The sequence below is a fragment of the Sphingobacterium pedocola genome, from assembly GCF_015209965.1.
Taxonomy (GTDB): Bacteria; Bacteroidota; Bacteroidia; order Sphingobacteriales; family Sphingobacteriaceae; genus Sphingobacterium; species Sphingobacterium pedocola.
Genome location: NZ_MU158689.1, coordinates 1,401,692 through 1,459,362 on the forward strand (window position 1 = coordinate 1,401,692; position 57,671 = coordinate 1,459,362).

General features: G+C 41.4%; 56 protein-coding genes and 1 pseudogene (2 of these 57 running past the window's edge). 20 read left to right on the top strand and 37 right to left on the bottom strand.

All coding sequences use genetic code 11. The features are described 5' to 3' along the window. The 4 genes in view from C4F40_RS05900 to C4F40_RS05915 are tightly spaced (at most 45 nt apart) and all read right to left on the bottom strand, a layout consistent with a single transcriptional unit that may run on beyond the window. Positions 1-303, bottom strand: the 5' end (the start) of a protein-coding gene (locus C4F40_RS05900) for a RagB/SusD family nutrient uptake outer membrane protein (RefSeq protein WP_196938426.1). Its footprint begins 1,593 nt before the window's first position; only the first 303 of its 1,896 coding nucleotides appear in the window; it begins with the start codon at positions 301-303; its stop codon lies off the left edge, out of view. A 12-nt stretch (positions 304-315) separates the two neighbouring features. Next, positions 316-3,660: a SusC/RagA family TonB-linked outer membrane protein gene (locus C4F40_RS05905; protein ID WP_196938427.1), complete on the bottom strand. Its 3,345-nt coding sequence runs from the start codon at positions 3,658-3,660 to the stop codon at positions 316-318. Between the two features lie 16 nt (positions 3,661-3,676). After that, a complete protein-coding gene (locus C4F40_RS05910) occupies positions 3,677-4,603 on the bottom strand; it encodes a FecR family protein (protein ID WP_196938428.1) in 927 nt (308 codons plus the stop codon). 45 nt (positions 4,604-4,648) lie between these two features. Beyond that, positions 4,649-5,203: an RNA polymerase sigma factor gene (locus C4F40_RS05915; RefSeq protein ID WP_196938429.1), complete on the bottom strand. Its 555-nt coding sequence runs from the start codon at positions 5,201-5,203 to the stop codon at positions 4,649-4,651. A gap of 433 nt (positions 5,204-5,636) precedes the next feature. Between C4F40_RS05915 and C4F40_RS05920 the strand changes: the two genes are divergently transcribed. The 5 genes from C4F40_RS05920 to C4F40_RS05940 all read left to right on the top strand — a co-directional run bounded on the left by C4F40_RS05920 (position 5,637) and on the right by C4F40_RS05940 (position 9,138). Further along, positions 5,637-6,230: an ORF6N domain-containing protein gene (locus tag C4F40_RS05920; RefSeq protein ID WP_196938430.1), complete on the top strand. Its 594-nt coding sequence runs from the start codon at positions 5,637-5,639 to the stop codon at positions 6,228-6,230. A gap of 25 nt (positions 6,231-6,255) precedes the next feature. After that, positions 6,256-6,522, top strand: coding sequence for an ORF6N domain-containing protein (locus tag C4F40_RS05925; protein ID WP_262894817.1), 267 nt, complete (start codon positions 6,256-6,258; stop codon positions 6,520-6,522). A gap of 168 nt (positions 6,523-6,690) precedes the next feature. Then, positions 6,691-6,903: a DUF1016 N-terminal domain-containing protein gene (locus tag C4F40_RS21740; RefSeq protein WP_390881609.1), complete on the top strand. Its 213-nt coding sequence runs from the start codon at positions 6,691-6,693 to the stop codon at positions 6,901-6,903. 165 nt (positions 6,904-7,068) lie between these two features. Beyond that, entirely contained in the window at positions 7,069-7,719 is a 651-nt protein-coding gene (locus C4F40_RS05935; RefSeq protein WP_196938432.1) for a hypothetical protein, read from the top strand. Between the two features lie 399 nt (positions 7,720-8,118). Next, a complete protein-coding gene (locus tag C4F40_RS05940; RefSeq protein WP_196938433.1) occupies positions 8,119-9,138 on the top strand; it encodes a hypothetical protein in 1,020 nt (339 codons plus the stop codon). 26 nt (positions 9,139-9,164) lie between these two features. Here the strand turns inward: C4F40_RS05940 and C4F40_RS05945 are convergent, their stop codons facing one another. From C4F40_RS05945 to C4F40_RS05960, 4 genes are all read right to left on the bottom strand, one after another. Continuing rightward, entirely contained in the window at positions 9,165-10,112 is a 948-nt protein-coding gene (locus C4F40_RS05945) for a hypothetical protein (protein WP_196938434.1), read from the bottom strand. A 249-nt stretch (positions 10,113-10,361) separates the two neighbouring features. Further along, positions 10,362-11,531 carry an ATP-binding protein gene (locus C4F40_RS05950; RefSeq protein ID WP_196938435.1) on the bottom strand — a complete coding sequence of 390 codons (1,170 nt, stop codon included), beginning with the start codon at positions 11,529-11,531 and terminating at the stop codon, positions 10,362-10,364. Positions 11,532-11,936: 405 nt separating this feature from the next. Beyond that, positions 11,937-12,218: a helix-turn-helix transcriptional regulator gene (locus C4F40_RS05955; RefSeq protein WP_196938436.1), complete on the bottom strand. Its 282-nt coding sequence runs from the start codon at positions 12,216-12,218 to the stop codon at positions 11,937-11,939. A gap of 150 nt (positions 12,219-12,368) precedes the next feature. Next, positions 12,369-12,968: a DUF6088 family protein gene (locus C4F40_RS05960; RefSeq protein ID WP_196938437.1), complete on the bottom strand. Its 600-nt coding sequence runs from the start codon at positions 12,966-12,968 to the stop codon at positions 12,369-12,371. A gap of 444 nt (positions 12,969-13,412) precedes the next feature. On the opposite strand from C4F40_RS05960, the gene C4F40_RS05965 reads away from it, so the two are divergent. Together C4F40_RS05965 and C4F40_RS05970 are read left to right on the top strand one after the other, a co-directional pair. Further along, a complete protein-coding gene (locus tag C4F40_RS05965; RefSeq protein WP_196938438.1) occupies positions 13,413-14,432 on the top strand; it encodes a PDDEXK nuclease domain-containing protein in 1,020 nt (339 codons plus the stop codon). A gap of 40 nt (positions 14,433-14,472) precedes the next feature. Continuing rightward, a complete protein-coding gene (locus C4F40_RS05970) occupies positions 14,473-14,679 on the top strand; it encodes a hypothetical protein (RefSeq protein WP_196938439.1) in 207 nt (68 codons plus the stop codon). Between the two features lie 90 nt (positions 14,680-14,769). Here C4F40_RS05970 and C4F40_RS05975 read toward each other — a convergent pair whose 3' ends face one another. Further along, positions 14,770-14,949 carry a hypothetical protein gene (locus C4F40_RS05975; protein WP_196938440.1) on the bottom strand — a complete coding sequence of 60 codons (180 nt, stop codon included), beginning with the start codon at positions 14,947-14,949 and terminating at the stop codon, positions 14,770-14,772. Positions 14,950-15,492: 543 nt separating this feature from the next. Between C4F40_RS05975 and C4F40_RS05980 the strand changes: the two genes are divergently transcribed. Together C4F40_RS05980 and C4F40_RS05985 are read left to right on the top strand one after the other, a co-directional pair. Beyond that, a complete protein-coding gene (locus tag C4F40_RS05980) occupies positions 15,493-16,395 on the top strand; it encodes an Abi family protein (RefSeq protein ID WP_196938441.1) in 903 nt (300 codons plus the stop codon). Positions 16,396-16,976: 581 nt separating this feature from the next. After that, positions 16,977-17,900, top strand: coding sequence for a hypothetical protein (locus C4F40_RS05985; RefSeq protein WP_196938442.1), 924 nt, complete (start codon positions 16,977-16,979; stop codon positions 17,898-17,900). Between the two features lie 18 nt (positions 17,901-17,918). Here the strand turns inward: C4F40_RS05985 and C4F40_RS05990 are convergent, their stop codons facing one another. Together C4F40_RS05990 and C4F40_RS05995 are read right to left on the bottom strand one after the other, a co-directional pair. Beyond that, positions 17,919-19,172: a hypothetical protein gene (locus tag C4F40_RS05990; RefSeq protein WP_196938443.1), complete on the bottom strand. Its 1,254-nt coding sequence runs from the start codon at positions 19,170-19,172 to the stop codon at positions 17,919-17,921. 46 nt (positions 19,173-19,218) lie between these two features. After that, positions 19,219-20,025: a Fic family protein gene (locus C4F40_RS05995; protein ID WP_196938444.1), complete on the bottom strand. Its 807-nt coding sequence runs from the start codon at positions 20,023-20,025 to the stop codon at positions 19,219-19,221. 193 nt (positions 20,026-20,218) lie between these two features. Between C4F40_RS05995 and C4F40_RS06000 the strand changes: the two genes are divergently transcribed. After that, complete coding sequence (locus C4F40_RS06000; RefSeq protein WP_196938445.1) at positions 20,219-20,494, top strand: hypothetical protein; 276 nt, start codon at positions 20,219-20,221, stop codon at positions 20,492-20,494. A 120-nt stretch (positions 20,495-20,614) separates the two neighbouring features. Here the strand turns inward: C4F40_RS06000 and C4F40_RS06005 are convergent. Then, positions 20,615-20,767, bottom strand: a pseudogene (locus tag C4F40_RS06005) (helix-turn-helix domain-containing protein); the annotation flags it as partial. 219 nt (positions 20,768-20,986) lie between these two features. On the opposite strand from C4F40_RS06005, the gene C4F40_RS06010 reads away from it, so the two are divergent. Then, complete coding sequence (locus C4F40_RS06010) at positions 20,987-21,607, top strand: FEKKY domain-containing protein (protein ID WP_196938446.1); 621 nt, start codon at positions 20,987-20,989, stop codon at positions 21,605-21,607. Positions 21,608-21,814: 207 nt separating this feature from the next. Beyond that, a complete protein-coding gene (locus C4F40_RS06015) occupies positions 21,815-22,471 on the top strand; it encodes a hypothetical protein (RefSeq protein ID WP_196938447.1) in 657 nt (218 codons plus the stop codon). Between the two features lie 156 nt (positions 22,472-22,627). On the opposite strand, the gene C4F40_RS06020 is transcribed toward C4F40_RS06015, so the two are convergent. Further along, the gene (locus tag C4F40_RS06020; RefSeq protein WP_196938448.1) at positions 22,628-22,909 is read right to left on the bottom strand and encodes a helix-turn-helix domain-containing protein; all 282 of its coding nucleotides are present in this window, start codon (positions 22,907-22,909) and stop codon (positions 22,628-22,630) included. 502 nt (positions 22,910-23,411) lie between these two features. Between C4F40_RS06020 and C4F40_RS06025 the strand changes: the two genes are divergently transcribed. Beyond that, positions 23,412-24,017 (top strand): hypothetical protein, encoded by a 606-nt coding sequence (locus C4F40_RS06025; protein ID WP_196938449.1) that lies wholly within the window; start codon positions 23,412-23,414, stop codon positions 24,015-24,017. 42 nt (positions 24,018-24,059) lie between these two features. Then, positions 24,060-24,437 (top strand): (deoxy)nucleoside triphosphate pyrophosphohydrolase, encoded by a 378-nt coding sequence (locus C4F40_RS06030; protein WP_196938450.1) that lies wholly within the window; start codon positions 24,060-24,062, stop codon positions 24,435-24,437. A 159-nt stretch (positions 24,438-24,596) separates the two neighbouring features. Here C4F40_RS06030 and C4F40_RS06035 read toward each other — a convergent pair whose 3' ends face one another. From C4F40_RS06035 to C4F40_RS06085, 11 genes are all read right to left on the bottom strand, one after another. Further along, positions 24,597-25,694: a Fic family protein gene (locus C4F40_RS06035; protein ID WP_196938451.1), complete on the bottom strand. Its 1,098-nt coding sequence runs from the start codon at positions 25,692-25,694 to the stop codon at positions 24,597-24,599. A gap of 498 nt (positions 25,695-26,192) precedes the next feature. Next, entirely contained in the window at positions 26,193-27,056 is an 864-nt protein-coding gene (locus tag C4F40_RS06040) for an alpha/beta hydrolase (protein WP_196938452.1), read from the bottom strand. A 23-nt stretch (positions 27,057-27,079) separates the two neighbouring features. Then, positions 27,080-29,857 carry a family 78 glycoside hydrolase catalytic domain gene (locus C4F40_RS06045; RefSeq protein ID WP_196938453.1) on the bottom strand — a complete coding sequence of 926 codons (2,778 nt, stop codon included), beginning with the start codon at positions 29,855-29,857 and terminating at the stop codon, positions 27,080-27,082. 16 nt (positions 29,858-29,873) lie between these two features. Further along, positions 29,874-32,159 (bottom strand): family 20 glycosylhydrolase, encoded by a 2,286-nt coding sequence (locus C4F40_RS06050; RefSeq protein WP_196938454.1) that lies wholly within the window; start codon positions 32,157-32,159, stop codon positions 29,874-29,876. A 59-nt stretch (positions 32,160-32,218) separates the two neighbouring features. Beyond that, positions 32,219-33,694 carry a phosphodiester glycosidase family protein gene (locus tag C4F40_RS06055; RefSeq protein ID WP_196938455.1) on the bottom strand — a complete coding sequence of 492 codons (1,476 nt, stop codon included), beginning with the start codon at positions 33,692-33,694 and terminating at the stop codon, positions 32,219-32,221. 35 nt (positions 33,695-33,729) lie between these two features. Beyond that, positions 33,730-35,517: a DUF4998 domain-containing protein gene (locus C4F40_RS06060; protein WP_196938456.1), complete on the bottom strand. Its 1,788-nt coding sequence runs from the start codon at positions 35,515-35,517 to the stop codon at positions 33,730-33,732. A 53-nt stretch (positions 35,518-35,570) separates the two neighbouring features. Beyond that, the gene (locus C4F40_RS06065) at positions 35,571-36,704 is read right to left on the bottom strand and encodes a DUF4998 domain-containing protein (RefSeq protein ID WP_196938457.1); all 1,134 of its coding nucleotides are present in this window, start codon (positions 36,702-36,704) and stop codon (positions 35,571-35,573) included. A 28-nt stretch (positions 36,705-36,732) separates the two neighbouring features. Next, positions 36,733-37,914: a DUF5000 domain-containing lipoprotein gene (locus C4F40_RS06070; protein ID WP_196938458.1), complete on the bottom strand. Its 1,182-nt coding sequence runs from the start codon at positions 37,912-37,914 to the stop codon at positions 36,733-36,735. 28 nt (positions 37,915-37,942) lie between these two features. Next, positions 37,943-39,841, bottom strand: a complete 1,899-nt coding sequence (locus tag C4F40_RS06075; RefSeq protein WP_196938459.1) for a RagB/SusD family nutrient uptake outer membrane protein — start codon at positions 39,839-39,841, stop codon at positions 37,943-37,945. A 31-nt stretch (positions 39,842-39,872) separates the two neighbouring features. Then, positions 39,873-43,217, bottom strand: a complete 3,345-nt coding sequence (locus C4F40_RS06080) for a TonB-dependent receptor (protein ID WP_231389938.1) — start codon at positions 43,215-43,217, stop codon at positions 39,873-39,875. A gap of 260 nt (positions 43,218-43,477) precedes the next feature. Continuing rightward, positions 43,478-44,761: a FecR family protein gene (locus tag C4F40_RS06085; protein WP_196938461.1), complete on the bottom strand. Its 1,284-nt coding sequence runs from the start codon at positions 44,759-44,761 to the stop codon at positions 43,478-43,480. Positions 44,762-45,074: 313 nt separating this feature from the next. Here C4F40_RS06085 and C4F40_RS06090 point away from each other — a divergent pair, with 313 nt between their 5' ends. The 4 genes from C4F40_RS06090 to C4F40_RS06105 all read left to right on the top strand — a co-directional run bounded on the left by C4F40_RS06090 (position 45,075) and on the right by C4F40_RS06105 (position 47,162). Beyond that, positions 45,075-45,671 (top strand): RNA polymerase sigma factor, encoded by a 597-nt coding sequence (locus C4F40_RS06090; protein WP_196938462.1) that lies wholly within the window; start codon positions 45,075-45,077, stop codon positions 45,669-45,671. A gap of 281 nt (positions 45,672-45,952) precedes the next feature. Continuing rightward, on the top strand, positions 45,953-46,594 hold the full coding sequence (locus C4F40_RS06095) for a KilA-N domain-containing protein (protein WP_196938463.1): 642 nt from the start codon (positions 45,953-45,955) through the stop codon (positions 46,592-46,594). 51 nt (positions 46,595-46,645) lie between these two features. Then, entirely contained in the window at positions 46,646-46,891 is a 246-nt protein-coding gene (locus C4F40_RS06100; protein WP_196939276.1) for an ORF6N domain-containing protein, read from the top strand. Then, positions 46,785-47,162 (top strand): (deoxy)nucleoside triphosphate pyrophosphohydrolase, encoded by a 378-nt coding sequence (locus C4F40_RS06105; protein WP_196938464.1) that lies wholly within the window; start codon positions 46,785-46,787, stop codon positions 47,160-47,162. The genes C4F40_RS06100 and C4F40_RS06105 overlap by 107 nt, the downstream gene beginning before the upstream one ends. Positions 47,163-47,399: 237 nt before the next feature. Here the strand turns inward: C4F40_RS06105 and C4F40_RS06110 are convergent, their stop codons facing one another. From C4F40_RS06110 to C4F40_RS06120, 3 genes are all read right to left on the bottom strand, one after another. Beyond that, the gene (locus C4F40_RS06110; protein ID WP_196938465.1) at positions 47,400-47,774 is read right to left on the bottom strand and encodes a SpoIIAA family protein; all 375 of its coding nucleotides are present in this window, start codon (positions 47,772-47,774) and stop codon (positions 47,400-47,402) included. A gap of 97 nt (positions 47,775-47,871) precedes the next feature. Next, positions 47,872-48,117 (bottom strand): hypothetical protein, encoded by a 246-nt coding sequence (locus C4F40_RS06115; RefSeq protein WP_196938466.1) that lies wholly within the window; start codon positions 48,115-48,117, stop codon positions 47,872-47,874. Positions 48,118-48,596: 479 nt separating this feature from the next. Next, positions 48,597-48,962: a winged helix-turn-helix transcriptional regulator gene (locus tag C4F40_RS06120; RefSeq protein ID WP_196938467.1), complete on the bottom strand. Its 366-nt coding sequence runs from the start codon at positions 48,960-48,962 to the stop codon at positions 48,597-48,599. A 90-nt stretch (positions 48,963-49,052) separates the two neighbouring features. On the opposite strand from C4F40_RS06120, the gene C4F40_RS06125 reads away from it, so the two are divergent. Beyond that, the gene (locus C4F40_RS06125) at positions 49,053-49,583 is read left to right on the top strand and encodes an NAD(P)H-dependent oxidoreductase (protein WP_196938468.1); all 531 of its coding nucleotides are present in this window, start codon (positions 49,053-49,055) and stop codon (positions 49,581-49,583) included. 200 nt (positions 49,584-49,783) lie between these two features. On the opposite strand, the gene C4F40_RS06130 is transcribed toward C4F40_RS06125, so the two are convergent. Both C4F40_RS06130 and C4F40_RS06135 read right to left on the bottom strand, forming a co-directional pair. After that, complete coding sequence (locus C4F40_RS06130) at positions 49,784-50,101, bottom strand: nuclear transport factor 2 family protein (protein WP_196938469.1); 318 nt, start codon at positions 50,099-50,101, stop codon at positions 49,784-49,786. A gap of 21 nt (positions 50,102-50,122) precedes the next feature. Beyond that, positions 50,123-50,917 carry an SDR family oxidoreductase gene (locus tag C4F40_RS06135; protein ID WP_196938470.1) on the bottom strand — a complete coding sequence of 265 codons (795 nt, stop codon included), beginning with the start codon at positions 50,915-50,917 and terminating at the stop codon, positions 50,123-50,125. A gap of 123 nt (positions 50,918-51,040) precedes the next feature. Between C4F40_RS06135 and C4F40_RS06140 the strand changes: the two genes are divergently transcribed. Then, positions 51,041-51,400 (top strand): winged helix-turn-helix transcriptional regulator, encoded by a 360-nt coding sequence (locus C4F40_RS06140; RefSeq protein ID WP_196938471.1) that lies wholly within the window; start codon positions 51,041-51,043, stop codon positions 51,398-51,400. 69 nt (positions 51,401-51,469) lie between these two features. Here the strand turns inward: C4F40_RS06140 and C4F40_RS06145 are convergent, their stop codons facing one another. The 8 genes from C4F40_RS06145 to C4F40_RS06180 form a co-directional block, all read right to left on the bottom strand. Further along, the gene (locus C4F40_RS06145) at positions 51,470-51,772 is read right to left on the bottom strand and encodes a cupin domain-containing protein (RefSeq protein WP_196938472.1); all 303 of its coding nucleotides are present in this window, start codon (positions 51,770-51,772) and stop codon (positions 51,470-51,472) included. Positions 51,773-51,788: 16 nt separating this feature from the next. Next, the gene (locus C4F40_RS06150; protein WP_196938473.1) at positions 51,789-52,343 is read right to left on the bottom strand and encodes a DUF1572 family protein; all 555 of its coding nucleotides are present in this window, start codon (positions 52,341-52,343) and stop codon (positions 51,789-51,791) included. Between the two features lie 116 nt (positions 52,344-52,459). Next, entirely contained in the window at positions 52,460-53,080 is a 621-nt protein-coding gene (locus tag C4F40_RS06155) for a hypothetical protein (protein ID WP_231389939.1), read from the bottom strand. 296 nt (positions 53,081-53,376) lie between these two features. Then, positions 53,377-54,519, bottom strand: a complete 1,143-nt coding sequence (locus tag C4F40_RS06160; protein WP_196938475.1) for a glutathionylspermidine synthase family protein — start codon at positions 54,517-54,519, stop codon at positions 53,377-53,379. Then, the gene (locus C4F40_RS06165; RefSeq protein WP_196938476.1) at positions 54,520-54,897 is read right to left on the bottom strand and encodes a hypothetical protein; all 378 of its coding nucleotides are present in this window, start codon (positions 54,895-54,897) and stop codon (positions 54,520-54,522) included. A gap of 3 nt (positions 54,898-54,900) precedes the next feature. Then, complete coding sequence (locus C4F40_RS06170; RefSeq protein WP_196938477.1) at positions 54,901-55,194, bottom strand: hypothetical protein; 294 nt, start codon at positions 55,192-55,194, stop codon at positions 54,901-54,903. Between the two features lie 474 nt (positions 55,195-55,668). Continuing rightward, positions 55,669-57,042: a sulfatase-like hydrolase/transferase gene (locus C4F40_RS06175; protein WP_196938478.1), complete on the bottom strand. Its 1,374-nt coding sequence runs from the start codon at positions 57,040-57,042 to the stop codon at positions 55,669-55,671. A gap of 6 nt (positions 57,043-57,048) precedes the next feature. Further along, positions 57,049-57,671: the 3' end of a sulfatase family protein gene (locus C4F40_RS06180; RefSeq protein WP_196938479.1), read on the bottom strand. It continues 823 nt past the right edge of the window; 623 of the gene's 1,446 nt are visible here — the last part of the coding sequence; its start codon lies beyond the right edge, outside the window — the gene reads right to left on this strand; the stop codon is at positions 57,049-57,051.

The window sequence follows — 57,671 nt, forward strand, 5'->3', positions numbered from 1 at the left end:
GGTCGGATTTACACCACCTTGTATGTTTGCGACAATCCATTCCCAATATTCGTTGAATTGCCCCATGGCAATTGCAATCTGCGCATCATCAGACATAAAAGTACATCCCCATTGTCGGGTGTAGTCCATCAAGGGATCCGGAACTTTATTGTATATGCCTGCCAGCCACTCTTCCGTACGTTGCCGATCGTCGAATACCATCTCTAAGGTCAGTGCATCATCGGGCATCTTATCGAGAAACTTCGAACAAGATACCAACGCGAGAAGCGACGCTGCCATTATTATATATATTATTATTTTCATGGTTTACTATTATTAAAACGTTATTTCGATACCACCAGAAACAATGCGTTGCAGCGGATACTTTAATCCATTCTGTGAGCCAATTTCCGGATCCCACATCTTGAAATGCGAGAAGGTTAAGAGGTTACTCCCGCGTACGAACACCCGTGCATTTTTCATCAGGATTCGTTCCTGTGTGCGCTTGCTTAGCGTATAGCCAATCTCCATATTCTTCAGACGCAGGTACGACGCATTGACTAGCCACCAACTCGAATAAAGCATGTTATTTGCGCTTTCGATATTGGAGAGTCTAGGCCAGATGACATTGCTGGACGGGTTTTCGGGTGTCCAACGATCGTCCACATTAGCGTAAATATTACCCGTTCCGCCACCACCGCTACCCGGAACCAATGTGGGACCTTGCATCATGTTGGTGAAATCAGTTGCACCTTGGAACAATAAGCCTACATCCACATTTTTGTACCGTGTATTGAGTCCGAAACCAAAGATCACCTGCGGTACATGCGGTTTTCCGATTGGTGCGATATCGTAGCTGTCTACCACACCGTCTCCATTCACATCTTGGTAGCGTACATCTCCCGCCCGGATGGGTCCAAACATTGGTGTTGCCAGACGATCGCGTAATATTCCTTTGGACTCATCTTCAAAATCTGCATACGAATACAAGCCTGTCGCTATTAAGCCAAAGTGCTGATGGATAGGCTGCCCTGTGCGTGCCCGTGTCGAATTCTTTAAATTTTCGGGTTCGTCAAATTCGGTAACTATATTGCGTGCGTAGGTAAAATTACCGCGCGCTGCAATAAACAAATCTTCAGAAAAGCGATGGTTTACGAGCATCTCTACTTCCATCCCGCGATTGGTCACGCGGCCAAAATTTGCCCATGGCGCCTTGTTGAACCCTGCGGTCTCTGGAATGGTTTTTCGTTGCATAAAGATGTCCCTCCGGTTTTCCTTAAAAAAATCTGCCTGAATATGGATCGCGTTGTTCCATAGCCCCAGCTCCATACCTAGATTCATCTTTTCTGCGGTTTCCCAAGTTAGGTCGTTAACGCCAAAGTCGCCCTCTCGCCAACTGGTACCGAAGTTAAAATTATGGGTATAGCCAAACCCGTAACCGCCCGCAGGATCAATTGTTGCTAAATAAGCAAACCGTCGGATGTCACTCGCATCTCTCCTCGTCAGTTGATCGTTTCCGACCAGCCCCCAGGATCCCCTGATTTTTAGCTTGGAGATGGTTTCGCGGATGCCGTCAAAAAATGGTTCGTTCGAAGGCATCCAACCTATAGCCACGGAGGGAAAGAAACCAAACTGGTATCCCTTCTGAAAATTTTCAGAACCGTTATAGCCGAAGTTAAATTCGGCAAAATAGCGATCTGCGAAGCTATAAGCCGACCGTGCGGCGACACCCGTATTTCGATACGGCAGTGCACCGATCGAATTTGGAGATTTTTGATCGACATAATCACGCAGATTAAAAAGAAATAAACCATCCAGATGGTGTACGCTGTTGAAAGTCTTGTTATAATTTAAACGGCTTTCGAGATAAATGGTTCGGTTTCCACTGGATTCGCGCGAATAATTCAAAAACTCTTGTCCCTGATCCACTAGCGAAGTGACGAGTTCGCCTTCGGCATTCCGGCTGTTCGCAAAAAAGGTTCGTGGCGTTTTTGTCCGGTTTTGTGCATGGGTATTGAAGGAATCAAAGGAAGCCAGCACGCTCCCTTTTAAACCATCCAGTACGGGTACAAGCAGTCCAAAATCCTGAATCACGTTCAGCGATGTTTCGAGGTTACTATCGAATTGACGTTGAAAACCAGTTTGCGTCGCATTGGCCCACGGATTGTGACGAGCGGCTACTTTGGGAATCTCTCCATTCGAATACACGATTGGATGGTAATTGGGCGGCGTATCCATTGCCCTATTCAGAATAGTGCTAATACCAATTCCGGGCGCCTGTCGTTCCGTAATAAAACCGCCGATTCCTACGGCAATAGTTGTCGATTTGGTAAGGTTTAGATCTACATTACTTCGCAGATTATATTTCTGAAGGCTTAATCTGGAATCGTAGTTTTGGTTTTTATCTGTTACAATCATACCATCTTCGTCGAAATATGCAGCAACCAGACTATATTTTAACCGTTCTGTTCCACCGTTCACATCCAGACTTATTCGACCGTTAGACGAGAAAGGTGTGGTCACGGCTTCGATCCAGTTTACGTTAGGGTATAAATCCGGGTCGTAGCCGATCCGTGTACGCTCAATCGCTTCGGTGGTGTACAGGGGGCCCATACCGGATAGTTCATTCGCGATGTTTACGGTTTCCATATACTTTGTCGCATCCACAAATTGCGGGAGCTGTGTCGGCGTTGAAAGCCCATAGTCTGCCTTTACCGTAAGACGAGGTTGCCCCTGTTTTCCGCGTTTGGTCTGGATTAAAATAACCCCGTTGCCACCTCTTACACCATATACGGCTGTGGCCGTCGCATCCTTTAAGATAGAAAAGGATTCGATTTCCTCTGGTGAGATGTTGTTTAAGCTTCGTTCCACGCCATCCACGAGCACCAACGGTGTTGCGTTGGCGCCAAAGGTATTGATACCCCGTATCCAAAAATCCGAATTATCGTAACCAGGCTCTCCACTGCGCTGTACAGCGATAACACCGGAGACCTGTCCAGCCAAACTGTTGGAAATCGAACGCGTTTGATTGGACTGCAATACCTGGGGATCAATTGTAGAGATCGCCCCGATCACACTTGCTCGTCGCTGGGTTCCATATCCCACGACAACCACTTCATCAATCTGATCCTGCTGTTCAGGCAACACCACATCTAGGTTAGTCCTCTTACCTACCGGTAACTCTATGGTCTGATAGCCCACCAAGCTGATAACTAATACATCATTTTCATGGGCATCGATAATAAAGTTACCGTTATCGTCCGAAACGGTTGACATCGTCGCTCCTTTTACAACAATATTCACGCCCATCATCCGCTGTCCTTGCTGATCGATAATGGTTCCGACGATCTTCTTTTGCTGGGTTTGTTGCGTCGTATTCTTCGCGATTACAATACTTCCCCCTTTTTCCGATGCCTTAAAACCCATATCGCGGAGCAACGCTGTTAAGGGGGCATTGTCGTACTGTTTCTTTACATAGACATCGGAAAGAATGTCCGGATTGTAAGCAAATTTGTATGCCGAAGTTTGCTCCATGCGTTTGATAATAGTCGCTAAGGATTCGGTGTTGCTGTTTACATGAACCCGTAGTTGGCTCACGTCTTGCCCTCGGGCTTGTGGCGTGCCACAAAAACTCATAAAGGCACAACATGCTAGTGCAGTTGCAATTACTTTTAGTCTCATTTAGATGTTTAGATTACTATTTTGATCTGATAATTATTCGATCGCCTTCAATAGTATAAGAATACCCATACAACTCACACAACACGTCGACAATGTCTGTGACCGATAGATCTTTTTCGAAGGTGGCTTTACATTTTAGGTTTTTATCTACGCTTGTCCCGAGTTGGATTTGGGCATCGTAGGCTCGGTTTACGGCTGTAATTACGTCACCAAGGTTCGTATTATCAAAGACAAGTGGATTCTCTTTATGGGAGAAAAGCTCGATTTGGTCATCAATCTTAATGGCATCTCCTTTCATCAGGACAGCAATGGTTTCTTCTCCTTTCCCGACAGATACCTTACCTCGTTCCACCTGTACGGCAAATTGGCCGACGGCCTCTGCTACTTTGAACTTTGTACCTAGCACCCGGGTAAAATAACCATTTTCAGTATGTACCGTAAAGGGAGCAGTACCCGGTTTAACTACAAATGTCGCTGTACCCTTTAGCCTTACCGTACGGGATATTTCATTAAACTCCTCGATTTCTATTTGGCTATTGGCATCGAGCTCCACATGCGTACCGTCGGGAAGCTCGTAATTTTTTGCAGTACCATTTGTATAATACGCATGATCGTCTGGCTTTTGTTTACCTGTGTTGTTAAAGGTGGCGTACAGACCAAGACAAAGTACAACAGCCGCCGCTGCCGCAAATTTCCACAATTGATGCAACTTCAGCGCATCTCGCGTAGGCTGATCTTCATTTTTCAGTAAGGTTTGGAACTGGTTCAGCTCCGATTCGGAAAGCGCATCGATCTGCGCGAATATAGTGCTGTGTATAGCCGAAAGCTTATCTATATCCTTTAATTCCTTGACCAGCGTCAAGAATTTTCTTCGATGTTTAGCCGATAATCTGCCGTGCAAGAAATCGGCAACGATATGTTCTATGTGTTGGTTTTTCTCCATTCTACACCTCTAAACGAAACAGAAGAATAAACCCCTCAACATATTTTAAAATTTTAATAAAAATGCCAATAAAGACATGTGCGGATAGTGCTTTTTCAAGAATTCTTTCACCGATTTAGACATCTCAGTCATGTACCGCTCGAGCGTTTTAATATTGACTTCAAACTTCTCACAGACCTCCTTATACGAAGCTCCGTTTACCTTTATTTCGCGATACATCTCCTTTTTTACCGAGTCGTACTTCCACAGGGCTTTATTGGTCGCTTCCAGTAAATCCTTGTAAAACACATCGTGTTCAAACAAGTCGATATCACGCGACGCGGCCGTAACAAACTCCTCTTCCTTTTTTAGCTTACGGTATTTATCAATCCAGAGGTTTTTAGATACGACGCGCGCAAATTTTTTTCGGGCCATGTCGTTCTCTATGGTATCCCAGTTTACCCACAGCCTTGCAAAAGACTCTTGTGCTAAATCCTTTGCCGATTCCTCGTCTACGCCTAGAAATAACAGTGACAATTTAATTTTTAAAAAATTTGCACTGTAAAATTTTTCAAATGAAGTTGTCTTACATTGTTCAAGAACTGTATCTATATCATTCATCGTTAAGGATTGTATTCATAGTTGCCTAAGGTTTCAACATTCTCATGCAAAGTACCTCTGGTTAGGTGAACTTAACATCAATAATTGGTTAACCTTGTGTTAAGAAATCAAATTTCCATACACTATCTGCGGATAAAAATACAACATTCATCCAAACTTCAAAATATTTTAGTACTATTATTGTTTCTATAACAACCATATAAAATAGATAATTCCCGCCATCTTAATGTATATTCGTCACTGGAAAACCACACGCGAGCGAACTTGCGCATGCCGATAGGTGGATAATACTGAGCTATTAAATTACACCTGGGAAGCTGCGGATCTGCCAATTGTGCATGCACTCGTATATTTATATTGTAAAAAATTTAATATTCATGCATTAAGTTTAAAATGTGTGACCGCTAATAACGAATTATAAATACGGGGAATTATGAGTAAGAATAAAACATCTATTACACCAAAGAGCATAACCGATGATGTTCTCGTGAATAAGATATATGAGTTCAGAGGGCAAAAGGTAATGCTGGACAGTGACCTCGCTGAATTATATGATGTAGAAACGCGCAGGCTCAAAGAGCAAGTTAGAAGGAATATCATCCGATTTCCCGAACATTTTATGTTCGAGTTGACGAAAGAAGAATATGATGTAATTCTAAGATCGCAAAATGCGACCTTAGAACAGGGGCGTTACTCAAAGTATCTACCTTTTGCTTTTACCGAACACGGTGTACTGATGCTTTCAAATGTATTAAAGAGTGAAAAAGCTATCACGATGAGCATCCGCATTATTGATTTATTTGTGAAGCTGAGGGACATACTGTATATCAATACAGAAATGAAACTGGAAATCGCCGAGATGAAATATACCGTAGAACAGATCGCTAAGAAACAAAAAGGCCACGATCAGAACATCGAACTGCTCTTCGAATACATCGACCGGTTGCAGGATAAACAGGATAGCCCTGCTCCGAAAAAAGTAAAAAGTATTGTGGGATTTAAAGTTGGAGGAAAGGGAAAGAATTGATTGGTTGAAGGGACGCGACCGAGATTTGGCGGAGTTGTACGGCGTGGAAACCAAACAACTAAAACGACAAGTACGAAGGAATATAGATCGCTTTCCTCATGATTTCATGTTTGAGTTATCTAAGGAAGCGCATGAAATCTTAAGGAGCCAAATTGGCACTTTAGGACATGGAGAACATGCTAAATATATACCAATGGTGTTTGGCGAGTACTATTCCCATGGTGGTCCAAAACTGCGACGCAGTGTCACAGTTTTGCGGTGGAGGCATATCTTATGGACGTGGCATAACTAAATTTTAATATCAGGACAATGGAAACAGAGAACATCCTGATTTTTTGCATGAAGACGTTTCAAAATCTGAAAAAGCAATTGTGCAACCGGCGGTTGCAAAATTACAAAGAACAGATAATCAATAGCATAAATTTCGCAAGGCGCACTTGCACAAGTTAATCATCCAATTTTGCTACCAGTGGTTGCACTAATACCTTGGACACATCATACCATCATACTGGACAAGATCAAATCTGCTGACGATAGATTATTTTACATACGTAAGACCGCAGAAAATGGCTGGACTAAAAGTGTGTTGACTTTTCAAATAGAAAGCCGCGGCTGGAAAAAGTGGCGGAATTTGATGTGCACCATAATGCATCTGTACATATGCTTCGTATAGGATGTGGTCTTGCTGGTGGTTCATGGGATCAGATTGAGCCGTAAATACAATCCTGTCTAAGCGAAAAGGATATCGCGGTGATTGTTTATGATTTTTGAAGTCGCAAATTGTATTTTAGATTTGAAATTATTAACTTGTCGATTAACCGAGTTATTACTTTCTATTATGGAAAAAATTATCGATAAGCTTAAACAATTGGCACAGCAGTTATTTGGCGATGAAACGACTACGAAACCGAAAGACAAAAAAAAGGATGACACAAATTCCAGTTACAAAACTCCTTTAAACGGCAACAGTTTGCATACGGGCGGTTCCATAGCGAAAATGATCATTAATCTATCTTCTGAATTTTCCGACAATAAGGATGTAATCTATGCTAAAGGTTCGAATAACAAGCCAGAGAAAGTTACTCGTATAGCATTACAAAAAAAAGAAACCTATCCCGTGTGCCTATGGCAGCTGTATTTCTGGGATACAGACCTATTTACAGAGCTGATCGAAAAGAATTCCCGATTAGAGCTTATTAAAAAAGACAGCCTAAAAGAGACGGCATCAAATGCAGAAATCTTGCTCCTTAGCAGTGGTGGGGACGATTTCTCGGTAAACAATATTCTTGCAGATCTCGATCTGTCTAACAAATATGTGGTAATCCTTTCTAACTTTGACGAACAACGTGTACGGGAGCGTATAAAGTACCGAATCGATCTGTGTCCTTCAAAACTTGATATCATGAATAAAAAGTCCTTTGACAAATTTATCGACTACGTGATAGAACTAGCCACGGGTGACGACGTAAAAAGTACTCACAAAGCTTAGACGAAAGCACATTATTCTTCTTCATCAACACGTTTTCTGTGTCGAATACTATGGACTGCTTCGGCTAAAATGGATATTGGTTATGGTTAACCTGTGCATTTGTTAAGCTTTTGTTAATTCCGGCAGATGCTGTAATATTCGGACAGATGCTGCCGTTTATATAGTATTCATAATTTAGGTTAATAATTGGTTAGTTAGAAACTCCTGAAGCTCCCCGCTTCAGGAGTTTTTTATGACGTAGAACCKGTTTATGACAAGATTATCTCGTATAGCCTTGGTATAATATTTCTCACATTGTTTATTACCGGCTGTCGCAGTTATTTGCGTTACGGTTTGGAACGGTACCGTTTTATCCGTAAATTAGGCTTTTGACCTATTCGTTAGGTGAACCTACATTCTATGAAAGCAAAACATAACTCTTACTACCTATTTACGGACAAAAATCAATTGACCCATGTGGATACATTTAATATCTTGATCCAGGAGTCATATGATAACGGTTATATCGTCCTCTTCTCAGTGACAATATCATCAGAGGCCATCAAAGCAAACAACTTGTCTTTATCGATCTATATACCATGGCTGAACAACAAATGTGAAATAAACGAATCAATGGTTAGATGGGAGAGTGATTCGGGCACGTACACCGCAGAGCCTTGGCAAAATACACACTGGGAGCTTGATGCGCCGGCGATACCGAAGCAGACAGCGAAAGGACACGAGAAAATCCTAAGTATAAAATTTAACGTAAACGCATCTATCCTTTCAGTTTCTCCTGCGAAGTTAACCACCTCTGTGGCTATCAAGCCCGATATACCTTTCCTATTCAAAAGACATATAAGTTTAAGAGGAATGGGGGAACTGTATTGTCTTGATGTTAATGACAGTAAACACATCCCAAAAGATCTACAGGGTCTGCTTAAAGAAAAAGAGCTTTCCTCTTTTAGGGAGTTTAACTTGGTATCACATGTGTATAAAGAAGAAACTGAAATATCCTCTAGCGATATATCTTCGAAGGACTACGGTAAGAGGACTACAAACTCGCGCCGGTTTGATCCATCCGATATATACATGCGTACTGTGAAAACAGTGAATACCCAACTCTTCTCGTCGTTAAGTATACGGCCGAAAAAGTTTTTTCGCACCTCGTATCTGATATTGACTATCTTGGCAGCCATCTCAATTGTTGTGCTAGCTGTGGTTACAGCCAGAGGAACGGACGCGCACCTCGCAACACTATCAAGTTTGGAAAGATCAAAAGTCTTGCCTTTTCCTGTAAGGGTAGTTGGGGTAATAATTTTCCTTCTTTCCCCCTTGTTAATGTTTCAATTTGCATTATATTGGTTGCGAAAAGAATACTACGCTCAAGCCCGAGAAAAAAAAGCTCGACGAGACACAGAGTGTTCGGCACCTCATTGATCGTAACGTTTGATCTACCTTGAATCCTAATTACAAACAGCGTATAATTCTTTAACAAGGTTTACTTTATTCTTTTTCTTAAATGCAATAGCCCATTTTTCTAACTTAGGAAACAGATCTTCCCATTCTTGGGTGGTTGAATTGTCTTTTATCAGTTGGTACTGCCTTCTCTCCATCAATTCGCAATGTTCTTTAAACATCCGGACTAGAAAATTCCGTAATACTGCGGCATTAGTCTTATCGATTTCAAGCAGTGAGGTTACTGCCTCCATTACTTGATACTTCTCTTGGGCACCGTGATAATCATCCTGGAGCTTGGGCAGCAAAAGCTCCCTTACAGTTTCGACATATTGCTCTCCGTTGTCACTCATTAAACTGTGACTCACACTTATTGCTAAACAACGATCTCGATGCAGATTTTCCTTGGCAAACTGTATAGCCTCTTCGAGCGTTCTGAACTTGGCTATGATGTAATAAAAAGATTCAACGAGGTTTGTTGGACCAATCCGAAGGTCAATATGATGTAACTCGTCCATTAGCTCATTTATCTCAATATCTTTCTCTAGATCGACACAGAGATCGATAAAAAGAAATGCCGCACCAGCAATAGACCAAATATTCTGAGTTGAAATCAAATCTCGGTTAAAGGTTTGTTTGAGCGACTGATATAATAATTCTTTCTGTTCGGTGGAAAAGCTATCCGCGGAAAACAAATTATTTAGTGGACGGACTAACAGATCTACCTGCGTACTCATCCAATCGCCGTTGTTGGGCTTCTCCCCTTTCATGAATGCATAGTAGCGGTAAATGATCGTGGGATATACCTCAGCGAAGGTTTTTAATGCTTCATCAATATAGCCATCAGCCAGTTGTTCATTAAATAAGGCCACCTGTTGCTGTATTTCTTCTCTGGAGTCATAAAGGTCGTATATTTCATCGCCAATTGGCAACACCGCTCGATTTGTTTCTTTCATAAGTAAGCATATATTTAGCTATTAGCTAAGATAAAAAAACTTGATCGGGAAAAAAAATATTAAGCTTTTGTTAATTCCGGCAGGTGCTGTAATATTCTGGCAGCTGATGCCGTTTATATAGTTCATAATTTAGGTTAATAATTGGTTAGTTAGAAACTCTTGAAGCTCCCCGCTTCAGGAGTTTTTTAGTTTTTGGTTACTTAACTGTCAGACAATGACCTTATCCGCAATAGAATTAATTTTAGCTATTTAATCTTCGAACTTTATATTTCGAAAATTAACCATTCCGTTTTCCGAACTGTAGATGTCATTTTCTCCATCGTAGATAACCTGCGTAGAGACTACATCATCACCTACCACACTTCGGAAGTAACCTAAGCTTTTTATAAAGTTCTTGGTAAATGCTTTTGCCGATTTGACCTCGTAAGCATACAATTTTGTACCTTTTTCTTCAATGAGATCTACTTCGTGTTGCGATTTATCCCTGTAAAAATAAAGATGAGGTAATTTACCTTGATTGTACCTGTTCTTGAAAAACTCTAATACCACCATATTTTCAAAGATGGCTCCCCGCAAGGGATGCGTTGCTAATTGTTGCTCATTTTCGATACCCAAAAGAAAACAAGCTAAGCCCGTATCGTAAAAATACAGTTTCGGAGATTTAACCAACCTTTTTCCTATATTTCGAAAGAAAGGTGGTAATCTGAATATAACATAAGAGGCTTCCAAAACACTGAGCCACTCCTGAATGGTGGGCACCGAAACACCAAGTTCATTAGATAAAGCGGACGCATTGAATTCAGTACCGATCCGCCCGGCACAAAGTTTTATAAATGTTTGAAATCGGGTAATATCTTTTACATTCAAAAGCTGACGTATATCCCGTTCTATATAAGTATTATAATAGTTTTGAGCAACATCTTGTACGGGAATACCTTTTGTCCATACAACAGGATATCCTCCATTTAAAAGTATCGTATCTGTGCCTTTTTCTTGTACGCGGATTCCTAACTCTGACAAAGATAATGGCAGTAGAGTAAGGATTGCAGCTCTACCTGCTAACGATTGGGTAATACCTTGCATTAAAGAGAAATTACTACTCCCTGTAAGTACGAAGTTACTATCTTCGTTTTCATCAACTATAACCTGAATGTAAGAGAATAATTCTGGAAGATGCTGCGCTTCGTCTACTATTAACCCATCAGCGTGTTGTTCTAAAAAAGCTTTAGGTGCTGTAAGCACTTGCTCTCTGGTACTGGGATTTTCAAGGTTGATGTAATGGTAAGTCGAAAAATGATTTCTGCATAGGGTCGTCTTTCCAGACTGTCTTGGTCCGGTAACTACAATAACTGCGTACAAACTAGACAATCGTTGTATTTCACTTTTTAATTCTCGTTGTAAAAACTCTGATTTAGCCATTTTTAAAGTTCAACTTTAGATTTGTCCAAAAATACGTTATTTTTTACATATTTTAGCTTACCTCCGTATTAAATTATGACACCAAAGTAGATACTGACTTCAAGGATCGCTTTGGTGAATTTAACATCTTAGAAGTTGTAAAGAGGTTAATGAATTTATAGCTGATATGTATTCGGAAGATGTGCAGGAATGCAATAACCAACAACCTGATATCCTCTTGGTAAGAACTGCTATGGAGATAATTAAATAAATTTTGTATCGAATACCAGAAATATCGATTGCATTAATGTCATATGGGTGGAAAAGGACAAATTATTGAACTACGACTGGGCGGCAGCTGATTTGCAATCGTCAAGGAACTGGTGCTGCAATAGGATCTATATATCGATTTTACCTTTTGCCATCTTACAATAATGCTAAATCTTGTAATTTTCTGCCAAATACATCATCTGCAGCTAACCGGGAAAAATCATCTTGTAGCCCCAGCACACGTAAAACATTAAAATAGGCTCCCATTGCTACACCTGCATCTCCCTTTTCAACCAAATATAAGGTAGAACGAGCAATACCAGCCCGCTCCGCCACCTGTACAGCGGTGAGTTTTCTACGCTTACGAGCGAGTTTGATATTCTCTCCCATTTTTTCTAAGAGAATACCATATTTTGGCAAAACAACTTGTTTCTTCATTTCTAAATGTTTGATATTTCGATCAAAAATAAACAATACGATTGAAATATCAAACAAAACATCAATCTCGTCTCAAGCTCAGTCAAACTTAGCTTCCATTGCTCTATGAGACGTGAAAGGTCTGGAAAGTTCTTATGTTCGTGCAAATAGCTAGTTGACATAAGCTTCCGATTTCATCTGATCTAGCACTGGTTCTATTAACTTTTTAGTCTTCGTATGGCCATACTCTTGTACGGCATACTTCAATTTATTGAAGTCCATTGTTTTAGCCTTGAGGAAAGCATTTTTCAAAACCATATCCCGATCCTCTGCAAGACTATCAAGATGATTAACCAAATCAACCAAAAGAAATTCGGGTGTAGCTTTTTTCGGGAAATAAGGAGTTTTGTGAAAGAAGAATTTTCTTCCGTTTAGATCAATCTCTCCATGTCGCTTGTGATTGTATACCACACGTTTGTTGTATAACTGAGTAGTTCCCAATCGCAATGCATTATAGCTATTCGGTGAAGTCAATAAAAAGCGATCATCTTTCAGAAAACTGCGTACCAATACCTCATCTTCAGGAGGAACTGCTCCGAATATAGATTGTTTGGGAAAATAATACAAACCTTGTGCTACCTTTTCAAGTATTCCTTCATCGACCAATTGTGCCAAATGTCGATCCACCGCATTAGAGTATCTGATCAAGTCTTCTCTACGATACACTTTACCCGGCTTTAGTTGTTGTTTTAATGCAGTCACTCTATTCATAGCAAGACCTCTTTTATTAACTATGTCCTACAAGGATACAGAACAAGACGTGAAATTGCAAGAATTCTAATTTAAATTTCATGCATTATAAGAAGAATAATTCATGAAACGTATTAGAAAACAGACACCTATAGGAGTATTCATAATTTAGGTTAATAATTGGTTAGTTAGAAAMTCCTGAAGCTCCCCGCTTCAGGAGTTTTTTATGTGATCATGCGTAAAAAAAGTGTCCTTCCTACTCAATTATTTATTTAATATTTTGTTGCACACAAATTTGCGTTATGCCACGCTATGATGAGAACGAGGAAAAGATAAAGGTTTCGGTGCTTGACCAGATCGAACTGTTCTTGGAAACGAGGATGTTATTTAGTCGTAGTAGCTTTTTACGAACAAAGACTTTAGCAACTAATATTTTTAGTATATTTATATCGTAAAAAATACGATATGGAAGTCGAAAAGCTATATACCGAAATACTCGAAGCTGCAGTAACCGAAATACAGACTGCTCGCATAAATATTGCCCGAAAGGTGAATGAGGCCGGAATCGGTATGTATTGGAATCTGGGCAAATTGCTTAGTGAAAAGAAAATCGAAAAAGGCCATGGTGCCGGTGTAGTAAAAAGGTTGTCGGCTGATCTCAAGTTAAAGTTCCCAGATATCGGTGTTTCACCCCGTAACCTATGGCACATGAAACGCTTCTATGAGCGCTATTGCCATGTTGATCCAAAACTGCAACGCTGCGTTGCAGTTTTGCCGTGGAGGCATAACCTACTATTGATAGAGAAAGTCACGGATGATAAGGAAGCGTTGTACTATGCTGAGAAAGCCATTCAGCTTGGCTGGACGAGAGATATACTTCTAAATTACATAAAAGCCGATGCCTTTAACAATGAAAAACATCTCCCGAAGTCCCATAATTTTTCAGAAGCCTTGCCCGAAGTTCTCGCAGAACAAGCAGACGAAATGCTAAAAAGTAGTTACAACCTAGGTTTCCTAGGATTAACTCAATCTGTGAAGGAAAAAGAACTCGAACAGCGGCTGATTGAGAAAATAAAGCATTTTGTTCTGGAGCTGGGTCGTGGTTTTACTTTTATAGGGAACCAATATCGGCTAGAATATAACGGTAAAGAATATTTTGTTGATATCCTACTCTACCATAGAAACCTTCGTAGTCTAGTGGCTCTCGAACTAAAGATTGGGTCGTTCAAACCAGAATACGTCGGTAAGATGAACTTTTACCTTGGGCTACTGGACAAATTAGAAAAACAGCCCGACGAAAACCCATCCATAGGAATAATCTTGTGTGCAGACAAAGATCATTTAGATGTTGAAATAGCGCTACAGGATATCAATAAACCGATAGGTATAGCGGAATATCAGTTATTATTGCCTACTGAGGAGCTGAAAAACTTGGTATTAAAAGAAATAAAGGATAGTAATGAGGAACAGGCTGATGATAAATAAAGAAGAATTAAAGGAGCATATAGAAAGGTAAAACATGCATATGAAAAAGCTAGCTACAACCATATTTTTATTGTCATTGATCACAGTGGTCTTTGGACAAGATGTAATCAACAACACCACTAAGACTGTCACGCAATCCGGCGTAGGTCTCGGATCCATCATTGCTGTAGTCACCTCCTGGGATCGTAATAGATCCATTGGATGGGTAATATTACACGGAATCTTCGGTTGGCTTTATGTTATTTAACATTACTGCTAAAGTTTAACTGAAAAACTACCGTTGAGTTTCGTACTTCAACCCGGCTGAGGCAACACCCCTTGTTGACCGTTCGTAAATTTATTTCAGGATGTATTTTACACTTACTTCTGCACTTACTTTAATTTTTTCGAATTCAATTTTAGGTGCTTCATATTTCGCCTTTTCATTTGAACCGTATCCACTAATATGCAACCCTGCAACGCGGCCTTGAAGGCAATAGGACAAGCTTAAAATCAATGCTAGAAATATTTTATTCATTTAGTTGTATTTTGTTTACGGTGTCTTTTTTTCTTACGGCTATTGTTTTCGTATTGGCGAAGTAGCGTAGCTCGTGTCGAAGATATGAAAGCGCAGCTATTTAGCAAAGTCATTTGTGGCCGGCACTCAAGAGGCCTTTTAAAAAGTAGAGTAAACCGTTAAGCTTTTGTTAATTCCGCTAGGTGTTGTAATATTCTGCCAGATGCTGCCGTTTATATAGTATTCATAATTTAGGTTAATAATTGGTTAGGTTAAAACTCCCGAAGCTCCCCGCTTCAGGAGTTTTGTCTTATCGACATATCCTATAAGCCCCAACCTGACGCGATCTGAAACACACAAACAAAACAGCGTGTGCAATGCTAATTTTAAATAGGGCAAATTCGCCATAATTAAAAGTCAACTATTACATTCTGAAAACACAAAAGTTGCATTTATAAATATAAGCACGTATATTTGTATCAACAGTACACGCCACGCTACCCATAAGAACAGCGTCCCAGGGCGTGTCTTTTGCTTTATAATCAATTGTAACATTTTTAGTCGATGTACGACAAAAAAGCCTTTACTATTACGCAACAGATACAACAGCTAACAGATCGAGGACTGATTATCAGAGAATCCGATAACGTAGAACATTATCTTTCGCATATTAGCTACTATCGACTTGCAGGCTACTGGTGGCCTATGCAACAAGACAAAATAAACCATGCCTTCAAACCCAACAGCAAATTCAGCGATGTAATTGCTTTATATAGCTTTGACAGAGAGTTAAGGATCCTTCTATTTGATGTTATTGAAAAAATTGAAATAAGTCTGCGTACCAAATTGATCTATCACCTTTCACATGAAATTGATCCTTGGTGGTTTCAAAATTTTGATTTTTTTCAAAGTGCCCCCGACCTTGTGAAGACATTATCCGCAATAGAAGAAGAAATAGATCGATCAAAAGACACGTTTATTAAAGAACACAAAAAGAAACATAAAGATGATGGTAGGTTTCCGCCTGCCTGGAAATCCTTAGAGCAAACAAGCTTTGGCTCGTTATCCAAACTATATGGTAACCTAAAGAATACGGTATCTTCAAAGAATACTATAGCGCAAGAGTTCGGTACGGTTAATCACACATATCTCCCAAGTTGGTTACAATCAATAGCTCAAATAAGAAATTATTGTGCACATCATAGCAGGTTGTGGAATAGAAATTTGCCGGGTAGGCCTAAGCTTCTTAGCAACCCACCTCATAGATGGATACAGGAGGTTCCTAAGGAACACGAATTTCAATTTTTATATATACACCTCTGTTGTATGAAATACTTACTTAATATTGTTCAGCCTTACAACCATTTTAGAGAGAAATTAGAGGAATTATTCGTAAAGTATCCAAATGTAGACCCCAAAGCGCTGGGTATGAAAGAAAGCTGGCAACAAGAAGAGTTGTGGAAATAGTATATTTTGTGGGAGAAAAAAATAGATAAATTTTACTTAACAACTCGGTATTGCTATAAACGTGGGTCGAGCGCCGCCTCTACCCTTTTGCATATAAATTGGTTGATTGCGAATTGCATCTCACTGAACATGCGCAGGCCATATGGGTGAATAATAGTGAGCTATTAATCGTGAAAGCACTAATGCAGCAATAGGATGTTAAGTTTTCGTTAATTATAGGAGGTACTGTAATAATCTACCAGATGCTGCCGTTTATATAGTATTCATAATTTAGGTTAATAATTGGTTAGGTTAGAAATCCTGAAGCTCCCCGCTTCAGGATTTTTTTTGTGTGATCCTACGTAAAAACAAAGTGTCCTTCCTAATAATCATTCATCTAATATTATGTTGTACACAAATTTGCATCATGCAACGCTATGATGAGAACGAGGAAAGATAAAGGTTTCGGTGCTTAACGAGATCGAACTGTTCTTGGAAACGAAAGTTTCCAGATTGATACATCTGTGTATTTCGAAAAAAGAAACCGAAAGCATGGATAAAATCATACACGATTCTTAAAAAATAATTACGAATTTTACGCTATGGGCATTTCACAGGAAATATGGCAGGGATTTATCAAAGAATATCCGGAGGCAAATAGTGGTAAATTATCGATCGACGAGCTTAATGCTCGTATGGCAAAATATATGGAGAAGCAAAACGCCACTCCACTCGAAGACTTTGACGGTCTGAGTGCGCACCAAATGCACTTACTACTGGAGCACCCCCTTGCAGAAAACAGTCCACTGAAATGGATTGCACCGAAGCATGAAGATGACCTAGCAAACGTACCCATATTGAAACTTTCTCAACTTTTATTGTCTGAAATAGCAAAGGCTAAAGAGGTAAAACTAACGACAAAAGGAAACCTTCCAATCGCTATCTGCACTACACTGGTCGAGCAGAACTTGATCGAGTGGGAGTATATGAAATACGTTAAAAAGCTAACTGAAGATAACATCCCATACATATGGCCGATGAAGGAATACCTCCTAAATGAAGGGTTGATAAAAAAAAGAAACAATAAGCTCTCCCTGACCAAGAAAGGCGAAAAGCATCTCCAGCTCCGCAATAGTGAAAAACTACGGAGTCTACTGTCATTCTTCACGTCGCGATTTAATTGGCAAAATTTGTATGAACTAGAAGATAACGGTGAAGTGGGAAACTTGGGATGGGCATTCTCGATCTACCTATTGCTGAAATATGGGCATGAAAAGATAAATGCGCAATTTTATGCAGATAAATGGGTGCAGGCCTTTAGACCGGAATACTGGGCGGAACGAAATAATGCGGACCACCGAGGAATGCTAGGGTATATTCGTTACGCCTACGAATGTCGATTTTTCGAATCCTTTGCCGCTTGGTTTGGCTTGGCTAATGTTGACAGGATTCGAATACCACAACATTTTCCCGACAAGATAGAAGTATCTAAATCTGAAATAATAGATAAATGCTTTGATTTGTAAGTTACAATATATACGCACTTATTCTATCAATCTGGCATAGTAGGCATCTTCTTTATAGTAATTGCTATACATCCAGGCGACGCCCAAGCTGCCTGCGAATGTCTTGACTTCGACACGCGCACTTGTCGTATCTGCATGCTCCTGTGAAAACAAATGCATGTTCATATAACGCGTCCCCCATTTACCATCATCAAAATTTACGACATGTGAGTTTACAAGTGGAAGAATTACTTCACCACCACAGCAAGCTGTGGACTGCTCCCACTTGTGCGTACGCTGAGGGCCTATTATGTTGCAGACCTTAACGAATGAAGAGCTAAAAAACGTGAATAGTAAGAATACTACAAGATATTTCTTTCCTCTGAAAAACTCGAAATCTACATAGAGAATTCTTGCTACAAAGACTTTGCCAACTAAGAGGCCTAAAGCGCCCAGTGCTAATCCCCATAACCAAAAAAATAGCTCATCCGTAGTACGGACATTTTGAAATAGAAGCAAGCTAAAGCAGAAAACGGATAGGCAGATTTTGGCAAAGATGCCCTCCGCTTTCCACCCCCTGTACCAGTGTAGATATCGTGTAGCTAAGTGGAGCTGCAGTGCTACAACAATACATACCACTGCAGCGATCCATGTCTTAAAATAAAGGCTAGATACAAAGACGGACGCCACTACAATTGTGGTCATGACATTCGTCGAAAGATACCCTAGATACAGCCAATTCCCACGGTGTATATTCAAAAAGTCCCTGTATTCCTGCAGGCTAGCATCAATCATCTTGTTCAGCTCCGCTTGTGTATTCTTGATATGCTTAAATTTTCTATTGCGGACAAATTCGGTATTGGAATCAACAATAGCATGATGACCGACTATCCACTTGCTAAGTACATAATCAGTCCGCAACGTAGCTTGGTTTTTAACGCTATAATCTGCCTTTAGCATAGAAAGATTAAATAGCTCAATACCAATACCATCATCGGACCATAGGTATGATAATGTACCTCGTCGGACATCATATATCGTCAGCCCCGAAGGATTTAATATGGCCTTCCATCGGAATACGTAGTACGTATATCTGGATACGATAAAAATGAGCACCCCCAATCCTAGAATAGCAGAGAGCCAATACATCTTGGCAACTTCATCTTGATCCATGGTCATTAAAAAGGGCTGAATGGTAAATCCCAATGTTGTAATAAGTATAATTAAGGTAATTATTAGTAATCTACGGTAAAAGAGTGAATAACGAATAGTTTCTTCAGAATTAGTGGTCATATTAGCTTAATTTTTATTGATCAAATTTAAATATAATAAAAGTGGATCAAAACTTCTGGTTTGTTAATTCTACCAACTCATAATTCGTACTTCTTCCGCCTTCGGATTCTTGTCGTAAAATTCCTTTTTCCATCAGATCTTTTATATCTCTCAATGCGGTGTCCGGTGAACATTTGCTGATTTTTGCCCATTTGGAAGAGTTTAGTTTTCCTTCAAAACCGTCTAACAGTTTGTTCAGCACTAAACGTTGTCTTTCGTTTAACAGGGTCTGTTCGTGATGTTTCCAGAATTCGGCTTTATAAACTACTTTACCAAGTGTTTTTTCGGTTTCGTGCAAAGCATTTTTCAGGCAATGTAAGAACCAGTCCAACCATTCGGTGATATCGCCACTGCTATGCTGTACTTTTTGCAAAACTTCATAATAGCGTTTTCGCTCGACCAAAATCTGGCTCGACATACTGTAAAAGCGTTCCGGACTTTTATCTGCTTTGGTCAGCAATAAATCTGAAATAGCCCTGCCTATCCGACCGTTTCCGTCATCGAAAGGATGGATGATGATAAACCAGAAATGGGCAATAGCTGCTTTTAAAACCAAATCTGTCGAACTGTCATTGTTGAACCAATCCAGAAAATTATCCATTTCTTTTTTGACGGCTTCTACTGCAACAGCCTCATAATGGATTTTCTCTTTTCCCATCGCGCCCGAGACAATCTGCATTTCTCCAGTTCGGTAACGTCCAACTTCTATTTTATACATTCCGCTTCTTCCGGTCGGAAACAAAGCCGAATGCCAGCCAAATAACTGGTCTTCGGTCAAAGGCTGCAGATAATTTTGCGTAGCATCCAACATCATTTCTACGAAATATTCGCCGCATTTTTGCGGTGAATAAATCAACTATTCGCCGCATCGTCTTATTTTATATTAATATAACCTTTATCAGAATAATTTATCAATAGGTATCTGTTATGTGATGTGATTTGGGACGTTCACTATACTTGCAAAACTCGGGTAGCCTACAACGACAGAACATACGCAAGCTTTATGGTTGAAGAAATTAACCGACGCAAGCAATTCCATATTTGAGAGTACCAAAAATGTAGACGAGCACGGCAATGAATATTGGACTGCACGCCAGTTGGCGAAAGTACTGGAATACTCAGAATATCGCCACTTTATTCCTGCCATAGATCGAGCCAAGGAAGCCTGCAAAAACAGTGTCCGGATCATTTCAGATCATTTCGAGGATATCCTCGAAATGATCCCAACAGCGAAAACAGCACATCGCCAAGTACAAATTATTAAATTATCGCGATACGCATGATACCTTATTGTACAAAATGCTGACCCATCAAAAGAGATAGTTGCCCTTCTGCTGTTTCGGTAATAATACCTGCGTTAGTATCATTATATTTGACGATTCCCTGCCTCATAATCTTTTGTATTAATAGGGTCCTAATGTATGCCCGAATAACATAAGTACTTGGTTGATTTTTGCTACACTCAGATTATCTTTCCCCTGTTCTATCTTTCGAATTACCGTCAGCGCAACACCCGCACCTTCGGCAAGATCTTCTTGCGTCAGTCCGACTTGCTTTCTTCGGTTTTTACAAAATCTGCTATTGGATTCATATTATATGCATTTAGATATAAATCTAAAAAAAATAAATGAATTATATGTAATTGCATATAGGAAGTACGACTGTGCACTGAATCCATAACGGATATAACTGGTCAAATTTCTTTACCGAACTATTTCCAAGCAATTTTATATATTAGTAGGGTACAATAATTAAAGCATTGACTGCGAAAAGCGATGAAGAATAACAGTGCCGACAAGAACAACATTCAACGTAAGAAAACTCGACTCGGGCTGCTGTTGGCCATAATAGCGATAATATGGACTTTACTCATTATCCTATTGGATTTATCAAACCTTGGCCAATGGGATTATATTAGCATCAACCTAAAGCGTATTAGGCTAGAAGATAACGTGATATTCTTGAAATTAATAGCTGCCGGCTGTATTATTGGACTCATCCCATTTGCTAAACGGAAATATAAGGCACGAATTGCGTTATCCATACCGATGGCTTTCATCGTTTTTTGCTTATACCGAAGTGTAATAATGATCGACTTCTATTATGGGTGGAGTGACGGATGCAATTATTTTACTGCAAAGAGGGATATCGAAAAAGGCAAGATACAAATATTGTATGCTGGGCAACTATATTACGAATCGGATGAGGTGTACGATGCGCTAGATTCTCTTACCAAATCTTACGGATACACTTTAATTAATGTAGGTATTTTTTTTCCCGGAGCGGAGAGATACAATGAGGTCATGTATGATTATCTAAAAAGGAAAAACGGTCCGGACTGGCAAGATGTATACGGGAGAAAGGCCGACTCTATTCGTAGTACTGCGAAGCCATGAAAATAAGAGAATTCTTCATATTTTAGATTGTTGATTGTTATCAAACTTAGGTAAATTAGTCTTTAAATATAATATTATTGCCAAAGGGGTCATCAAGAGTGCCAACAAACGCATTGCCTACTTTAACAGACGACGTATAGAAAAATATTGTTGCGATATCAGCAACAAATTATTAATTTAGAAATTATTAACTGATGCTAATGCCAAATGATTAAAACATTCCTATTTTTTATTCTATCAGCTTTATCCTATTGCTGTCACAGCCAAGATAGTGTAAAGTTCGAGAATACCTATCCTGAGGGCATCTATCTGACCAAAGAAGATTTTCTTAAAAAGACCCCCAATGAGAATAAAGAATTGATCGCTAAAAGCGTACTTCTTGGTTCGAGGAAGGTAATAGACGCAATTCCGGATCAGTGCATCTTCTTTTATAAAGAAAACGATAAAAAAGTAAAAAAGACTTTTGCGATATGCTACAAAGGAAACCTGTATTTCCAAGCGTTATCTATATTGACAAATAGAGATAGAAGAGACAAATCACAGACAACCAATTTCCCGAATTCCTTTTGTCGTGTGATTATAGGTGGGCAAAATTTTCTTTATACCGAGCTTGATTTAGCAAATTCATGGAAACAAGGATTTGGATACGGTATGGGTGGAGTTGCCGGTGCTGCAATTGCAGCAAATGCCATAAAGGGTAAAGGAATCGCGTGGGATTTTAAAAATGGTGAATTTAACATCTTTAGAAGTTGTAAAGATTTTAATGAATTTATAGCAGATAAGTATCCGGAAGGTGTGCAGGAATGCAATAACCAACAACCAGATATCCTTTTGGTAAGAACTGCTATGGAGATGATTAAATAAATTTTGGATCGAATACCAGAAATATCGATTGCATTAAAGTCATATGGGTGGAAAAGGACAAATTATTGAACTACGACTGGCCAGTAGCTGATCTGCCAATCGTCAAGGAACTGGTGCTGCAATAGGATCTATATATCGATTTTACCTTTTGCCATCTTACAATAATGCTAAATCTTGTAATTTTCTGCCAAATGCATCATCTGCAGCTAACCTGGAAAAATCATCCTGTAGCCCCAGCACACGTAAAACAGTAAAGTAGGCTCCCATTGCTACACATGCATCTCCCTTTTCAACCAAATATAAGATATAACGAGCAATACCAGCCCTCTCCGCCACCTGTACAGCGGTGAGCTTTCTACGTTTACGAGCGAGTTTGATATTCTCTCCCACTTTTTCTAAGAGAATACCATATCTTGGCAAAACAACTTGTTTATTCATTTCTAAATGTTTGATATTTCGATCAAAAACAAACAATACGATTGAAATATCAAACAAAAATTCAATCTCGTTTAGAAATCAGTCTAACTTAGCTTCGATTGCTCTATGAGACGTAAAAAGTTCCGGAAAGTTCTTATGTTCGTGCAAATAGCTAGTTGACGGAAGCTTCCGGTTTCATCTGATCTAGCACTGGTTCTATTAACTTTTTAGTCTTCTTATGGCCATACTCGCGTACGGCATACTTCAATTTATTGAAGTCCATTGTTTTAGCCTTGAGCAAAGCATTTTTCAAAACCATATCCCGATCCTCTGCAAGACTATCAAGATGATTAACCAAATCAACCAAAAGAAATTCGCGTGTAGCTTTTAGAAACTCCTGAAGCTCCCCGCTTCAGGAGTTTTTTTATAAGGATTGCCTGCCATAGTTTTGAATAATGGACCTTTATTCTTAAATTGAAATTTTAACCCCAGATTAATTATCGTATAAACCAGTTTGACGAAAATGAGAGAATCCCTATTGGCCGAAAAAGTAAGACAATTCGAAGATAGTTTTAAAAAACAGTTAAACATATTTGAAGAAAGAGAGCAAATCAGAATAAATGAAGAACGCGAGATAGAACAACAGCAAGAAGCCTTCAAGAAGAAATTCGAATCGTCTATATTGGCAGACATACAAAAACTGCATAAGAAGATTGAGCAGCAAATCGCTTCTCCCTATCTGAAGATATTATTTCAATGGCACGGTAATATGGCGGATTTTTGTTCAGATGAATATTTAGGAGATGAGATACCAGCCTATATTTTTTATGCCATAGACGGTAAGCAGGAGAACGATGATGATATATTTTGTTATAGCGAATTTCTGTTCTTTGCTGGGGATATGGAGACACGCTCCCTTTTAGTCTATAAGTGCAACCAACAGAGAGTACAGTTTGTCCATAATGTAGACCTTGAAAAGGACAGAATTCTGCTTGCTGAATATAAACTTGAAAATTACGACTTGGATGCAATCAAATCATTGGTATACGACTACCTAATAGCCGAATTAGCACATAAAGAAAAGAATTACGAAGTCTGGGATCCGTATGACAACGATGACTGGAACTAAAAGATCTTGATAAAGTTCATATTTTCACTATTTTGCCACTACATGTTACACGTTACCTGCGCTATCATCAAACAAGACAATACGATTTTAATCTGCCAACGTTCTGCGAAGATGAAGCTGCCGCTGAAATGGGAGTTTCCTGGCGGCAAGATCGAGCAGGGCGAAAGCAAAGAAGAATGCCTGATGCGCGAGATCAAAGAAGAGCTCGGTATTGATGTAACCTTGGGTCGAGAGCTGAGTATGGTGGAGTACCATTATCCGGAATTCGCAATCTGCCTCTACCCTTTTGAATGTACATTATCCGGAGGCGAGCCGCATCCGACCGAACATGCAAAAGCCATATGGGTGGATTGTAATGAGCTATTAAATTACGACTGGGCGGCAGCTGATTTACCGATCGTGCAAGCACTGATGCAGTAATAAATGTTAAGTTTTTGTTAATTCTTCCAGGTGCTGTAATATTCTGCCAGATCCTGTCGTTTATATAGTATTCATAATTTAGGTTAATAATTGGTTAGTTAGAAAATCCTGAAGCTCCCCGCTTCAGGATTTTTTTATACCCGTATTGAAACCTTGTTATTAGCAAATTAACTCGTACCGTACAGATCGGCCTAATCCTATAGTTCTAAACACACCTAACTCGTTTAAATGCTGTAAATCACGAGTTGCAGTTGCCTTTGACGTCTTGGTAATCGCAATGTACTTCTTAGCAGTCATCCCTCCCTTAAAACCATCAACACCACTTTCAAGCATACGATTGATAGCTTTAAATTCTCGTTCGTTAAGCTTATCCTTAAAGCGATCAAAAAACTTTGCTTTATTTACCGCAAATTCTACAATATGTTTCGCTTCGATTTGTGCATCCAATATAACTTGAGTAAAATAAATAATCCAATCTGTGATCTCTAAGCTAGATTGTGCACGCTTTAATGCGTCGTAATATTGCTGCTTGTTTTTTTCGATCACCTTTGAAATAGACAACAGTAGAGGAATTTGCAACGTATTGGAAAGAGCATATTCAGCCAAAGCACGTCCAATTCGTCCATTACCATCTTCAAAGGGATGTATACTCTCAAAGTATAAATGTGTGATGGCTGATTTGACCAGCGCCTTCGTGACATGATCCTTTGCCGGTATAGCTTGCTCTTGAAACCAACTGACAAACATATTCATTTGAATCGAAACGTCTGATGAAGGAGGGGATTCATAATGAACAATTTCTTTGCCGTAGGCCCCCGAAATTACCTGCATAGGTTCCGTGCCTTCACGCCATTTCCCTGCACTCACCTTCGGAAATGCATTCATTAAACTGGAGTGCCAATCCAAAATCATCTGTACGGTCAGATCTTTATTATAAGACTGTCTTACAAAAGTCATTAGCTCCGCTATACCCGCCACGCGTTTGTCGCGGACAATAGTACTATCTTCCAGCCCCAAATTTCTTTTGATAGAAGACATTACCTCTTCGCGACTCATGTATTCACCTTCAATTTCGGAAGTTTTAATTGCTTCTGCTATGAGGATCTCTAAAAGGGTCTCTATCTTCAGATTGTCGTCTAAAACCGAAACTATTCCATTTATCTCGCCCATTTCTTGTGCAAATTTTACAGAAATAGGCGGCAATTCTGTTAACGAATAGATGAAATTCGGCCAATCTTGGTATTGCCAAATGTACATAATGAGCCAATTAAAATTGTTAATCACCTCAAATATACAAAAAACATGAGCCGATTAACAAAAATAATCGGCTCATCCCAAAATCTATCTATGTCGCCTGTGATTGTATACCACATGTTTGTTGTATAGCTAAGTAGCTGTAATATCACAGTACTCGGCGTCGTTTATAGGGTAATGAATTACATGTAAAAACTATAAAAAGATAAAGAAAGCATAAATTATATGTAATTGCATATAGAACAAGAACTCCTGAAACTCCCCACTTCAGGATTTTTTTAGTTTAAACCACATTGTTCTATTTATTACATAACGGATTTTTCCAGATATGCTTTCAAATCCTCATCCTGCATATGAATAACATCATTCGCTACATAGAAAAAAATATATTCATCAATGAATCGAGCTTTCGCGGCATGTAATCACCATCTTTATCAAAGAGCTTATCATTGAGTGACTCCGTTGAGACATTCACCGTTCCAAAAGTTCATAAACAAGTAATTATTGCTGACTGACCCAGGCTAAACAAATCGCGAACCAATCCTTAAAAGCGGGATAGCTGAGATAACCATGTTCCCCTCTACTGTAGAGGTGTAGGTCGGCTGGTACACCATTTTTTCTTAGGGCCTCATAAAATAAGGTCGCATTGGATACCGGTACGAGGCTGTCATCGGCCGCATGTGTCAAGAATGTCGGAGGGGTATGTGGCGTCACGCGGCCTTCATTGGAAAACTGCTCTAGGTGCTTTTTATAATCAGCGGCGCTCTCGGGCCCGATTAGGCTATTTCTTGACCCAACATTCGTGATCCCGTCTTTAAAACTAATCACAGGATAGACCAATACCATAAAGTTCGGACGCAGGCTGGTGTTCTTTTTATTTTCTATATAGGACTGATCAAAGTGAGTCCCTGCGGTAGATGCGAGGTGACCTCCTGCAGAAAAGCCCATAATGCCAATTTTGCTCGGATCGACTCCCCATTTTTCTGCATTTTCCCGAACGGTCTTAATGGCTTGCTGTGCGTCTTGCAGTGGTCCCTTCCACTTGTCAATCATCGTCTTGCTGTCTGGTAGACGGTATTTCAAGACAAATGCGGTAATACCTGCTGCGTTGTAAGCCTTCGCTACATCCGTTCCTTCCCTGTCGCTTACCAGACCTTGGTACCCCCCACCGGGACAGACGATCACAGCGATACCGCTTGCTGTGCCCGGAGACGGCAAAAAAACAGTAAGGGTTGGCGCGCTTTGTTCGACATTTGTCGCATTGGGGACTTTCCCCGCATACAAGGGCATTTCCTCTTGGCTAAAAACACTGCTCCCCTCGACCAGGAATAGCAGTGTCATGATATAGGTGGATACTTTTGGCATGATTTCAAAGATAAACTTAAATATTAAAAACTATATACTCCAGATCCCACTTCGTAAACAGCATATCCGACCTCAGACCGTAGGAATTTAATATCTTTATCTGCTTTGTCAAGCATTTCCCCTTTGACCGAAAAACCATTCCCTCGAAGAGGCAACCATATTTCGGCACGGCAATTTGCCGGGATCTGTACGTCTAGTTTGAAACTGTTGTCTTCAATTTTCCAGCTGCTGCTAATGTTGCCGCGAACCGATTGGTAACTTCCTTTTGCCCAGGTGAGATCTCCTGCGGGCTGTGGCTTGATGATGATCTTTTGAAACGCTGCCCCGGCAGAATTTATGCCCAATAAAGAACGGTAGTACCATTCTACGATGGATCCAAACATGGGGTGATTCTGAGAATAGGTATTGTCTGAATAAGCCCATGTTTCCCATAGGGTGGTAGCGCCATTTGCGACCATATGTCCCCATCCCGGAAAGTCGCGCTGATTGGCAATACGGTAGGCCATTTCATTTTGATCTTGCCTTCTGAGCACATCAAACATCATCTTGGTTGCAAAAATTCCTGTCGATAGATGCCAGTCCTTGTTTGCAAATGCTTCCTCGAGCTTCGTAAAAACTTTCGGTTGCTGTTTTGTGTCAGGCATATCGTAATAGAGCGCAAAGATTTGGGCAGACTGCGTTCCGTTGTCGTATTTTCCGGTCGTATCCGCGGCATACTTTTGATTGACAGCTGCCTTAATTGTTTCAGCGAGCTCTTTATAATTTGCCGCATCGCTGGATTTGCCCAATATTTCGGCAAATTCGGCAATCAATATGGCGTGATGGTAATAGAACAAAGCGGCAGTTAGGGCATCGGGTTTCGGACCGAGTGCTTCGTGGTCGCCGATGTCTTTATAAAAAAGATAGTCCGTGGTCTGGGTTTTCAAAAAATCCATCTGACGGCGGAAGGCGGGATAACCTTCTTCAATCACTTGCTTATCACCATAAAAATCATACAATTGCTTCAACATAAAGGGATAAGCGAGTTGCCATCCCAAAGGACCTGTTCCACCGCCCTGACCGTGATCGGCTATCCCTACATAGGGCGCCGTCTCTGTAAAACCACCATTGGCACGCTGATCATTCCTAAAATCCTGTATGGCTTTCTTATAGAAATTTGCCATATCGTAGTTATAGATAAAGGTTTCGGCCGTACCCACGATGTCGCCGCCATAGCCCAACTTTTCGCGGGCAGGGCAATCCGACTGTACGCTGAACACATTGCTCAAAAACGTCCACTGGGCAATACCGTTGATTTTATTAAACAACGCATTAGAACAGCTAAATGTTCCATTTTGCTCGAGATCTGCATTCATCCTCAACCCTTCTACAGCATCTAGCGTAGGTGTACCCGGCCAGCCGGTAACCTCTACATAACGGAAGCTGTGAAATGTAAAGCGTGGCGACCATACTTCTACCCCTGATCCTTTAAGGGTGTAGCTGTCCTCCTGCCACGCGATGTGTGGTGCGCCGGGACCTCCATTGCCTCGTTTTATTTGTCCGGTGACGGCCGTCATAAAATTAAGCGAACCGTCTTTGTATACGTCTTCCCCATACTTCAGGGTAATCTGCTTTCCTGCAGGGCCCTGCACCTTTATTCGCGCGACACCTGCAAAATTCTGTCCCATATCGAATACAAAGGTTCCAGGTTTTACTTCTTTAACGCCTATGGGTTGCAGTACTTTTGTTATTCTGACGGGAGGCTGCATCTGAACCGATAGCTTGCCTGTTGGACCTGTAGTCAAGACGGCTTTTTTCCAGCCGGTCAGTGTTTGTGCAGGACTGTTGGTATTCCAGTTGGCGACTTCTTTGGTCGCATCATAATGTTCCCCGAGATAGACACTGTTGCGGATGATAGGTCCTGGTGCTGTCATCCAGCTTTCATCGGTGATGATCTTTTCTGTGGTGCCATCTGTATAGGTGATGTGAATTTCGGCCTTCAAACATGGTCTGCCGGTTTCTTGTGCCTGCCGGATGTCGTGTGCGCCAAATAACCTCAAGGGTAATGGATTGTAAAACCCATTGCCTAGCATAACGCCCGTAGTATTGTTTCCTTTGCGGATGAGCGGGGTGACATCGTATACACTATATAATGCTTGCTTTGCTCTAGAAGTCCAGCCCGGATCGAGCACATGATCGCCCACTTTCTCCCCATTGATATAGGCTTCATAATAACCATGCCCGCTGATGTACAAACGTGCAGAGGCCGGCTTTTTACTGGCCTGGAATTGCTTCCTGAACAGGGGTGACGGATCTTCTTGGTAAAAGTCCTCATCCTTTTCAAACTGTGGGCTTCCATCTCCGATCCATTGCGCTGTCCAATCGCCCTGGTTCAACATCGCGGTTTCAAACCAGACCGGCTTACTCCAGGGTGAAGATACGCCATCCTGATTGTAAACTCTTATCCGCCAGTAATAGCGCTTAAACGATTTCAGTGGCTTTCCCGCATAGGTGACATGAAGACTTTGATCCGAGTTAATTTTGCCCGGTTGCCACATGTTGCCCTTGCCCGATTTGGCATCCTTCAAATTATCGCTCACCAGAATCTCATAGGCTTGCTGCATCTGATTTCTGGCAGATGCTGCCAGTGTCCAACTAAAGCGCGGTGTAGCGGTTTCAAGTCCTAGTGGATTCGGGATATACTCGCAGCTGAGTATGCCCGGTTGTAGCGTTAAAGTGTTTTTTTGTGATTCTGCTGAAGCGGAAAACAGACTCGCTGTGGCCAGAAGCAATACGGCCGTGACTTTAAAAAATAGGTTCATTAAACTGTCTTAAAATTTATCTACTAAAATATAACTTGTCGAGGGCAATTTCCTGTCTTTTATTGTTGTTCAACTGTGAAAAGACTTTTAATACATAGGCTTCACCGGCGTCAAAGTATTCGATTCTTATTTTATGAAAACCTTTGGCCAAAGGGACTGCTCCACTCCTCTCGATCGCACCGTGTCTGAAATCATTATTGATGACGAGCTCGTTGTCAATAAACAGTTTCATACCGTCATCTGCTAGCGCAGATAGGGTGTACACGCCAGCGGTATCCACATGCAGATAGCCGTTATATACCACGCCAAAAACGTCGTGCTTATCTTTGAAGGGTTTCAGGTTTAGGTTTTTGGCTACACCCTCCCCGACAACTTTACTGGATTTCAACTGATCGACCGTATCAAAGGCACCGCTATACAATTTGTACTGGAGACCTTGCTCTGGACGAGTTACGGTACTGGCCGCTAGTGGAAGACGATTGTGGAAGACTGTTGTCGTCACCAGACTTCTCCGACCTTTCTCTGTGATCACAATTGTTTTGATCTCTCTTTTTTCATTGACTGGTACAAAGAAAGAAATAGGCTGGGTATACTTAAAATCCAAGTCGCCAGGTGTCAGACCATTTACCGTATAATAGATTTCTGATCCGGGTACGGGTTTGTGGAGTTCGAAGACAAAGTGTTCACCGATCATCACGGTATCGATCGCTCTGAACGCTTCGGGAACCCTAAAATTAATACCTCTTTTTTCTAGTCTCCTCAAGTGGACAGGGAGGGTGTGGTTTGAAAATGCCGTATAGTCTTTGCGGTCAAGATTGGTCCATCCGATTTCGGACAAAGCAAAAAGTCTTGGAAAAAGCATATACTGCAATTTTGCAGGGCTGCCGATCCACTCGGTCCAGACATTGGCTTGCACGCCGAGGATATATCGATGCTTTTCAGCAGGCAATTCTTGTGGGATCGGGTCATAGTGGTAGGCCGCATGTAAGGGGGCATGTCCGCCGATATTATAAGGCTCCTGAGGGGATCTACTTTGGGCAAAATCCAGATACAGGCCTTTTGTCTGTGGGACCATGATCACATCGTGATTCATATTGGCTCCAGCTATTCCGCCTTCCTCGTTTCTCCAGCTCATCAGTGTGGCATCCGGCGCCAATCCGCCTTCTAATATTTCATCCCATCCGATGATCCGTTTGCCTTTTGTATGCAGGAATTTCTCTATCCTTTTTATAAAATAACTCTGCAGGCCGTGTACGTCTTTTAAATCGTGCTCCTGCATGAGTTGTTGTGTGATCGGTGATTCTTGCCAAGGTGTTTTATTGGCTTCGTCTCCTCCAATGTGAATATACGGCCCGGGGAATAGGCTGGCTACCTCGGTGAATACATCTTCCAGAAAATTAAAAGTTTGCTCTGTGGGGGCGTAAATGATATTGTAAGACCCAGGATCTGCGGATTTAGCAGGCTGCAGTAGCTTATACTCGGGATAGGCACGCAGCGCCGCATAGGAGTGCGCAGGTATATCGATTTCTGGTATGACGGTGATGAACCTTTCGGCCGCATATTGGACAATTTCCCGAATTTGATCTTGTGTGTAAAAGCCGCCATAAGGTACCGTGTCCAGCAGTTCTCTTCTGCCGAAAATGACTTGGTCTTTTCTGAATGCACCTACAGAGGTGAGCTTAGGGTATTTTTTGATCTCTATACGCCAGCCCTGATCATCCGTCAAGTGCCAGTGAAACCGGTTGAGTCTATAAGCGGCCATCAGATCGATGACCGTTTTGACCTCTTCAAACGGGAGAAAGTGTCGGGCGACGTCGACCATCAACCCCCGGTAGCCAAACCTCGGTTGGTCGTTGATCTGTACCGCAGGTATAGCAAAAGACTGGGTATTCTCTAGCGGAAGCAATTGGGTAAAGGTATGCACAGCATACAGTAAGCCGGCATCACGACCTCGAATGACGACACGCTGGGCATCTACAGATAGTTGGTAAGCTTCCATAGGCAGCTCTCCTTCATTTGTCGTATGTAGAATGATGGCATTCTTTAGTTTGGTGGAGGATTTTACATATTTAATGGGGCCGTCGTAGCCCAAATTTTTCGTTAAATGCGTAAGGAGGAAGTCCATCTTCTGATCCTTTTTACCCTCTACATAGATTCGGGTATCTTGGGTAAAACGAAATTCGCCCGGTGCAGCAACAATGTGATTGGGAGCGGGAATAATACGAAAGGCTGGTTGATCTGTCTGCGCTTGAGCTAGTGAGCAGATAAGAACCAGCGAAAGCAAGATCTTAATAAGTTTCATTAATTTTTTTATATGTGTTTAAAAAGCCGGGCTTAGTTGAATTTAGCCCGACTTGTCTTCTAGTTTTTGAGACTTATCCCAAGGCCGTTGGCTACGGCTCTAGGACTAGCGTCCGAATGTTTGTTGACAATGCCAAAAGCATTATTATTTTTGACGACCATGGTACTGGAACCTCCTCCATCGAGATTGATGGCTTCTTCTACGCCGATACTGAACATAATCTGCGCGAGTTCACTGTAGGTCATACCGACGGAGTGACTACTTTGTCTGCCGTCGATCACCAGTATGTAAACGACACGGTCTTTTGTGTATCCTACGACTGTTCTGGGGTGTTTTTCTACGTCTTGAAAAGGCAACATCTTACCTTGCGCGATCAACCGCACTCCCCCACCGACCAAATCTTGCATATCAGCATGGTTGGCCACGGGCAGAGACGAAAATCCACCAATGGAAGGCGTGCCATCTTTTTTTATGGCGAAATACGTGATGCCTGGATTCTTAGCGGTGTTTTTGATCACATTTCCATTGACAAAAATCGGGCCCCAAGGCACACCTGATACAGGCTCCCAGTCAAAAAAGTCGGCATTTGTCCCCGCTAAGATTGTCTCTCCGCTGTTGTGTCTAGCTTCTATCATAGCGCGTACCGTCTGTAATCCAAAATTGGTTCGATTGTTCGGCATAAGCGCCGAAATCTTTACCTTAGGATCTTTTAGGTCTGCTCGCAGAATATAGATGCTGAGTGGCTGCTTACTTCTGTTTTCAAAACGGACAGAAGCGTAGCTGACGGACTCGCTAAGTGCTGTAAACGAATGCGAGTAGACATGAGAGACCATGCCAGAACCACTGATAATCCGCCCTACCGAACTGGCATAATAGGTGGGTGGGGGAATGACCACGGTGCTGCTGGAAAATGTATCCAGCGAGGCTTTCTCCGGAAGATATCGTGTGAGATACCGTATAGCCGTATTGGACTTGTAGTCTGGCAATACGCTTTTTCTGTCCGCCTTGTCTATACGGATTTTACGTTCTTCATTGTCTACCGTGGTATAGAAGAGGTCGATACCAACTTCGGTTGTTGAGGAAGCGGCCCAATCTATGTAAGGCTCTTCGTTATAGAAAAAGCCCAGCTCTCTAACGGTCCGGTTGGATAATGTTTCGATGTACTTCTCCCCATATACCCGGGTGCTGAGTACCAATCCCGAGGTTAGGTTCCGCTCATCGGTGGTAATGATCTCAAATGTATAGTTGCCCTCCGGCAGATCCTCTATGACTTGCTCTATGGTTTTATTCCTATCTGTACCGATGTCTATTTTGATTGACTCTTGTCGCTTATTCCAGAAGACCTCGCATGCAGAGATACCTTCTGCAATCATGAAGGATAGTTTTACCTGATTTTGACCGGTTTTGATCGTTGCCCCTTTTGCATATTCTGGCAAGAGGGTCTCTACCTCTTCTTGAATTTGCTCTTTGCCACACGTTACAAACGATAATGCTACGATGAAAAGGAGCAAACCCTTTCTTATTAATGTTACCATATATTTTGTTTTTTTATCTCATTGAGATGAATTGTCTATTTTTCCCAAGCGAATTCTACTGCATTATTTTCGTTGAACAGATTGGTGATGTTTACTGTACCTTCCCATCCTTTAGACACCGCGCCGTATGCCGTTGCACTGCCAAATGCAAACCGACCCGTAACATTGGCATACGTGTTGCCGTGCAGGCGTACTTTGTCTGTGTCGATACCTAAGTTTGTTTTCAACAACGCTTTTTTTGCTGCCACTGTTCCAGAGGTCATCGTGGTACCTTGGGCAGCGGTCAACAAATGATTGAAACCTGTGGGTGAATAGCCGTCGTGGTAAAACGTGAATGCATAGGGTGCGTTGGTAAATCTATTTGAGGTAAAGGAATAATTCGTTGCGAAGTGTTCGTCGCCCGGGTTTACATCATTAAACAAAGGCATGGATATAAACTGGAAGTTGGCATTGGTCGGAAAATTGAGGTTGCGAAAGAATGTAGTGTTATTCACCACACCATAATCACACTTGTCCCTAAACCGGACAAAATCTCCGGTGCAGTCCTCCAAATGGGAGTCGACAATGCGGACATGCGTAGCACCGTAGGCATTGTATATCATGTGGGAGGCATGGTTGATCCCTATGCGGTAAAATTTGCAACGTCTATAGGTCACGTGTTCTGCTGTATAATGTGCACCTGTCGCACCGTAAACGACTCCGCGCATATCAGACCATGTACAGTCCTCAATCGTAATGTTTTTGGCAAGGCCGGGGCGGCCGGCTGTTCCCAGGATCCGCAGTACATATTGCACGTTGCCGTCACCTTTAAAGTTAAAATTCTTCACCACGATATTTTGTGTATCTCGAATCTGCATCATCACCGTTTTATTGCCCATTCCGGTCAAAGCCGTAAAGACCGTTCCTGTGCCAGAGCCTTCCAACAGTAACCTGTTTTGTGCATTTCCCATTTTGTCGATGATGAACGACTTTTCTGAATAAGCTCGGGCATAGTCACCTACGACAAATTTTACCGTCACAGAGCCTTGCGCCAGCAGAGTTTGTATACCCTGCCAGAAAGCATCATCCAAGAAATCTGCTGCATTGACGGCACGTCCACCATCTCCGGTACCTCTGCTGATCGGTGCCACGTATCGTGTATAAACAGATGTGGGTATTTCTTTTGTAATCTGTGGAATGATATTGGCCTCACGAAATAATGTATCAATAGAGCCCGGTTCTGGCACATGTAGCGATACAAACTTGATGGACGTATTTTCTTTATAATCCGGCAATGGGCTGTAAATGTCTTGTTTGTTCATTTTGACAAGATGCGTATTACCTTCTGTATCTGTGTAGGTAACATGTAGGGCCACCTCATCCTTTGAGGCAATTCCCCAATCTATATACGCGTCTTCTCCGGCCATAAACGTCATATTCTTGACTTCCCGGTTCTTGAGTGTGCTGATGTATTTGGTTCCATACACTTTACTACTTACCACCACTGTAGATGAGTCGCCTTGTGCCCCATAACTTACGATCTCAAACTTATGGCTGCCTTCTGTTAAACCTTCAATGATGGTATGTATCGAGTCACGCGAAGGCTTACTGAGGTCAATCGTTTTGGATTGTTCTCTTTTGTTCCAGTATACTTTGTACTCCTGTATGTCTTTGTTATACGCAAAGGACAATTTTGCCCGGTTATGCCCCGCACTGGCTTTGGCTCCCTGTGCATACTCCGGCAATAGCGTGGCATTTTCTTCCTGCACGTCTTCCTCCTTATTACAGGATATTACGCTCAGCATAAGCAGGATACACCCGCAGAATTTAATTATATTGTTCATGTTTTTACAATCAAATTAAGTGCGGCACCTTGCGGTACCGCACGCAATTAAACTTAATATCCAAATACCGAAAACTCGGCGAGGTGAGTAGGGGCTTCCACACCTTTTGTCGCAAAGATCCGGATGTGCCTTATTTGTGGCTGACCACTCACTTCGAATCGTTGAGTCGCATTCTGCTGTATGAGGTTGTACGTATTGTAGGTCGTCCAAGTGGTGCCGTCCATACTACCTTGGATCATGAATTCCGTGATGCCTTTTACGTTGTTTTGTCTACAGGTCAGTTCAACATAACCGACAGTAAAGGTCTGCTTCATGTCGACTGCCAACCAGTGTGGAAATGGTGTGTGTACGGTCCAAGGTGTATGCCAGAAAGTACTGATATTGTCATCAATGGCTTTTGCTGGTGTATATAGACTCGCCGTTGGATCGTCTCTTTCCTCTCTCGAGTCGGCCGTCACCGTCCATGCGGCTTTTTCAAATTTCCGCATCTTATCTACCACCTTTTCTTCATAAGGCGTATAAAACGTATCAATGGCCAATGTGTCTGGCAAATAGGCGCTTCTGATTTTAAAATTTGTGTCTTCTTTATAGTCACTGATGACAGATCTCGTCTCCGATGCATTAAACCACTTGCTGATCTCTTCACCGGCATTATTCGTATAGACCACTTCCGTAGCGTATAGACCAGATGCTCTATCCGCTGGCCCCCAAGCTATATTGACATCCTGATTGGCACCGTATTGTGCCGAAGCCACAAACCTGTTCAAAATGGAGGATTGGTAATTTGCACCATAGACCGTGCCGTTTACCTCCACTGGCACGGAAGCATTGCCTTTATCATCGTATGTCCTGATGATGAAGGAATAGATTTTTTCGGGCATATTGGTCAGGATATAGCTGATCTCCTCTCCGGTAGCGGGTATATCAAAGACGACTGAATCGGCTTTGTTGTTCCAGAAAATAGACGCTCTTTTTAAGTTAGGGTCTACGCCGCGAGGCCATGAAATCTTGATACGGTTGTCTCCTCCGTGGGCTTTGGCATCTGTAGCCTTTCCGGGATAAGTTTTACCGCCCGGTACAATAAAGTCCTTATAGGTGACATCCATCTTACGACAAGCTGTAACGGCAAGACCACATAGCAAAACTACTGCTATCAGTGTTTTGAACTTTTGAATATTCTTTTTCATCCTATGTTATTTATCGGTTAGCATCTGATTAATTTACGATCTGCCCCCAGAAACTGAGTTCTGCAATCACGACTTGTCCGGCACTACCATAAGTCGACGTGGTTTTATAGCGGATATACCGTACGGCAGGCATCAGCTCAAAGTCAAAATCTTCCCCTGCAAAAGAAGCATACTGTCTGTCCTCTGGTGTGACGATGGGACTTGGCTGACCTGATGGCTTAAATGAATTGAATGTTCCCATCAACTGCCAGCTATCCCAACTGCCATCTGGTACAGGGTTATTACTTCCCCAGATCTCGAAAGAACGCACTGCAGCGCCTGAGTATTCGTAGCCCTGCCGTTGGAAGGATTTCATGCGACTAAGTACAACTGGTTTACCTAAGTCAATGGTTTGCCATTGTGGGATAGGAGCAGTTCCGGTTGTAGCAAAAATACCGGCGTTTTGCGCTAAGTTATTGTCCCAAAGTTTTTCAACGGAAAAGGACTCGACGTAATCGTAAGTGTCTCCTGGCAAACGTAATGCACTCCATGGTTTCGGAATCAATTCCTCAAACATAGGCGTGAGCGCCTTGATGAGGGTATCGGACTTGTTGTTCCAGCGGTCGCGTACAAAAACAGCGAAACGTTTTTCTTCTGGTTCATATCCACGTGCCGAGAAGCTCCCCTCGAGTGCTCCTGTATAAAACGTCGTAACAGGAGCCCAAGTGTTTTGTCCGGTACTGTCCACCATGACCACAATAGAAAGCTTGGCCTGTGATTCGTTTGTGAAGCTCACCTTGATACCTCCGAATGTATTTTCCAATGTAAGGTCTTTAAACACTTCTTTTACAGGCGGAGATTTGGGTGTGATACGAATGACAAGCGGATCGGATGCTTTTTCGTTTTTGCCTACACTGTAGAGCTTCACGTTGTACGTACGTACATCGCCGAAGCCCACCAATTCGAGCGTATCGATATACATCGAGGATTTGCCTTCGCGAAATACGCCCGGCTGTATTTCATACACCGCTTTGACGTAGGAGAAATTCGGGTCAGCGGGTGTATTGTATTTTAAGACCGCTGCACCGGGCAGCTCAGTCACCCGGACGTTGCTGATCTGTTGTGGTGCCGGAGCATTTGGGTCTATATGATCGAGTCTACCCTCCTTTTCGCAACCAAATGTTACAGCGAGTAGGCATATCGATAGGAGTAAATAATATGTTCTTTTCATCGTGCTTAATATTTAAATCTGTTCAAATTTACCATCCTAAATTTTGGACCAGATTGGGGTTTACAGTAACGTTATTTTCGGAAATTGGCCAGAAGTAATCCCGGTTGCTGAAGGTCTGGTTCCAAATCACTTTCGGACGATAATAGGCTTCGGCGCTTTCCTGAATGAGATCCCAGCTCCTGATCGGTGCATTCAGCGTTTGGACAGCGAGTTTCCAACGGCGAAGATCCCAAAATCGGTGGCCTTCGAACGCCAGTTCAATCATCCGTTCTTGTTGTATGATTTCGCGCATGCCGTTGATAGTTGTATACTTATCTGGACGTGTCGAATGCGTATTCCATGACTCTGCCACGGGCAGGAGGCCAGCGCGTTCGCGTACACGGTCGACATATGTAAAGACATCGGCTACTGGTCCCTCGGCTTCATTCAATGCTTCAGCGTACATCAAGTACAGGTCGGCAAGTCTGATGATCGGCCAAGGGTAGGGATTTACAGAATACTCTCTAACATGCCCCTCTACATTTTGGTAATGGATGATTTTCTTGATCAGATATCCCGTAACAATACCAAAAGTTGGATCGCCCTGACCATGAAGCTGTTTGCTTTTAGCCATCAAATAGAACAAATCATCTGGTTTTTTGTCGTCATACCTTCCTTGACCATACCATACTCCTCCGTCGAATGCCAAATCGGCATAAAATCTCGGCTCTCTGTCAAAGTGTAAGTTTGCTGTCGTATAACTTGTCCGAACATACAGTTTGTCTTTTTCTGTTGCTCTTTTGAGTCCGTAGCGACCGGCATAATCCCAGGACTTGTCTTCGTTGATCGGCACACCGTTCTTGCTGTAAAACATTTCGACGATTTTCAGCGGTGGGCCTAAGGCTTGACTAGAGGATACGTTGTCTCCATAAGCGGGGTTCAATCCACCGATATTCGCCAGAAGCTGCAGTGCATCGGATTGACTTTGTGTATTTGCCCAAATCACTTCGCCATTCCACCGTTGGGCGAGACTGTTGCGAATGCTTAGTTGCGTACGTATGGTATCTGATAATGTACCTTGGGCGACATTGCCCTGGAAATAATACAGTTCTATTCCGTTGGCTTCGCTTATTTCTATGGCTTCGCGACAAGCTTCGGCTGCATCTTGCCATTTTTTAAGCGATACCTCCTGATTGAATAATTGTGTTCCATCCAAGTTGCGTAAGGCCGCCTGATCGGTATTGCCATTGAAAAGCGGGCTGGCAGCGGTTACCAAAATTTTTGCTTTTAAGGAGAGCGCAATCGGCGTCGTAATACGTCCATATCGGGATGGATCGACAATCTCGTCAGGAAGATTATTGTCAATTGCCGCCTCGTCCAAAAGTTGAACCATATAATTGAAGCACGAATCCACAGGATCTCTGTGTACACGCACCATTTCCGTGGTGGCGTCTATGGGTAGGTTAACTTTTACCATCGGTATCGGACCATACATCCGTACGAGGTAAAAATGATAATACGCTTTGAGTACTTTAACTTCTGCAATCCAGCGGTTACGCTCGGATTCTTCTATATCCGGAACACGATTGATGTTTTCCAAAAAGATGTTGCAGTCCCGCAGCGCACGGAACATATTATTCCAGTAACCGTTTCCGAAAGGGTTTACAATGTTTTGCATCCCGCGGGCAATGTTCCACATCTCACCCGCACTGTTTGGTCTACGCCAAATTTCATCTGCACCACTAAAAGCGGGGTTTTCATGACCATTGGCATCTCTGGGCATGTAAGAGTAACAGGTGTAAAGGAACTTTTCGGCCTGTGCCCGCATCGCAAACGCATTGTCTATCGTAGCCACGTTGTCGGGTACTACGTCGAGGTATTTCTGGCAGCCTAAAAGAAGTGTAAGCAGCAAAAATGAGTTTATTATCGATATGATGTACTTTTTCATCAGAATACTTTTTTTATTGATTTACTGAACATTAAAACTTCATGTTGAGACCGAAATTAAACACACGCTGGAGGGGATAGCCCAATCCATTTCCACCCATCTCGGGATCCCATAAATCAAAACTACTCAGGTTCAGTAGGTTTGTTCCGTTGACATAAATACGTAGATTACTCATATATAGACGTGTACTCCACTTTTCGGGTAGTGTATAGCCCACTTCGACCTGCTTGAGCCTAAGAAAAGATCCATCACGCATAAACCAAGTGCTTCGTTGATTGTTATTGTTGTTGATATTTGGGCTCAACCGTGGCCATAATGCGTAGATGTCGCGTTTGTCTTCTGACCAATAGCTATCTGCATAAGCCTGCATTACTTGTGTTTCATTGTTGAATGGAGAAGTTGCTGCTGCATCTATCCAAAAAGACTCATTGGCCAAACCCTGGAAAAAAGCAGAGGCATCAAATCCTTTGAATCCGGCTGAAAAACCAAACCCATAAACAATCTGCGGTGTAGTGGGATTTCCGATGGGAACCATATCTGCAGACGTGATCTGCCCATCGCTATTCACATCCAGGTATTTAATGTCACCCCCACCATATTCACCAAAGTTTTGTTTCGGCGAATTCTCCGCCTCGGCGTCATCCGTAAATAAACGTTCTGCAATATATCCGTACTGTTGAGAAATCTGCTGACCGGCGCGGTAACGGTAAGATTCGAGGTATTGGGGTTCTTCGTACACCTCATAACGCCCCGTGGCATAGGTAAAGTTACCCCTAGCGGATAACCACAATCCGTTGGCAAAGGAATGAGAATAGTCTACGGAGGCATCGACCCCTCTTCCAGACGCTTCACCCACATTGGCCATAATCGGTGCCGCAAAACCCATGGTCGTGGGTATAGAGGCTCGGGTCATCAAGATGTTTTTCCGGTATTCCTCAAAATATTCGGCGATGATATTTACTTTGTTGAAGAGCCCCAATTCGAGGGCTATATTGCGTTTCGCGGCCGTTTCCCAAGTGATATCACTGTTGGCATAGCGGGAAAGAGATACACCGGGGAGGCGGTGATTGGTGACACCATTGCCAAAAATAGCAGCACGGTCCTCGTTATTCATATTGACGTTTGACAGGTAGAAAAACCGGTCTTGAGGGGATCCAATCGCATCGTTTCCGATCAACCCATAGGTGGCACGCAACCGGAGGTTCGTAAATGTATTCTTTAAAGGTTCAAAAAACTTCTCGTTGCTCACACTCCATGCCACGCCGAAAGATGGAAAAAAGCCGAATCGCTTGCTTTCATGAAAACGCTCGGAACCGTTGTACCCAAAGTTAAACTCTGCAAAATAGCGATTGTCATAGGCATATGTAGTACGGCCCGACAAACCTAAGTTGCGGAAAGGTAAAGAGAGTTGCAAATCGGCAGCATTTGCGTTGGAGTTGCTGCGCATGATATACACGAGTAAACCACTTAGATTGTGTTTATTGCCAAATGTACGGTTGTAGTTTAACATCGACTCCATATAGAATACGGAACTGATGTCGCGATTATCTTCGCGATAACCTAGGTATTCCGTTGCGGTATTTTCATTGATCGGTTTGATACTATACTGATCTGCAATGCGGTCATAGGCACTCAGCTCATAAAAGAAAGGGTTATAAAACCGGCTTATGCCAAAATAGGAAGAGCGGTTGGTGTTCATCATCACCCGAAAGGAAAGCCCCTCAGTAAATGCTTTTAGATCTTGTTTGAGCTCCAATTGAGCAAGCATTAGCGATCTTTGATAGTCTTTGTATCCTTTGGTCATGTCTGCATACGGATTGATGTAGCCGGCTACGTCACCCTTGCGAAAATTACCAAACATGATGTGCTTGACATATTGATGATCGTCATCCATAGGATAGTATGCAGGGAAAAGCACCGGATTGGAACGCATGACTTTACGGTACATGTCTGCTCCTCCGTCAATCGGACCGACATAATCGTCAAACGTGCCACTCAATCGCACCAACATCTCTGTGGTTTTGGTCAGGTCGATCGTAATGTTCGATCGCAAGGAATAACTTTTTAAATCGATATTGTTGTTGAAGTTGTTCCTACGGTCCACTTTCATAATCCCATTGTCTCTATTGAAAGATCCGGATACAAAATAGCGGGCCACGCCACCGCCGCCACTGACGTTCAGGTTGACACGCTGATTGTTCGTGTAGTCTTTAAACATGATTTCGCGCCAGTCATTTGCGGGGTATATATAAGGGTTTGCACCATTCACGGTGTTCTCTATCTTATCATCAGAGTAAAGCGTTTGGCCCAAAGGGTCACGGGTCAAGATGGACTCATTTGCCATTTTCATGTATGTGATTGGATCCGCCAGTTCGATATTTTGGGTAGGTGCGGATATCGAGTTTTCCAGCCGAAGCGACAAACTGGCTCTGCCTACTGCTCCCTGTTTGGTCGTTACTAAAATCACCCCATTGGCACCCCGCGCACCATAAAGAGCCGTAGAGGTGGCATCTTTCATGATGGAAAAGCTCGCAATATCATCCGGCTGCAAACGCGCGAGGTCGGTGGTACTAAGCTCTATCCCATCAATTAATATCAATGGAGTGGTTTTATAACCGAAAGTAGTAACCCCACGTACAAAGAAGTCGGCATTATCCGCTCCCGGCTCACCACTACGCTGATAGGCGATTACACCAGCAGCTCTACCGGCCAATGCAGTGGTCAGATTGCTGGAAGGTACTTTCAAATCGGATGGTTTTATTGAGGTAACCGATCCGATCATGTCCGTTCGCTTTTGTGTTCCGAAAGCAACAACTACAACGTCGTCCAAGATGTTATCAGACGCCTTCAACGTAACATCAATTGTACTTTTTCCTTTAACGGAAACTTCCTGACTAATAAAACCAACCCTTGAGAATACCAAGACATCTTCTTCATCAGGTACATCCAGTATATACTGTCCATTAACATCAGAAGTCGTTCCAATACCAGGCTTACCCTTAACGACAATAGAAACGCCCGGTAAATAACCAGTAGTATCAGATACTGTACCTTTAATCTCTCTAGAAACGGCGGCCACGACCTTCTTCCTCTCCAGTACGATTGTCTTATCGACGATAGAAAAAGTTAGGTTCTGACCTTTCAAAGTAGCTTCAAGGGTTTCCTTTAGTGTCGCATTTTTTAAGTTGATATCTACTGGTGAGGTACCTATCAATATTTCGTTCTCATACCAGAAATAATACCCACTCTGGGTTTCTATCTTATTGAAGACCTTTTTTAACGAACTGTTTTTTTCTGATAATGTAATTTTTTGTGCTTTCACTGTCGCACTGACCTGTAAACAGGTGATTATCAAAAATAATACTGTCAATTTCATAATCAGAAAAATCTTAGTAATTGGCTTAGGATCGGGGTAAAGTAGCTCCCGAATTGCAAAAAAATTCATACTTTTGAATGTTTGGGTTGTTTGTTTAGAAGATTAAGAATTTTACATGGGCCCAGATTTCTGCCGTCATACAGCAGAGTAAAGCCGGGATGTTCGCGCAGACCGGCTTTTTCTGTATCAGTTGATCTTTAGTAGTACTGTTTCATCTCTGTTTTAGTTTATTTGGTTAGCTTATTTAGTTAATAACTATTTTAAGGCAAAACGGTTATCTTTCTGCCTTTCACTTCAAAATGGATATTGCTCTTTTCTAGGATCTCCAGAAGCTGATTTAGGTTTGAACTTCTGGATATTTTTCCTGTAAATATTCTTGGAGGCAACAGCGTTGAATATTCGACCTCTACATTATACCATCTCGCCACCTGTCGCATAATACTTTCGATATCGGCGTCCACAAAAGAGATTAAGTCGTCTTTCCATGCGACCTGCTGTTGAACATCCACTTTTGATACCCTTATGTTGCTGCCGACTTTTGATTGTTGGCCGGGACTGAGCAACTTAGAGTCGACCAGCTTGCCGGTGGCATTCAAACTACTCACTCTTACGGAACCTTCTATCAATGTTGTTGTGTAATCGCCCTCTTCGGGATATGAATTTACATTAAAATGGGTACCGAGTACTTTGATCTCTTGTCCATACTTATCTCCTTTAGAAGGTACTTTAACGATGAAAGGAACGAATTTTTGAGACTGCGCATTCACTGGATCTTCTTTTTGACTGGCCACTTCAAAATAGACCTCACCTGTAATTTCCACCTTTCGTTCATCACCGTCAAACGACGACGGGAAGCTGATAGAAGATGCCGAATTTAGCCAAGCTCTTGTTCCATCCGGCAGGTTGAGTTGATACTGCCCTCCCCTTGGCGTTTCCAATGTCAATATCTGTATGGTGTTTTCCGCAGCTTCCATATTCCCTATTTCTATTATACCATCTGCAGTTTTACTAATTGCTCCCCCCGTTCCAGAAATAAATCCATTTACGGCCTGTTCAAGTACGACCTGAGTGCCATCAGCTAGCGTAAGTATCGCTTTATTACCACCCGGCTCTATCACTTTCGGTTTAGCTATCTCTGCAATCTCCACAAGAGATTGGTTTATATCTGAAAGCATAAACAAATACGATCCTCCGAGAATTATTAAAATGGCTGCAGCAACCGAAAAAACCTTTGACCATTTGACAACTAGGACACGGTCTTCCTCCCCTTCTTCGGTAATCCTCTCTTTTAAATTCTGATATACGTGGAGAATACGTTCATCAACCCCTGTCAATTCTTCGCCCTGATGCTGACTTCTTAAATGTTCGTTAATAGCCTGTTTTAGCTCTACTTGGTTATCAGATATATCAAATGACTTCATCAGGTATTTGATTTCCTCTTTCGTACATTCGTTGTTGATATATCTTTTGAAGAGATCGTTTAATTCATCCATAGTTAATACAGGCTTTATATACAAGTAATACGAATCAAAAATAAAGTCCATTGAGTTCTTTTTTAGAAAAAAACCTAACAAACTGTTTATCAAACACATTATTTTTAAAATCACAATTGTTCCACCTTTAATAATTGAGTTTTGCAAAAACATTATTTAGATCTAAATAGGAATTCAATTTGTAATCTTTCCTAAAAAAAGCTACGGGAAGATTGCAAGCTGATTATAAAACCTCAAATATTCAAGTCATAATCTGTTCAATTAATTCTTCCATTGATTATTTTTTTGCTTAATTTGTTCTTAGGTTGATCGACACAATCAATTACTTAGAGGTAAACTGGCCAGGGCGAATTTAAACATAGGTATGAATGTCATAGAAATAGAGGAATCCAAAGATTTGCTTTTAAAACTCAGACAAGGTAGCGAACCGGCTTTTAACGAGATCTATATGATGTATGCTAAAACGCTATATCAACGAATTTTTAGTATTGTCAAAGACAGTTCTGTCACAGAAGAGCTCCTTCAGGATTTGTTTTTAAAAATCTGGCAAAAACGCGATGTGATCAATCCAGAACTATCTTTTAAATCTTTCCTATATACTATAGCCAATAATCTGGTTTATGACTACATGCGGAAAGTGGCCTGCGATAAACGGCTTGTGGCGAGTTTAATGATCAATTCAGTAGACTATTACCTGCATACCGAAGAAGCCTATAATGTAAAAGAAACAAATTTTATTCTCACTGAAGCGATCAATAAATTAAGTCCACAACAGAAGCAGGTATTTACTTTATGTAAAATTGAAGGTAAGAGTTATAAAGAAGCCAGCCAGATTTTGGGCATCACCACAGATACGGTAAATAGTCATGTCGTGAAATCGAGCCGTTACATCCGGTCTTATCTAAAGGAAAACCTGAAGCTTACTGTTGCCATCATGATCATGCTGAGCTTGAATCCCTAGTGAACACCTTTTTTTCTCAGTTTCTTTACCAACGCCAGAATACTACAGCTTTTTTTACTCCTGCACAATATCGTGTATATCTCTTATCGAAAACGGAGACACCCAATATCTGCGTAATCTCATATATCGAGAGAGTGCTTTTCAGCATATACTTGAGCATTGCCACAATTTAATAACTAATATTTTTAGTGAATTTATATCGTCAAAAATTTGATATCCATGCATTAAGTTTAAAATATGTGACCGCTAGCTAATAGCGAATTATAAATATGGGGAATTTTATGAGTAAGAATAAAAAGATAAACGTCAAAGGAGTTGATATACTGTTGTATCAAAATAACCATGAAGATTTCATATCACTTACGGACATCGCAAGACACAAAGATTCAAATCATACTGACGATCTGGTTAAAAACTGGATGAGAAACCGAAATACAATTGAACTCTTAGGCTTTTGGGAGACAATATACAACCCATATTTTAAACCCGTCGAATTCGACGGGTTTAGAAAACAAGCTGGATTGAACAGTTTTGTGATGACTCCCAAGCGATGGATTGAAAGTACAAATGCAGTGGGCATAGTTTCAAAATCTGGTAGATACGGAGGAACATTTGCTCACAAAGATATCGCGCTAGAATTCGCCGCATGGATTTCTATTGAGTTTAAGTTGTATGTCATCAAAGAGTTCCAACGTCTCAAAGACGAGGAAAACGATCGCTTAAAACTAGAATGGAATCTTCAACGTACATTATCAAAAATCAATTACCATATCCATACGGATGCTATCAAAGAAAACCTGATACCCCGAGAGGTAACCAAACGACAAGCTGGAATCGTCTATGCTACAGAAGCCGATCTTCTAAATGTTGCCTTATTTGGATTCACCGCCAGGGAGTGGCGAGAAACCAATCAACAGTACTAAACAGCAAACTCGTTGAAGGGACGCGACCGAGATTTGGCGGAGTTGTACTGCATGGAAAGCAAACGACTAAAACGACAATTACGAAGGAATATAAATCGCTTTCCTCTTGATTTCATGTTTGAGTTATCCAAGGAAGAACATGAAGATTGCAAAGTTGAGTTGACCATCGGATTTTTCGTTATCTTTAACCATGCTACACGTTACCTGTGCTATTATCAGACGAAACAATACGATTTTAATCTGTCAACGCTCTGCATCTATGAAACTGCCGCTGAAATGGGAATTCCCTGGCGGTAAAATCGAGCAGGGCGAAAGCAAAGAAGAATGCCTGATGCGCGAGATCAAAGAAGAGCTCGGTATTGATGTAACCTTGGGTCGAGAGCTGAGTATGGTGGAGTACCATTATCCGGAATTCGCAATCTGCCTCTACCCTTTTGAATGTACATTATCCGGAGGCGAGCCGCATCCGACCGAACATGCAAAAGCCATATGGGTGGATTGTAATGAGCTATTAAGTTACGACTGGGCGGCAGCTGATTTACCGATCGTGCAAGCACTGATGCAGTAATAAATGTTAAGTTTTTGTTAATTCTTCCAGGTGCTGTAATATTCTGCCAGCTGCTGTCGTTTATATAGTATTCATAATTTAGGTTAATAATTGGTTAGTTAGAAAATCCTGAAGCTCCCCGCTTCAGGATTTTTTTTTATCGTGTAATTTTTACGGACTTTGGTTATTCCATCATTCTCGTACGACAAACCTTGTCAATAGAAAACATTAAGTAACTTTAATGGCGACCCGAAGCCCTTATAAATCAAGCTGCTCGCTAGCCCATTGTACGGCTTCATTATAGCGGTTATGTTCGAATATCTTAAATTCACCGGGCATAACCTTGGTAAAAACTTCCGTAATTTTTTTTATTGTATCATTATCGGATACAATGGCCGCCCGGTTCCACTTAGCAAGATCCTTTAAGCCTAGCCATGCGTCCTGAAGCCAAGCACCAGTAGTAAAATTGCTAACGTCAGTATTCAACACCAACATATAGTTGATCTTATCGTGCCGGTCTATAAAAGCCGTGACCTTTGGGATGACGACATTTTTAAAATCGTCTGCCGTAACTTCGCCCTTAGCTTCAAAGCCTATCAAGTTCTCGGGAAGTGAAATAATTTCTGTGATCATGTCTTTTCCTATTTTCTAGTATTAACAATGCAAAGGGAAAAATGTTGCGAAGCTCCCCGCTTTAGGATTTTTTGTTATAAAAAAGACAGTAAACTACCTATAAACCAATTTGATGCATTTTTTTTATTATAATTTTAAAGTATTGATCTTTATTTTCTCCATTCAAAAAGCTCTTGTTAATCCAGTCCTGAATTTGATCGGATCGAACAGAGAAGTCCTTATAAATGTTGTCCCGAACCTGTTCCGCAATACCCAAACTCATAGCAAACTGATCGAAGTCTGATCGCTTTATCTTTCTTTTTCGCCCGCCTAAGGTCAACGTCAAATCTTCTACCTCTGGCATAAAAGGAAATTCTGAGGATTGTGGTTTCAAAATATAATCTCCCCAAAGACCGACTAAAGTTAATCGTTTATTCCCTTTTTCACCGGCTAAACTAAGTGATAATTTTGGCTGTACTCCAATAAATATATTATATCATTTAGGGTATAAAAATAGATTTTTCAGAAGAAATATACCCGTATAGGTATACAAGCGCTCCAAGATAGGTTTAGATTAAGCCAAGTCTTTGTATTGCCAAATATACATATATGAGCCAATTAAAATTGTTAATCACCTCAAATGTAGAAAAAATATGAGCCGATTATTTTTACTAATCGGCTCATTCCAAAATTTCTCTATGCTTGCAATTGTATATCACACGTTTGTTGTACAGCTGGTTAGTTCCTAATCGCAACGCATTATAACTTTTAGGCGAGGTAATGAAAAAGCGGTCATATTTTGATTTACATAAATATGTTATATGCAACGTGGTGACACTAAAATTAGCTCTCTCCTGACAGTTCCCTATGCTTCGCTCCCCATTCCTCCAGTTGTTTGATGATAGGTTTTAACTCATAGCCTATTGCTGTTAGCTCATATTCCACGCGAGGGGGAACTTCTGCGTAGACAGTTCGCTTCACTATTTTGTATTCCTCTAGCTTCCTCAGCTGCAGGGTCAGCATACGTTCGGTGATGTTGGGCAATAGTTTTCTCAACTCTCCAAATCGTAATTTACCGTTAAATAGCCAGGAGCAGATTACCAATGCCCACTGTCCGCCGATGATATTAGCAGCGTAGGCCTCGGGGCATTCATCAGCCAGGGCTTGCTTATTGGCGAAGTTTGTCGATGTTTCTTTGATCTTGCTCATTTACTTACATTTTTTATAGTACCTTACAAATGGCCGCTAACATACAAATATAGGGGGAAGTGGTTTATTTTTGTGATAAATATTTTAAAAATGAAGACATTGATTATTGTAACACACCCCGATATTGAGAATTCACTAGTAAACAAAAGATGGGTGGAAGAGCTAAATAAATACCCCGAAAAATTTACTGTTCATCAGTTGTATAAAGTATACCCTGACGGAAACATCGATGTAATTGCGGAGCAAAAAATGATAGAAGAGTACGACAAGATTGTATTTCAATTTCCTGTTTATTGGCATAGCTGCCCGTCACTACTCAAAAAATGGATTGATGATGTATTAATTTATGGCTGGGCATATGGTAGCAAAAGTGGCTATAAGATGTCGGAGAAAAAGGTGACTTTGGCGATGTCTGCAGGTGTAGATGAATATGAATATAATCCAGGCGAAAAATATAGATATACATTGAAAGATTTGACACGTCCGTTCGATCTGACCTTTGAATATGTTAAAGCGGATTATCAGCCATTCTTTGCATACTATGGTATCGAATTGGATACCTCCCCGGAATGGATCGAAAAAAGTGTACCGCTTTACCTTGAATTTTTGGAGTCGTTTTAAAGTGAGCAATATTTCAAGTTCCTAAAACTGGAAATAAATAAATAGAGTAATACACCTACGTAACAAAAATATGATATTAAAAAGTTTGGCAAGCAGTTTGATCTATACTTAACTCATAATTTAGGTTAATAATTGGTTAGTTAGAAAATCCTGAAGCTCCCCGCTTCAGGATTTTTTTGATATACGATACGGCTTAGATCTTATCCTGTAATTTTTAATGATTGGATCTTCCCTTCGTGAAGCGCAAAATGATACGTCAGTACTGCAGGGCTACCTTCAAAATTTCCGGAGACCTCTGCTTTTAAAGTTTCTTCGCTTTCCGAATATTCAAGGGGCTTCATGACTATTCTAAATTCGTCGTTGGCTTTTTGAATCCATCGCTGTATTTCCGCTCTTCCGTTGTATGTTTTTCCTTCATCTAAAACGATGGCGGTTTCAGAAAAACAATTGGCGTAACGATGGCTATCAAAGTTATCCTGTGCCGTTACTAGTGCTGCGATTGTGTTTGGTAAGTTCATGATATTTATTTTTAAAAGTTTCTAAATGGTGGGTATGGTACCACCGTCAATAATGTATTCTGTCCCTGTCAGATAACTAGCTCTTGGAGATACTAAAAAGCCGATAAATTCTGCAATTTCTTCGGGTAATGCAGGTCGTCCTATAGGAATTCCGCCTAGTGCGTCCATTACGCTTTGGATCGCTTGTTCTATGGGAATATTTGCGCTTTCTGAAATACGTTCCATCATTCTTGTTGCGGATTCGGTTTTTATCCAACCGGGCGAAACGGTTAAAACACGAATCCCTTTGGGTGAGACTTCTTTTGACAAACCTTTGCTGTAATTTATTAACCCCGCTTTTGCTGCGGCATAGGGCAGCGTTGAATCATGTAAAGGCAGTCTTCCCTGGATGGATGCGATATGAATGATAACGCCACTCCCCTGTGCTAGCATCTGTGGTAATAGCGCCTTATCCAACCGTACAGGTGCAAGAAGGTTGGTCTGGATGGTTTGTTCCCAATCTTCATCACTTAAGACGGAAAACCCACCGGCTTGTGTTTCAGAACTGCCAAGGTTGTTTACTAAGATATCGAGTCTTGCGAATTTTGAGAGAATACGATCTACTAAGATCTGCGTTTCTTCGGCTTTACTTAAATCTGCCGAAATAAAATGAAGTTTTTCGTTTTGTTCTTTAGGTGCATTTCTTGCCGTGATAATAACCATAGCACCTGCATTAGATAGTCTTTCGGCAATGGCTTTGCCCGCTCCTTTGGTACCCCCTGTTACCAAAGCAATCTTACCGGATAATTCGTTACTGTAGTTAAATCTGTTTTCCATAGATGAATATTTTATACAAAATTGCGTCGTACGTTCGCTTTATACAAGTACGGAAAGGCGATTCGAATAGGGATAAATTATTCCCCTATTGTACAATTTAAAACATAGGGCTAAATTTGAACTATGTATGAGAGGAAAATTTTACCGAACCTGAATTGTGGACTCGATCTAATTGGTGAAGTGCTCTACGGGAAATGGAAAATTCGTTTGTTGTGGTTTATTAATGAAGGATTTCAACGCCCAAGTGAATTGCAACGGAAAATCCCCGATGCAACCAGAAGGGTATTAAATATTCAATTGAAAGAGCTGGAAGAACACGGACTCGTTCGAAAAAAAATTTACCCTGTAGTACCTCCAAAAGTGGAATATGGTCTCACGCACTTTGGCAAGACTCTAATTCCTGTAATATCAGTTTTAGGGCAATGGGGAGATGAAAATGAAGAAAAGCTACGTGATATTATTATGAAACGGTTTGAAAAATAACTAAAAAGCCGGCTACCTGTATCACTGAACTGGAATGCCCGGTCTTCTTTTGGAAGCGTTATTAAAGATTTATTTTATAAAAAAGACCCAAGTGACAAAGTCTGCTGAAAACTCGACAAATCGGTGTGCGGCATAGGCTGGAACAAACAAGAAGTCTCCTGCTTGAAAGGGAGTAGGTATGCCATTTAGTTCAAAACTTCCGGAACCGGAGATGACAACATAAAATTCATCCTTATCGTGGGGCTGCTGCTTATCTACAAGGTCGGGTTTGTAAATTTCGACTGAGAGATTGTTCCTATCAAATAAGCTTATAAATTCTTTTCCCGATTGCGCCAGCTTGTCGAGTGCTTGTTTTTCTTGAATTTTTATCATATGCAAGGGTGCAGCTTTAAAGATCGTCGGTAAAATGTCGTCTTTCTTTATCTTGTTCAAATTTTCGTTCGTTGTATTGTGCAGAACTGTTACGGGCTATGGAAAGCGTTTTCCATTTCTCATTTTTCACCATCTTCGCAACGTAAACAATTTGTCCGATGTGGTAGGGATAGTGAGCCAACTGTCTGTTTAGGGCTTCCATAACTGTGTGACCGTCATTCCGTATGTAGACAATGCTTTCCAGATCTGCTTTACGCAAACTGCTTAATACATTAATTAGGCATTCCCATCCCTTTTCCCAATGAGCGATAAGTGATGACCTGTCATGAAATGTATGTTCAAATTCAGCATCTCTGTTTCTCCACGCTTTTTCTCCATCTGATGTAAGAAAATCGGTAAAGCGCGATTGCATATTTCCGGAAATGTGGTTTACAATAATAGCGATACTGTTACTCTCTCCATTGTATTGCCAGAACAAACTTTCATCGTCCAATTGTTCCATGGCTTTTTCAGCGAGAATCTTGTAATATCTAAATTGCTTGATGACACTATTTATATAACTAGTTTCCATTTATGTTAGGATTTTATAATAGTTTTTTCCAATGTGCCACAAAATCGACGATCAATTTGAATGACATATAAAATAACAGCAAATATAATCGATACGATTGCTGGTCAATGTATAACCTAAAACTTAATCAGTAACTCTGTAGAAATCAGTTTATCATTGTTGTAATATTCAAATAACCATTTCCCTTCTTTTTTCAGTACGATTCCTTTGAATTGACCATTATCCGCAATAAAATAGTCGGGCACAGAGGTTTTAAAAAGAGTCAGCACTTTTTTGGGCGTGGTATCGATCAATTGATAACCGTTTGCAGTTGCCTGAGCATATAAAGTTTTTGAAGATTCTAAACTTTCGATCGCTACTGCCGGTGGATTTGCAGATGCTGCAACTACTTCCGCTGCCTTTATACTTTCAACCTCTTGGGTTTCACCGGTAAATGTATAGGGAAGCTCATTCAAAGAAACAAAGGCTTTTTTTAAGGCCTCACCGTACGAAGCCGCAAATTCCTTTTCTCGGCTTTTACCTTCTTTGCCTTTAAACACTACATTACCTTGGCAGTCTGTTAATGTCAATGTAAGGGTGGTTGTAAACAACCCTTTTTTTTCCGCAAGATCGGCATTCAGGGCTTTGCACTTGTTATTAGCAATCTCAGCTGGCAAATTTATATCATCGAAATAAACGGTAAAGCCTTTTTGTTCCAAAAATGTCTTTGTCAGGCTATTTAGATTATATTGATTCACTTCTTTAAAAAAACTGTACTGCTCTGGCACCAATACGTATTTATAGTTGTTAATCGTATTTTGAGCATATCCCGACAATGTCGTGAATATTAAAAGTAGTAAAAGGGATCTTTTCATAGTATAACAGTACGCTGTGTGCATAAAGATAATATATTCGTTTCATTACATCAATACCTTCACCTCATTCTCCATTTAGAAAAATCTAGCAATATCAAACCTAGCCGAGTAAGCTTAAAACATCAGTTCGATAGGCTATACAACGCTTATGAAAATATGCGACCGTAGCAAGGTATGGTCTAATTTTTAATGATATGCGGTATGAAGCGACTTTGATCGGTGGTAATCGGCATATCGGATTCTCTGAAACTGATGCCGCAGGCTTCTTGGCCAATAACCCAGGAACCTATAACAGAAAAACCGGTTTCTTCCCGATGTATGGTGGCCAGTTCTTGATAGATATAGCCTTCCTCGCCGTATGCGCCGTCTGTCTCGTAAATCATTTCCCGATCATAGAACATCTCTATATTGGCACCCTCACGCGAAAGAATAGGCTTTCTTACATAGTGACGCATACCCTTAGGGCTATCGAAGTACGACTTTAATAAGTTCGGGTGGTGGGGAAATAATTCCCATAAAATGGGAAGAATGGCTTTATTAGATAAAATCATTTTCCATGAGGGCTCGATCCATTGCGCCTCATTGATATCTTGGACGATGTTATGGCCAAATTCTTCGTTGACCATCCATTCCCAGGGGTACAACTTAAATATGGACTGAATTTCATACCCTTCTAGATCGACAAAGGTTCTTCCATCCCAACCAATCTCATCAATATAAATCAGTTGCGTCTGTATGCCGGCCTGAATCGCCGTATCCCTCAGGTACTCCACGTTTGTAAGGTCTTCAAGTGTTTCCTTTGCGCAGGAGAAGTATAAGATTTCTCCTTTGAGATACGGTTTTAGCGATTTCCAGCTTTCGATCAACTGCTCATGAATAGAATTGTATTGATCGGTAGACTCAGAGAAATAGTGGTTTTTCCAATGCCATTGCACGATACCACTTTCAAAAAGTGAAGTAGGTGTATCGGCGTTAAATTCTAGCATTTTCAATTTCCTCGACTGGCTATCATATGCAAAATCGAACCTACCATAGATGGAGGGGTCGTCCTTATCCCAAGAACGCTCGATATGATGTATCATATAGGCTGGGATATGAAAGAGATGATAGAGCTTATGCTGGATAACATGCTCTACTGCCTTGAGGCACATCTGCCATAAGTCAGCAGTAGCTTGATAGATACTGTCTGCTTCATGTGCGGTGATTTCATAATAACGATCATCTACCCAATAAGGCACATTGTCCGAGGAATGATAACCGTAACCAATGGATTCCAATCTAGATTTCCAATTCGGATCTATCGATACGTTTTTTACCTGCATTTATGATCCGTAGGAAGAAGAGGGATTAGATACTGCAGATCGGCCAAAGCCAGCTCTTTGCGCCTGAAAAGCCGATGCCTTTCTCGCGTTTGCACCTACCACCGATTGGGGGTGCAAGTTATTATTCGCATAACCTAAGCCGCCCCCAAGGTGACGGAAGGCCATAAACCAAAGAAAAGCAGTTCCCATACCTCCAGATGAGGTGCGTTGTTGGCTGTAATTTTCGGTAACCTCGGTATATGCAGCAGTCGTATCGGCACGCATAAACACGCGTTGCGCATCAGCTGCGGACTGAGTTGGTTGAGTCGGTTGGCCACAGGAAGCCAATACGGAAGATATCAATACCAATTGGACACTTTTAGAAGCTTTCTTTCTCATATTTTACTGTACTGTTACGTAAATAGGAACTTTACTCAATGTTTTCAGGGAATCTGTTCCATCCCAAGATCTGGGCGATACGGCGGTTTTGATCGTATCCGATTGGGCAGCGACCTGTTCTCCATTGAACCAGATGTGTTGCGTGGTAATATGTAATACGGAGTCCCCCGCTGTTACTGTTTTCAGAGTTACTTCACGGGCTGACCTTTTATCTAGTTGTTCTAATTTTTGCTCGTTTTGTCTGTTCTGACAACTATATAAAGCCGTTGCGACAATAAAAAGGAATACATATTTCATTCGCGATGATTAATACACAAATATGCTACAAATCATCGGAAAATGGAAGGCTAGTTTAAGATTAGATCGTAGGAACATGAAATTTTTTATTTCTAAATACAATAACCAAAAAATATTGACGTTATCATTATATAAGAAGCAAGAGATCAGATGCCATGGAGCACATGCATCTTCGAGATAAATACTTCTTACACGTATCTGTAGAGAATAAGTAACACGGCTTAATCGAAAAAGAAACACAGAAACAGAAAAAAGATATCGTGGTCAAGAAGTAAGAAAGGGTTTAGATATTATATCTAAACCCTTTTGCGTTTATAAGAACTTGGAGATACCGGGTAAAAACACCAGCATATTTATCCAACTCGAAAGGTAAATCAATTGGGGATTTACTCGTTGAGGAGCTTGGAGAAGAAAAACTGAAGAATATACTGGAAAATTGCGGAAACAAATTACGCGATTCTCGAAGTAAAATAGTTATTCAAATGAAGGTAAATCGTACCACCATATTAGGAGCTGCTCACTAAACTGCTTCACTAAATCGGGATGCTCTGCTACAAGATTGGTGGATTCCACTTGATCTTCGTTGAGATCATATAACTCCATACCACTTTTATCCGCATTCATTAGGAACTTCCAATGCTGCCAGCGGTAGGCCAACGCAGGGCTTTTATTTGGTCCTTTCGGAACACTAAAAAAAGGGCTGTTACGTCCATACTCCCACATGAGCGGCGTCTTACGTGCCGATCCATTGCCTAGCCAGGTGCTGCTCCGATCTTCCCCGTCTAAGATATCGGAATTTGCAATATCTGCTCCTGCCAACGCACAAAATGAAGGCAACAGGTCTAAAGCGGATAAGATTGACGTACTATCGATGCTATTTTCTTTAATTTTTGCAGGCCAGCGTGCAATAAATGGCATTTTTATTCCTCCTTCATAAAGAGACAATTTACTACCACGTAGGCCGGCAGATCGATCTTGTCCAAATGTAGGTAACGGACCATTATCACTGGTAAAGATCACTAAGGTATTGTCATCTATTCCCAGTTCTTTTAATCCATCCATTAATTTGCCCAGTTGTCTATCAAATTCTTGGAGCACGGCTTTAAAGCTCTTTTCTTCTTCTGGTTTGCCAGGTAATCTGCCTGTCTCATCATCTCCAGCTACCCAAGGTGTGTGTACGTCGTCTGTCCAAAGGTTCACATAGCAGGGCTTGCCTTTGTTCTCTCTCAAAAAAGTCAATGTTTTTTCGACAAAATAGGCTGTCCGGTTCCACCGCTTAATGCTGTCTTGATCACTCCAGATCCAGTTGGTCGCTGTAATTGCCGGGTCAGGATCTGGACTCTCATATGTTCCCGACCAAGAATCAAATCCATATTGATCAAAATTAGGCGCATCTGTAACATCACGCCCTCCTCCCATATGCCATTTACCAAAATGCCCGGTAACATATCCTTCCGATTTCAATAGTTTGGCGACGGAGGGAACTTTCGGATCGAGATAATCTACCTGATGCTTCCTCTTATTGTCTTCGCGCGTATTTAAAAATGTCGTAAAATGCAGTTCGGCGGGCGCCTGCCCCGTGAGAATACCCGCCCTGGATGGAGAACATATTGGAGACGCACTATAGTAATTGGTGAAACGAATGCCCTCTTCCGCAATCTTATCAATATTCGGTGTTTTATACTTTCCGAAATAACAGCTGATATCGCCTATTCCAAGATCATCGGACAAGATCAAAATGATATTTGGCTTTGGTGCCTCTTGGGCCTGAACTACAAATGAGTAAGATAGGAATACGAAGACGGCTTTAACCATCAGTAGCATTCCAGGGTAAAGTAGATTTTTCATTCTTTTTTATTGCTTATGTCTTTTAATGGGCACGTCTAGCCCTGCTCCGGTATCACCTTGTGCTTCCATCCATTTGAATAATTCTGTTCTCATCTCATCGATAGCCGTAAAATACGATTCGTTACCAGACAAATCATGTAATTCATTGGGATCTTGTTGAAGGTCATAAAATTCTACGGGAGGGTGCTTGACGATACGCTGTGCTAACCTGCGGGCTGTTTCGTCATTTTCGCCTTTCCTCACCCAGGAGGTGTAAACTTGTTGTCTATTCGCGGTATCTGTCATGTATTTGATGCGATACATTTGATCCGAATTTAAATTGACAATGAGTTTAAACCTGTTATTTCGAATACTTCGAATCGGATATGCAGGACCTTCGGGTATATTGTTATGGATGCCAAAAGCATACTCGCGAAACGTATTTTGCGAATCCTTTATTACGGGCAGGAAACTTCGTCCATCCAAAGATTTCAAAGGTTCACCTCCTGCTATTGCGACCAAGGTAGGCGTAATATCTTCATATTGCACAATCGCATTAGTCGTCGCACCGCCAAGGGCCGTACCTGGCCAACGTACCAACATAGCGCTCCGCTGCCCATTGTCATACAAAGTCCATTTACCACCGGGAA

Coding starts and splice junctions, on each gene's coding strand:
- C4F40_RS05905 (WP_196938427.1), bottom strand. CDS start 3,660: ATGAGACTAAAAGTAATTGCAACTGCACTAGCATGTTGTGCCTTTATG.
- C4F40_RS05910 (WP_196938428.1), bottom strand. CDS start 4,603: ATGGAGAAAAACCAACACATAGAACATATCGTTGCCGATTTCTTGCAC.
- C4F40_RS05915 (WP_196938429.1), bottom strand. CDS start 5,203: ATGAATGATATAGATACAGTTCTTGAACAATGTAAGACAACTTCATTT.
- C4F40_RS05920 (WP_196938430.1), top strand. CDS start 5,637: ATGAGTAAGAATAAAACATCTATTACACCAAAGAGCATAACCGATGAT.
- C4F40_RS05935 (WP_196938432.1), top strand. CDS start 7,069: ATGGAAAAAATTATCGATAAGCTTAAACAATTGGCACAGCAGTTATTT.
- C4F40_RS05940 (WP_196938433.1), top strand. CDS start 8,119: ATGAAAGCAAAACATAACTCTTACTACCTATTTACGGACAAAAATCAA.
- C4F40_RS05945 (WP_196938434.1), bottom strand. CDS start 10,112: ATGAAAGAAACAAATCGAGCGGTGTTGCCAATTGGCGATGAAATATAC.
- C4F40_RS05950 (WP_196938435.1), bottom strand. CDS start 11,531: ATGGCTAAATCAGAGTTTTTACAACGAGAATTAAAAAGTGAAATACAA.
- C4F40_RS05955 (WP_196938436.1), bottom strand. CDS start 12,218: ATGAAGAAACAAGTTGTTTTGCCAAAATATGGTATTCTCTTAGAAAAA.
- C4F40_RS05960 (WP_196938437.1), bottom strand. CDS start 12,968: ATGAATAGAGTGACTGCATTAAAACAACAACTAAAGCCGGGTAAAGTG.
- C4F40_RS05965 (WP_196938438.1), top strand. CDS start 13,413: ATGGAAGTCGAAAAGCTATATACCGAAATACTCGAAGCTGCAGTAACC.
- C4F40_RS05970 (WP_196938439.1), top strand. CDS start 14,473: ATGAAAAAGCTAGCTACAACCATATTTTTATTGTCATTGATCACAGTG.
- C4F40_RS05975 (WP_196938440.1), bottom strand. CDS start 14,949: ATGAATAAAATATTTCTAGCATTGATTTTAAGCTTGTCCTATTGCCTT.
- C4F40_RS05980 (WP_196938441.1), top strand. CDS start 15,493: ATGTACGACAAAAAAGCCTTTACTATTACGCAACAGATACAACAGCTA.
- C4F40_RS05985 (WP_196938442.1), top strand. CDS start 16,977: ATGGGCATTTCACAGGAAATATGGCAGGGATTTATCAAAGAATATCCG.
- C4F40_RS05990 (WP_196938443.1), bottom strand. CDS start 19,172: ATGACCACTAATTCTGAAGAAACTATTCGTTATTCACTCTTTTACCGT.
- C4F40_RS05995 (WP_196938444.1), bottom strand. CDS start 20,025: ATGATGTTGGATGCTACGCAAAATTATCTGCAGCCTTTGACCGAAGAC.
- C4F40_RS06010 (WP_196938446.1), top strand. CDS start 20,987: ATGAAGAATAACAGTGCCGACAAGAACAACATTCAACGTAAGAAAACT.
- C4F40_RS06015 (WP_196938447.1), top strand. CDS start 21,815: ATGATTAAAACATTCCTATTTTTTATTCTATCAGCTTTATCCTATTGC.
- C4F40_RS06020 (WP_196938448.1), bottom strand. CDS start 22,909: ATGAATAAACAAGTTGTTTTGCCAAGATATGGTATTCTCTTAGAAAAA.
- C4F40_RS06025 (WP_196938449.1), top strand. CDS start 23,412: ATGAGAGAATCCCTATTGGCCGAAAAAGTAAGACAATTCGAAGATAGT.
- C4F40_RS06030 (WP_196938450.1), top strand. CDS start 24,060: ATGTTACACGTTACCTGCGCTATCATCAAACAAGACAATACGATTTTA.
- C4F40_RS06035 (WP_196938451.1), bottom strand. CDS start 25,694: ATGTACATTTGGCAATACCAAGATTGGCCGAATTTCATCTATTCGTTA.
- C4F40_RS06040 (WP_196938452.1), bottom strand. CDS start 27,056: ATGCCAAAAGTATCCACCTATATCATGACACTGCTATTCCTGGTCGAG.
- C4F40_RS06045 (WP_196938453.1), bottom strand. CDS start 29,857: ATGAACCTATTTTTTAAAGTCACGGCCGTATTGCTTCTGGCCACAGCG.
- C4F40_RS06050 (WP_196938454.1), bottom strand. CDS start 32,159: ATGAAACTTATTAAGATCTTGCTTTCGCTGGTTCTTATCTGCTCACTA.
- C4F40_RS06055 (WP_196938455.1), bottom strand. CDS start 33,694: ATGGTAACATTAATAAGAAAGGGTTTGCTCCTTTTCATCGTAGCATTA.
- C4F40_RS06060 (WP_196938456.1), bottom strand. CDS start 35,517: ATGAACAATATAATTAAATTCTGCGGGTGTATCCTGCTTATGCTGAGC.
- C4F40_RS06065 (WP_196938457.1), bottom strand. CDS start 36,704: ATGAAAAAGAATATTCAAAAGTTCAAAACACTGATAGCAGTAGTTTTG.
- C4F40_RS06070 (WP_196938458.1), bottom strand. CDS start 37,914: ATGAAAAGAACATATTATTTACTCCTATCGATATGCCTACTCGCTGTA.
- C4F40_RS06075 (WP_196938459.1), bottom strand. CDS start 39,841: ATGAAAAAGTACATCATATCGATAATAAACTCATTTTTGCTGCTTACA.
- C4F40_RS06080 (WP_231389938.1), bottom strand. CDS start 43,217: ATGAAATTGACAGTATTATTTTTGATAATCACCTGTTTACAGGTCAGT.
- C4F40_RS06085 (WP_196938461.1), bottom strand. CDS start 44,761: ATGGACTTTATTTTTGATTCGTATTACTTGTATATAAAGCCTGTATTA.
- C4F40_RS06090 (WP_196938462.1), top strand. CDS start 45,075: ATGAATGTCATAGAAATAGAGGAATCCAAAGATTTGCTTTTAAAACTC.
- C4F40_RS06095 (WP_196938463.1), top strand. CDS start 45,953: ATGAGTAAGAATAAAAAGATAAACGTCAAAGGAGTTGATATACTGTTG.
- C4F40_RS06100 (WP_196939276.1), top strand. CDS start 46,646: ATGGAAAGCAAACGACTAAAACGACAATTACGAAGGAATATAAATCGC.
- C4F40_RS06105 (WP_196938464.1), top strand. CDS start 46,785: ATGCTACACGTTACCTGTGCTATTATCAGACGAAACAATACGATTTTA.
- C4F40_RS06110 (WP_196938465.1), bottom strand. CDS start 47,774: ATGATCACAGAAATTATTTCACTTCCCGAGAACTTGATAGGCTTTGAA.
- C4F40_RS06115 (WP_196938466.1), bottom strand. CDS start 48,117: ATGCCAGAGGTAGAAGATTTGACGTTGACCTTAGGCGGGCGAAAAAGA.
- C4F40_RS06120 (WP_196938467.1), bottom strand. CDS start 48,962: ATGAGCAAGATCAAAGAAACATCGACAAACTTCGCCAATAAGCAAGCC.
- C4F40_RS06125 (WP_196938468.1), top strand. CDS start 49,053: ATGAAGACATTGATTATTGTAACACACCCCGATATTGAGAATTCACTA.
- C4F40_RS06130 (WP_196938469.1), bottom strand. CDS start 50,101: ATGAACTTACCAAACACAATCGCAGCACTAGTAACGGCACAGGATAAC.
- C4F40_RS06135 (WP_196938470.1), bottom strand. CDS start 50,917: ATGGAAAACAGATTTAACTACAGTAACGAATTATCCGGTAAGATTGCT.
- C4F40_RS06140 (WP_196938471.1), top strand. CDS start 51,041: ATGTATGAGAGGAAAATTTTACCGAACCTGAATTGTGGACTCGATCTA.
- C4F40_RS06145 (WP_196938472.1), bottom strand. CDS start 51,772: ATGATAAAAATTCAAGAAAAACAAGCACTCGACAAGCTGGCGCAATCG.
- C4F40_RS06150 (WP_196938473.1), bottom strand. CDS start 52,343: ATGGAAACTAGTTATATAAATAGTGTCATCAAGCAATTTAGATATTAC.
- C4F40_RS06160 (WP_196938475.1), bottom strand. CDS start 54,519: ATGCAGGTAAAAAACGTATCGATAGATCCGAATTGGAAATCTAGATTG.
- C4F40_RS06165 (WP_196938476.1), bottom strand. CDS start 54,897: ATGAGAAAGAAAGCTTCTAAAAGTGTCCAATTGGTATTGATATCTTCC.
- C4F40_RS06170 (WP_196938477.1), bottom strand. CDS start 55,194: ATGAAATATGTATTCCTTTTTATTGTCGCAACGGCTTTATATAGTTGT.
- C4F40_RS06175 (WP_196938478.1), bottom strand. CDS start 57,042: ATGAAAAATCTACTTTACCCTGGAATGCTACTGATGGTTAAAGCCGTC.